At 62.9% G+C, this 55,213-nt stretch carries 55 protein-coding genes, 1 tRNA gene and 3 riboswitches (1 of these 59 cut by a window edge); of the genes, 18 read left to right on the top strand and 38 right to left on the bottom strand.

The window, feature by feature from the left end; genetic code table 11:
* Nucleotides 1-244 precede the first annotated feature (244 nt).
* From RTH74_RS01940 to RTH74_RS01910, 7 genes are all read left to right on the top strand, one after another.
* Nucleotides 245-466, top strand: a complete 222-nt coding sequence (locus RTH74_RS01940) for a hypothetical protein (RefSeq protein WP_092374246.1) — start codon at nt 245-247, stop codon at nt 464-466.
* Nucleotides 463-627 (top strand): Arc family DNA-binding protein, encoded by a 165-nt coding sequence (locus RTH74_RS01935; protein WP_316913580.1) that lies wholly within the window; start codon nt 463-465, stop codon nt 625-627. Before RTH74_RS01940 ends, RTH74_RS01935 begins: the two co-directional genes overlap by 4 nt.
* Nucleotides 624-839, top strand: a complete 216-nt coding sequence (locus RTH74_RS01930; RefSeq protein WP_220803498.1) for a hypothetical protein — start codon at nt 624-626, stop codon at nt 837-839. The genes RTH74_RS01935 and RTH74_RS01930 overlap by 4 nt, the downstream gene beginning before the upstream one ends.
* Nucleotides 832-1,173, top strand: coding sequence for a hypothetical protein (locus tag RTH74_RS01925; RefSeq protein WP_316913579.1), 342 nt, complete (start codon nt 832-834; stop codon nt 1,171-1,173). Before RTH74_RS01930 ends, RTH74_RS01925 begins: the two co-directional genes overlap by 8 nt.
* The gene (locus RTH74_RS01920) at nt 1,166-1,564 is read left to right on the top strand and encodes a hypothetical protein (protein WP_316913578.1); all 399 of its coding nucleotides are present in this window, start codon (nt 1,166-1,168) and stop codon (nt 1,562-1,564) included. The genes RTH74_RS01925 and RTH74_RS01920 overlap by 8 nt, the downstream gene beginning before the upstream one ends.
* Nucleotides 1,565-2,045: 481 nt before the next feature.
* Nucleotides 2,046-3,293, top strand: coding sequence for a hypothetical protein (locus RTH74_RS01915; protein WP_316914306.1), 1,248 nt, complete (start codon nt 2,046-2,048; stop codon nt 3,291-3,293).
* Nucleotides 3,293-4,318: a tyrosine-type recombinase/integrase gene (locus RTH74_RS01910; RefSeq protein WP_316913577.1), complete on the top strand. Its 1,026-nt coding sequence runs from the start codon at nt 3,293-3,295 to the stop codon at nt 4,316-4,318. The genes RTH74_RS01915 and RTH74_RS01910 overlap by 1 nt, the downstream gene beginning before the upstream one ends.
* A gap of 25 nt (nt 4,319-4,343) precedes the next feature.
* Here the strand turns inward: RTH74_RS01910 and RTH74_RS01905 are convergent.
* From RTH74_RS01905 to RTH74_RS01865, 9 genes are all read right to left on the bottom strand, one after another.
* Nucleotides 4,344-4,417, bottom strand: a tRNA-Gly gene (locus tag RTH74_RS01905).
* Nucleotides 4,418-4,642: 225 nt separating this feature from the next.
* Nucleotides 4,643-5,530, bottom strand: a complete 888-nt coding sequence (locus tag RTH74_RS01900; RefSeq protein WP_316913576.1) for an alpha/beta hydrolase — start codon at nt 5,528-5,530, stop codon at nt 4,643-4,645.
* A 393-nt stretch (nt 5,531-5,923) separates the two neighbouring features.
* Complete coding sequence (locus RTH74_RS01895; RefSeq protein ID WP_316913575.1) at nt 5,924-6,616, bottom strand: pseudouridine synthase; 693 nt, start codon at nt 6,614-6,616, stop codon at nt 5,924-5,926.
* 3 nt (nt 6,617-6,619) lie between these two features.
* Nucleotides 6,620-6,823, bottom strand: a complete 204-nt coding sequence (locus tag RTH74_RS01890; protein WP_316913574.1) for a cysteine-rich CWC family protein — start codon at nt 6,821-6,823, stop codon at nt 6,620-6,622.
* Nucleotides 6,823-8,289 carry a sensor domain-containing diguanylate cyclase gene (locus tag RTH74_RS01885; RefSeq protein ID WP_316913573.1) on the bottom strand — a complete coding sequence of 489 codons (1,467 nt, stop codon included), beginning with the start codon at nt 8,287-8,289 and terminating at the stop codon, nt 6,823-6,825. Before RTH74_RS01885 ends, RTH74_RS01890 begins: the two co-directional genes overlap by 1 nt.
* Nucleotides 8,290-8,574: 285 nt before the next feature.
* Nucleotides 8,575-12,225, bottom strand: a complete 3,651-nt coding sequence (gene uca / locus RTH74_RS01880) for an urea carboxylase (RefSeq protein WP_316913572.1) — start codon at nt 12,223-12,225, stop codon at nt 8,575-8,577.
* 216 nt (nt 12,226-12,441) lie between these two features.
* A complete protein-coding gene (locus RTH74_RS01875) occupies nt 12,442-13,077 on the bottom strand; it encodes an urea amidolyase associated protein UAAP2 (protein WP_316913571.1) in 636 nt (211 codons plus the stop codon).
* A 10-nt stretch (nt 13,078-13,087) separates the two neighbouring features.
* Nucleotides 13,088-13,816, bottom strand: coding sequence for an urea amidolyase associated protein UAAP1 (locus RTH74_RS01870; protein WP_316913570.1), 729 nt, complete (start codon nt 13,814-13,816; stop codon nt 13,088-13,090).
* An 81-nt stretch (nt 13,817-13,897) separates the two neighbouring features.
* Nucleotides 13,898-14,965 carry a putative urea ABC transporter substrate-binding protein gene (locus RTH74_RS01865; protein WP_125879462.1) on the bottom strand — a complete coding sequence of 356 codons (1,068 nt, stop codon included), beginning with the start codon at nt 14,963-14,965 and terminating at the stop codon, nt 13,898-13,900.
* A gap of 68 nt (nt 14,966-15,033) precedes the next feature.
* Nucleotides 15,034-15,131: riboswitch (guanidine-I (ykkC/yxkD leader) on the bottom strand.
* A gap of 333 nt (nt 15,132-15,464) precedes the next feature.
* Between RTH74_RS01865 and RTH74_RS01860 the strand changes: the two genes are divergently transcribed.
* Nucleotides 15,465-16,490, top strand: coding sequence for a 2-oxoglutarate and iron-dependent oxygenase domain-containing protein (locus tag RTH74_RS01860; protein ID WP_316913569.1), 1,026 nt, complete (start codon nt 15,465-15,467; stop codon nt 16,488-16,490).
* Nucleotides 16,487-17,419, top strand: coding sequence for a hypothetical protein (locus tag RTH74_RS01855; protein ID WP_316913568.1), 933 nt, complete (start codon nt 16,487-16,489; stop codon nt 17,417-17,419). The genes RTH74_RS01860 and RTH74_RS01855 overlap by 4 nt, the downstream gene beginning before the upstream one ends.
* A gap of 297 nt (nt 17,420-17,716) precedes the next feature.
* On the opposite strand, the gene RTH74_RS01850 is transcribed toward RTH74_RS01855, so the two are convergent.
* The 3 genes from RTH74_RS01850 to RTH74_RS01840 form a co-directional block, all read right to left on the bottom strand.
* On the bottom strand, nt 17,717-18,532 hold the full coding sequence (locus RTH74_RS01850) for an ABC transporter ATP-binding protein (protein WP_316914305.1): 816 nt from the start codon (nt 18,530-18,532) through the stop codon (nt 17,717-17,719).
* A gap of 41 nt (nt 18,533-18,573) precedes the next feature.
* A complete protein-coding gene (locus tag RTH74_RS01845; protein WP_059391937.1) occupies nt 18,574-19,389 on the bottom strand; it encodes an ABC transporter permease in 816 nt (271 codons plus the stop codon).
* Between the two features lie 184 nt (nt 19,390-19,573).
* Nucleotides 19,574-19,674: riboswitch (guanidine-I (ykkC/yxkD leader) on the bottom strand.
* A 183-nt stretch (nt 19,675-19,857) separates the two neighbouring features.
* Nucleotides 19,858-20,919 carry a putative urea ABC transporter substrate-binding protein gene (locus RTH74_RS01840; protein ID WP_316913567.1) on the bottom strand — a complete coding sequence of 354 codons (1,062 nt, stop codon included), beginning with the start codon at nt 20,917-20,919 and terminating at the stop codon, nt 19,858-19,860.
* 52 nt (nt 20,920-20,971) lie between these two features.
* Nucleotides 20,972-21,089: riboswitch (guanidine-I (ykkC/yxkD leader) on the bottom strand.
* Nucleotides 21,090-21,322: 233 nt separating this feature from the next.
* Here RTH74_RS01840 and RTH74_RS01835 point away from each other — a divergent pair.
* On the top strand, nt 21,323-21,745 hold the full coding sequence (locus RTH74_RS01835; protein WP_316913566.1) for a hypothetical protein: 423 nt from the start codon (nt 21,323-21,325) through the stop codon (nt 21,743-21,745).
* An 8-nt stretch (nt 21,746-21,753) separates the two neighbouring features.
* On the opposite strand, the gene RTH74_RS01830 is transcribed toward RTH74_RS01835, so the two are convergent.
* Nucleotides 21,754-22,674, bottom strand: a complete 921-nt coding sequence (locus tag RTH74_RS01830; RefSeq protein ID WP_316913565.1) for a LysR family transcriptional regulator — start codon at nt 22,672-22,674, stop codon at nt 21,754-21,756.
* A gap of 97 nt (nt 22,675-22,771) precedes the next feature.
* Here RTH74_RS01830 and RTH74_RS01825 point away from each other — a divergent pair, with 97 nt between their 5' ends.
* Complete coding sequence (locus tag RTH74_RS01825; RefSeq protein ID WP_316913564.1) at nt 22,772-24,559, top strand: alkyl sulfatase dimerization domain-containing protein; 1,788 nt, start codon at nt 22,772-22,774, stop codon at nt 24,557-24,559.
* 90 nt (nt 24,560-24,649) lie between these two features.
* On the opposite strand, the gene mmsB is transcribed toward RTH74_RS01825, so the two are convergent.
* From mmsB to RTH74_RS01795, 6 genes are all read right to left on the bottom strand, one after another.
* Nucleotides 24,650-25,534 (bottom strand): 3-hydroxyisobutyrate dehydrogenase, encoded by an 885-nt coding sequence (gene mmsB, locus RTH74_RS01820; protein ID WP_316913563.1) that lies wholly within the window; start codon nt 25,532-25,534, stop codon nt 24,650-24,652.
* A gap of 124 nt (nt 25,535-25,658) precedes the next feature.
* Nucleotides 25,659-26,762 (bottom strand): enoyl-CoA hydratase/isomerase family protein, encoded by a 1,104-nt coding sequence (locus RTH74_RS01815; RefSeq protein WP_316914304.1) that lies wholly within the window; start codon nt 26,760-26,762, stop codon nt 25,659-25,661.
* A 53-nt stretch (nt 26,763-26,815) separates the two neighbouring features.
* On the bottom strand, nt 26,816-27,634 hold the full coding sequence (locus tag RTH74_RS01810; RefSeq protein ID WP_125879455.1) for an enoyl-CoA hydratase: 819 nt from the start codon (nt 27,632-27,634) through the stop codon (nt 26,816-26,818).
* A gap of 81 nt (nt 27,635-27,715) precedes the next feature.
* Nucleotides 27,716-28,879 carry an acyl-CoA dehydrogenase family protein gene (locus RTH74_RS01805; RefSeq protein ID WP_316913562.1) on the bottom strand — a complete coding sequence of 388 codons (1,164 nt, stop codon included), beginning with the start codon at nt 28,877-28,879 and terminating at the stop codon, nt 27,716-27,718.
* 6 nt (nt 28,880-28,885) lie between these two features.
* Nucleotides 28,886-30,133, bottom strand: coding sequence for an ABC transporter substrate-binding protein (locus tag RTH74_RS01800; RefSeq protein ID WP_099522117.1), 1,248 nt, complete (start codon nt 30,131-30,133; stop codon nt 28,886-28,888).
* Nucleotides 30,134-30,230: 97 nt separating this feature from the next.
* Entirely contained in the window at nt 30,231-31,727 is a 1,497-nt protein-coding gene (locus tag RTH74_RS01795; RefSeq protein WP_316913561.1) for a CoA-acylating methylmalonate-semialdehyde dehydrogenase, read from the bottom strand.
* A 130-nt stretch (nt 31,728-31,857) separates the two neighbouring features.
* On the opposite strand from RTH74_RS01795, the gene RTH74_RS01790 reads away from it, so the two are divergent.
* Nucleotides 31,858-32,733 carry an AraC family transcriptional regulator gene (locus RTH74_RS01790; RefSeq protein WP_420713106.1) on the top strand — a complete coding sequence of 292 codons (876 nt, stop codon included), beginning with the start codon at nt 31,858-31,860 and terminating at the stop codon, nt 32,731-32,733.
* Nucleotides 32,734-32,822: 89 nt separating this feature from the next.
* Here the strand turns inward: RTH74_RS01790 and RTH74_RS01785 are convergent, their stop codons facing one another.
* Nucleotides 32,823-33,638: an HDOD domain-containing protein gene (locus RTH74_RS01785; protein WP_316913559.1), complete on the bottom strand. Its 816-nt coding sequence runs from the start codon at nt 33,636-33,638 to the stop codon at nt 32,823-32,825.
* Nucleotides 33,639-33,785: 147 nt separating this feature from the next.
* Here RTH74_RS01785 and ung point away from each other — a divergent pair, with 147 nt between their 5' ends.
* Entirely contained in the window at nt 33,786-34,475 is a 690-nt protein-coding gene (gene ung, locus RTH74_RS01780) for a uracil-DNA glycosylase (protein WP_099522114.1), read from the top strand.
* Nucleotides 34,476-34,497: 22 nt separating this feature from the next.
* Here the strand turns inward: ung and RTH74_RS01775 are convergent, their stop codons facing one another.
* The 6 genes from RTH74_RS01775 to RTH74_RS01750 form a co-directional block, all read right to left on the bottom strand.
* Nucleotides 34,498-35,358 (bottom strand): DUF6279 family lipoprotein, encoded by an 861-nt coding sequence (locus RTH74_RS01775; protein ID WP_316913558.1) that lies wholly within the window; start codon nt 35,356-35,358, stop codon nt 34,498-34,500.
* A gap of 915 nt (nt 35,359-36,273) precedes the next feature.
* Nucleotides 36,274-36,975, bottom strand: a complete 702-nt coding sequence (locus RTH74_RS01770; RefSeq protein ID WP_072422687.1) for an ABC transporter ATP-binding protein — start codon at nt 36,973-36,975, stop codon at nt 36,274-36,276.
* Between the two features lie 3 nt (nt 36,976-36,978).
* Nucleotides 36,979-37,746: a high-affinity branched-chain amino acid ABC transporter ATP-binding protein LivG gene (livG, locus tag RTH74_RS01765; protein WP_099522112.1), complete on the bottom strand. Its 768-nt coding sequence runs from the start codon at nt 37,744-37,746 to the stop codon at nt 36,979-36,981.
* Nucleotides 37,743-39,014, bottom strand: a complete 1,272-nt coding sequence (locus RTH74_RS01760; RefSeq protein WP_371916935.1) for a high-affinity branched-chain amino acid ABC transporter permease LivM — start codon at nt 39,012-39,014, stop codon at nt 37,743-37,745. The genes livG and RTH74_RS01760 overlap by 4 nt, the downstream gene beginning before the upstream one ends.
* Complete coding sequence (gene livH, locus RTH74_RS01755) at nt 39,011-39,934, bottom strand: high-affinity branched-chain amino acid ABC transporter permease LivH (protein WP_099522111.1); 924 nt, start codon at nt 39,932-39,934, stop codon at nt 39,011-39,013. Before livH ends, RTH74_RS01760 begins: the two co-directional genes overlap by 4 nt.
* Nucleotides 39,935-40,049: 115 nt before the next feature.
* Nucleotides 40,050-41,171, bottom strand: a complete 1,122-nt coding sequence (locus RTH74_RS01750) for a branched-chain amino acid ABC transporter substrate-binding protein (RefSeq protein WP_064494292.1) — start codon at nt 41,169-41,171, stop codon at nt 40,050-40,052.
* Between the two features lie 295 nt (nt 41,172-41,466).
* On the opposite strand from RTH74_RS01750, the gene RTH74_RS01745 reads away from it, so the two are divergent.
* A complete protein-coding gene (locus RTH74_RS01745; protein ID WP_316913557.1) occupies nt 41,467-41,784 on the top strand; it encodes a DUF2288 domain-containing protein in 318 nt (105 codons plus the stop codon).
* Between the two features lie 95 nt (nt 41,785-41,879).
* Nucleotides 41,880-42,251, top strand: coding sequence for a DUF5064 family protein (locus RTH74_RS01740; protein WP_316913556.1), 372 nt, complete (start codon nt 41,880-41,882; stop codon nt 42,249-42,251).
* A gap of 69 nt (nt 42,252-42,320) precedes the next feature.
* On the opposite strand, the gene RTH74_RS01735 is transcribed toward RTH74_RS01740, so the two are convergent.
* The 3 genes from RTH74_RS01735 to pyrC form a co-directional block, all read right to left on the bottom strand.
* Complete coding sequence (locus RTH74_RS01735) at nt 42,321-42,539, bottom strand: bacterioferritin-associated ferredoxin (protein ID WP_004423711.1); 219 nt, start codon at nt 42,537-42,539, stop codon at nt 42,321-42,323.
* Between the two features lie 176 nt (nt 42,540-42,715).
* The gene (gene rnt, locus RTH74_RS01730; protein WP_099522109.1) at nt 42,716-43,390 is read right to left on the bottom strand and encodes a ribonuclease T; all 675 of its coding nucleotides are present in this window, start codon (nt 43,388-43,390) and stop codon (nt 42,716-42,718) included.
* A complete protein-coding gene (pyrC, locus tag RTH74_RS01725; protein ID WP_316913555.1) occupies nt 43,387-44,433 on the bottom strand; it encodes a dihydroorotase in 1,047 nt (348 codons plus the stop codon). The genes rnt and pyrC overlap by 4 nt, the downstream gene beginning before the upstream one ends.
* Before the next feature lie 153 nt (nt 44,434-44,586).
* Here pyrC and RTH74_RS01720 point away from each other — a divergent pair, with 153 nt between their 5' ends.
* The 3 genes from RTH74_RS01720 to gloA all read left to right on the top strand — a co-directional run bounded on the left by RTH74_RS01720 (nt 44,587) and on the right by gloA (nt 47,332).
* Nucleotides 44,587-45,534 (top strand): OmpA family protein, encoded by a 948-nt coding sequence (locus RTH74_RS01720; protein ID WP_316913554.1) that lies wholly within the window; start codon nt 44,587-44,589, stop codon nt 45,532-45,534.
* 115 nt (nt 45,535-45,649) lie between these two features.
* Nucleotides 45,650-46,867, top strand: coding sequence for an argininosuccinate synthase (locus tag RTH74_RS01715; protein ID WP_106732997.1), 1,218 nt, complete (start codon nt 45,650-45,652; stop codon nt 46,865-46,867).
* Between the two features lie 72 nt (nt 46,868-46,939).
* Nucleotides 46,940-47,332, top strand: coding sequence for a lactoylglutathione lyase (gloA, locus tag RTH74_RS01710; RefSeq protein ID WP_316913553.1), 393 nt, complete (start codon nt 46,940-46,942; stop codon nt 47,330-47,332).
* A gap of 56 nt (nt 47,333-47,388) precedes the next feature.
* On the opposite strand, the gene RTH74_RS01705 is transcribed toward gloA, so the two are convergent.
* The 9 genes from RTH74_RS01705 to metG form a co-directional block, all read right to left on the bottom strand.
* Nucleotides 47,389-47,568, bottom strand: coding sequence for a PA3496 family putative envelope integrity protein (locus tag RTH74_RS01705; protein WP_017677837.1), 180 nt, complete (start codon nt 47,566-47,568; stop codon nt 47,389-47,391).
* Between the two features lie 111 nt (nt 47,569-47,679).
* Nucleotides 47,680-48,318 (bottom strand): endonuclease III, encoded by a 639-nt coding sequence (nth, locus tag RTH74_RS01700; protein WP_084341346.1) that lies wholly within the window; start codon nt 48,316-48,318, stop codon nt 47,680-47,682.
* Entirely contained in the window at nt 48,315-49,022 is a 708-nt protein-coding gene (locus RTH74_RS01695) for an electron transport complex subunit E (protein WP_099522105.1), read from the bottom strand. Before RTH74_RS01695 ends, nth begins: the two co-directional genes overlap by 4 nt.
* Nucleotides 49,019-49,654 carry an electron transport complex subunit RsxG gene (gene rsxG / locus RTH74_RS01690; RefSeq protein WP_316913552.1) on the bottom strand — a complete coding sequence of 212 codons (636 nt, stop codon included), beginning with the start codon at nt 49,652-49,654 and terminating at the stop codon, nt 49,019-49,021. The genes RTH74_RS01695 and rsxG overlap by 4 nt, the downstream gene beginning before the upstream one ends.
* A gap of 2 nt (nt 49,655-49,656) precedes the next feature.
* Entirely contained in the window at nt 49,657-50,688 is a 1,032-nt protein-coding gene (locus tag RTH74_RS01685; RefSeq protein ID WP_316913551.1) for an RnfABCDGE type electron transport complex subunit D, read from the bottom strand.
* A gap of 141 nt (nt 50,689-50,829) precedes the next feature.
* Nucleotides 50,830-53,274, bottom strand: a complete 2,445-nt coding sequence (gene rsxC / locus RTH74_RS01680; protein WP_316913550.1) for an electron transport complex subunit RsxC — start codon at nt 53,272-53,274, stop codon at nt 50,830-50,832.
* On the bottom strand, nt 53,271-53,846 hold the full coding sequence (rsxB, locus tag RTH74_RS01675) for an electron transport complex subunit RsxB (RefSeq protein ID WP_013714593.1): 576 nt from the start codon (nt 53,844-53,846) through the stop codon (nt 53,271-53,273). The genes rsxC and rsxB overlap by 4 nt, the downstream gene beginning before the upstream one ends.
* Nucleotides 53,843-54,427 carry an electron transport complex subunit RsxA gene (gene rsxA, locus RTH74_RS01670; protein ID WP_013714594.1) on the bottom strand — a complete coding sequence of 195 codons (585 nt, stop codon included), beginning with the start codon at nt 54,425-54,427 and terminating at the stop codon, nt 53,843-53,845. Before rsxA ends, rsxB begins: the two co-directional genes overlap by 4 nt.
* A 118-nt stretch (nt 54,428-54,545) precedes the next feature.
* On the bottom strand, nt 54,546-55,213 hold the 3' portion of the coding sequence (gene metG, locus RTH74_RS01665; RefSeq protein ID WP_316913549.1) for a methionine--tRNA ligase. Its footprint extends 1,369 nt past the window's final position; 668 of the gene's 2,037 nt are visible here — the last part of the coding sequence; the start codon falls outside the window, past its right edge; its stop codon occupies nt 54,546-54,548.

Below are 55,213 nucleotides of genomic sequence, written 5' to 3'. Positions count from 1 at the left end.
TTCCGTTTCTCAGGTGATACCAGCTGCTGCGGTCTATGCCTGTCAGCTTCTCAAGCTTAGGGGCCGAAAGCTTTTCCTTATCCCATACGGATATCAATCTTTCTCTTATCATTCCGAAAGCATCTAAAAAGCTTGCACATAGTGGTGGTTTATGTGTGGGGGCTTGGCTTATATTTTGTCCGCGCCTTGCAATATGTGTAAGGCATCTAATGCAAGATAAAGCGGAATATAGCGGAGCAAGCTGATGCTACCACCTGAAGGTCTTGACCCCCAAAAGCTGCACGGCGCACCGCCCTTGATGCCGTGGCAGAAGTTCGCTGAATGGATCGGCATGGGCGACGAACCCGTCGTTGTCCGCACCTGGGTGGAGCGTAACTACCTGCCTTCACAGAAGGTCGGCAAGCGCACCATGGTCAACGTGGCCTTGCTGCATCAGCAGCTTCTGGAACAGGAGTGGACGCTGTGAGCCGAACAGACCCGCAATTCAAGCTGCGCGTACCGCCAGAGCTGCGCGCCAAGATCGAACAGTCCGCCTCCGCCTCGCGCCGTTCGATGAACTCGGAAGTCGTCATTCGCCTGGAAGCGAGCTACGCCCAGGACAAAGCCGCCAAGGAGGGCAACCAATGACCGCCACAAACGAAAGCCTCGATCTGTGCAGCGTGAAGACCTTCGCCGAACTCAGCGGCGTGACGGTCGAAGAGGTCATCAACTGGGTAGACAGCCAGACCATCCCGAGCATGAAGCTGGCCGACTTCCGCATGGTCAACCTTGCCCGCCTGCGCGCCGATCTGGAGAAGGGTAAGACCGTATTCAGTGCGGGGGACTACGCCCATGTCTAAGCCTGCCCTGGTGTTCGATCCCATCACCGCTATCGGCTTCATCGGCCAGACCGTGCTCGTCGAACTGCGCTGGGACGACGACAACGAAATGCTCTGGCGCTGCTATCACGTCGTCGGCGTAGTGCTGCCGGTGCCCGGCGTGTTCGAAGAGGGCTACTTCCTCACCATGCCGTTCGATGGCAGCGAAGACCTGCCGGTCGAAGTCTACTTCGACAGCATCAATACCATCCGTGTCGTGCGTGATCGTCACGCAACCGGCAAGGTGCTGGATCTCCTGCCGCTGCCTCTGCTGTTCCAGGGGCAAGCCAAGGAAGGGGAGTGCAGCCATGCGTAAGCCACGTATCCAGCTCGATGCTGCTACCGCCCTGAGCTATGTCGGCAAGACCGTACTGGTCGAAACGGCCTGGGACGCTGAGCCGGAATCCTTCTGGCAATGCATCCAGATTGTCGGCGTGTTGATCCCCACGCCGGATATGCAAGGCGCCCCGTGCTTCCTGGGTGTCGAACTCAGCTCCAGCACGCGCAACCCGAACGAGTTCTACTTCGACGATATCTGCTCTATCAGGGCGATGCGGTACCGCGACCGGCATGGTTCCGGCAACGTACTGGGCCGCATGACCCTGACCCATTCCGCCGATGGTTCCGGGTCAGGGGCCGCGCTCCCGGCTCGTCGGAACAGCTCCACCGTTCCGGCGAACGGAAGCACGGGCGCAGCGCACCCTTGACCCCACGCCATGAAAACGAGCCTGACCACGGGAGAGTGGGGCAGCTTCACCGCCCCGCGCTCCCGAGCCCTCGGCGGCAAGAGTGGGATGACAAGGGCAAAGCCCTTGGTGTTGATCTTCAACGCCCGCCAGTGCCGCACAACCTCCACGTCTGATCCTGGGCGTTCCTGCCTGCACCTGCTCCCGCCCACACCTGAAACCCTGCCGGGCTTTCTCGCGCTGATCCTCTACCTGCTGCTGTCCGCCTGGGGGAATAACTGGGTTTCCATGATGAGCCCAGGAAGTCCCTCGCCGAGCGCCTGGACAGTGACAGACGAAGGATGCGGGCCGGCGGTGGGGTTGCGTGCGAGGCACGAGCGCGGGTGCGCGCCGCCGGCCCGCTGACGCCCCTGTAACACGTCAGAAAGTAAGACGAAAACTTCCGCAGTAATCAGCAATAGGTGATCAAGTGAAAAAGCCAAAAGACTTCCTGAGACTCGACATGCTGGCACGTGAGGATGCGACAGGCCGGCTGTTCGTAGACCCGGGCAACGCCCGTATCGTTGACCTGTCGAAAGTCCGCCTGTTGCACTGCGGCGTCGATACCGTCCGCCAACTCTATCGTGGCCTGCTCCGGCCGGAGCTGCTGTGCCTGTTCGATAAGCCGGGCACCATCGTCGACTTCGCTGGAGAGCGTTGGCATGCAGGCCGTGTGAGCAAGGATTCGGGCTACCAGTACAAGCTGCAGAACGCCGACCTGGGCTTCGTGCTGCTGCTCAAGAACTACAACGCCAAAGTCGAGAACATCGGCCCACACCTGAAAATCGAAGTGTCACCCCATGCCATCCGTAGCCTGTCGCCCGAGCGCCTCCAGGCTCGCATGGATTTCTATGCCGAGCAGATCCTTACGCACATTGAACGCAACCAATGCGCGGTCCATCTCGCCCTGGATGTTCAAGGCTGGCAACCGCCCGCTGATCTGGTCGCCCGCATGCACTGTCGCGCCCGTTCCGCCCGCGATATCTCCGGCATCAAGGAAATCACCTGGGACACGAAAAGCAGCGTGTACGGTCGTGGTGAGACCTACATGTTCGGCTCTGCCGGTGGCGTGCAACTGGCGATCTACAACAAAACCGAGCAGGCCAAGGCCACCGACAAGCTCGACTACTGGGAAGGCGTCTGGCGGCGCCGTGACAGCTTCGACGAAGGCGACCCGGACAACTACAACCGAGACCAGACCGTGTGGCGTATCGAGCTGCGTTACCACCATTCGGTGATCCAGCAATTCGCCTCTGGCTCCGTCGACCTGCACACCGGCAACGCCATCGATACGAACAGCTACGCCGCCTTCACACCGCACCTAGACGGTCTCTGGCGCTACGGCATGCAGCAATTCAAGTTGCTGGCTCGCCCTGGCTACTACGAACCGATCTGGACGCTCCTACGCGAAGACGCTCGCGTCGATCTGCCGGTCGATTCGCTGCTCGATGACACGGAGTACAAGCGCAACTACAAAACGTCTCGGGGCTTCTCCGGCAAGAACGTGGAGCTGTTCCTGGGAAACTTCGTAAGCCTGCTGGCACGGGAGCGAGTGGGCGCTAGAAAGGGTTTTTACCGGCTCAAGGATTGGGAATGCTGGCCGGTGATTCGTGACCACTACGCCGCCAAGGGCATGGATGAGGATGGGCTGTACAAGCACCTCAAGAACATCCTGGAGGAACGGCATGTGAGGTGGGGCAGGGCGATCTGATGGCGATCATTCAACAGCCTGACGGGCGCTGGAAGGTCGATGTAGAACCCATCAAGGGGCGGCGCTTCCGCAAGACCTTCAAGACCAAAGCTGAGGCGCAACGGTTCGAAACGTCCTGCAGGGCCAAGGTGATGGAAGCGCCCGACTGGGCACCCAAGCCAAAGGACCGCCGCAAGCTCTCTGAGGTGTTCACCCGCTACTACGATCTGCACGGCCACACCCTGGCCGACTCCAAGCGTTTGAAGCAGGTGCTGGCGAACATCGCTCATGACCTGGGCGACCCGATAGCAGCCAAGTTCACCGCTGACCAGTTCTGCACTCTGCGCGGCAAGCTGCTGGTTGAGGGCATCAACGGCAAGACGCTGAACAACCGCCTGGGCTACGTGAAGTCGGTATTCAACGAGCTGCATCGCCTCGGCGATATCGACTACCCGAACCCGTTGGCCAAGGTGCGTCCGTTACGCCTGCAGGAACGCCCGCTGTCGTATCTGACTCAGGAACAGATAACCGAGCTGCTGGAGGCCTTCGACAACTACCCGAACTGCACGCATATGGCGCTGATCGCTCGCGTCTGTCTGGCCACCGGGGCGCGTTGGGGAGAGGCTCAGGGGCTGGTGCCGTCCAGGGTGAAGAATGGTGCGGTGACCTTCGCCAATACCAAGTCGAGGCGCACACGAACCATCCCGATTGCTCCCGCCCTGGAGCGGATGCTGTTGGACTACTTCAAGGAGTATGGGGCGTTCCCGAACTGCATCCGGCATTTCAGTCGCGTGCTGCAATCGACGTCGATCACGCTACCGGCCGGACAAGCCACGCATGTTCTGCGGCACACCTTCGCCAGTCACTTCGTTATGGCCGGTGGCAACATCCTGACCTTGCAGAAGGTCCTGGGACACTCCTCGGTGACGATGACCATGCGCTATGCACACTTGTCGCCCGATCACCTGCAGGACGCGGTTCGGCTGAATCCCATCGTCGACACTTTATCGACACTTCCGAAACCCGGAAACGAAAAAGCCCTGTAAAAACAGGGCCTTAAAGCTGCGATTTTGGAGCGGGTGATGGGAATCGAACCCACGGCTCTAGCTTGGGAAGCTAGGGTATTACCATTATACGACACCCGCAGCGGGTGCCTTTATACCGGAACATGACCCAGAAATGAAGCGCGGAGCGTTCGGACACCTCTAGAAACTACCTGCGTTGTCACCGCTGGGTTAAAAGCAGGCTAAAAATGCTCATTTACAGCTCGTAAACTGCGCTTTTTCGCCTGCTTTTGCCTTGCGCTGACTGCCTCGCCTACGTTTCTAGAGGCGTCCGAATAGACGCATCTGCTCCGCGCTTGGGGCCCGTCATACCGCCATCGCCTGGAGGTCGCGCAGGTCGCCTTTGATTGGCAGTTGCAGGCGTTTGCTGGGGGCGTTGAAGAAGTCCAGCAGCACGCGTTGGCTCTGCAGCCAGGCGGCCTTGTGTTCCATGTCGAGGAAGTGGCCGGCGTCGTCGATCACGGCGAACTGGGCGTGGTCGATGTGCTGGGCGAACAGGCAGGCGTCTTCCACCGAGGTGTATTCGTCACGGTCGCCGTTGACGAATATCAGTGGGATGTCGATGGCCTGCAGGCATTCCTTGCCGCAGTTCGCTTCCATGCTCAGCACCTGCTTGATGTGCGCGTACATCTGCCGGTATTCGTGCTCATCCAGGGTGCTGATATGTTTGTGGTTGAAGCGCTTGAACAGCGACGGCAGGTGCTTGCCGATGGTGCTGTTGACCAGCAGGGCGACGTTGTCGCGATCCACCGCGTTCAAGAAGCGCAGGCCCTTGTGCAGGTAGTCGAGCATCGGCACGTTGAGGATCGGCGAGAAGGAGCAGATGGCGGCCTTCTCCAGCGTCGCCGGGCGTTGGGCCAGGGCGAGCATGGAGGCGACACCGCCCCAGGAGAAGGACATCAGGTAGTTGGCACCGTAGAGGTCGATCAGGTGCAGCAGGATCGCCGCTTCGTCTTCTTTGCTGATGGGCGTGAAGTCGCTGTTGTAGGGCTTCGACTGGCCGGCATAGGGCAGGTCGAAGGCCACTACGTTGAACTGCGGCTGCAGGTATTTGATCGTTTGCGCGAACGAGGCGGTGGTCGCCAGAGAGCCATTGACCAGAATGATGGTCTTGCTTGCTGCCGGATTGCCGTAGAACTCCGTGTGTACGTTGTGCTTCCTGTTGATCTCGACGACTGCGGTTTCTGGCCTCATGTCGTTTCCTCCTGGCGCAAGTGAGCAGGGCGAGCGGGCGACCGTTCGCGCTGGAATGAGCAGTTAGAAAAGCGCCTGAGCGTGACAGCATGATGTCAGGCTGGAGATTTTTATAAGTATAGGAATTTCAATCAGTTAGGATCGAAACAGGCGAGCGCTCCAGGCTTTTTCAGGGCCTTGGAGAGGGCGGTGTTACCAGGCAGGAATCCAGTCGGCGCAGAGCGCCATCAACCGAAAAAACACTTCACTGTCTTTCTGTGACCGGTTAGTCACCTGAAGACTTATGGTTCGATTCAAGCAGTTACCTTGCAGCCACGCAAGGGTGAGTCACATCTTTGTAGCCGATTGGCGATGCCGTTGGTCGGGTAGTCAGATTCAGACGCAGGGCGACAATCAAACGCTGGCGATTTCCGCATCCGTCAGTGCGCGGTATTGGCCTGGGGCGAGCTGTGGGTCGAGGACGATTTCGCCCATGCTTTCGCGGTGCAGGGCGACGACGCGATTGCGGAAGTGGCCGAACATGCGCTTGACCTGATGGTAACGGCCTTCGAACAAGGTCAGCCGGGCTTGGTGGCTGCTCAATACATCGAGCTGGGCGGGCAGGGTGGTGAGGTCTTCGAAGGCGAAGTACAGGCCTTGGGCGAAGACCTCGGCGTATTCGGCAGTGATCGGCTGTTCGGTGGTGACGTGGTAGACCTTGGGCTTGCGCTGCTGCGGCTGGGTGATGCGCCGCGACCAGCGCCCGTCGTTGGTGATCAGTAGCAGGCCGCTGGTGTTCAGGTCGAGGCGCCCGGCCAGGTGCAGGTCGTGTTTGTCCGGCTCGTTCAGCAGATCAAGGACGGTGCGGTGTTCGTCATGCTCGGTGGCGCTGACCACGCCAACCGGTTTGTGTAGCATCCAGTAGCGCGCGCTGCGCCCGGCTTGCAGCAGTTCGTCATCCAGCTCGACGCGCTGGAAGTCACGCACCTCATGGCGCGGGTCGTGAACCACGGCGCCATCCACACGCAGGCGGCCGGCGCTGATCAGCAGGCGGCTGTCCTGGCGGCTGAAGCGGGGGAAGTTGCTGAGGAAGCGATCCAGGCGCATGGCTCAATCGCGCTCGCGGGGCTCAGTGGTCTTCAGCGCACCAGCACAGGCCGGGCACAAGCAGGCCTGGTCGCGTTGCTCGGGCGTCAGGCGCTGCAGCGCGGCCGGGTCGATCTGCGCATCGAAGCACCAGCAGGGTTCATCACGCCCGGCGGCGACGCTGCACTGATTGCTCTTGCCGCATAGCGGGCAGTGTTGCGTGTCCATCAGCTGTCGACGCAAACGCGGTCGCGCCCGGCCTGCTTGGCGCGGTACAGCGCGCGGTCGGTGCGGCCGAGCAGGGTATGCAGGCTCTCACCGGCGTGCCATTGGCTGAGGCCAAGGCTGACGGTGACCTGCAGGCTCTGGCCTTCGACGTCATAGCGCTGTTCGGCGCATTGCTGGCGCAGCTTCTCAGCCAGGTCGTAGGCGGCCTGGCGGTCAGTGTTCTTCAGCAGCAGGATGAATTCCTCGCCACCCCAGCGGCAGAGAATGTCGGCCTGGCGCAGCGTGCCGCGTAGTTGCCGGGCGAAGTCGTGCAGCACCTGGTCGCCGGCGAGGTGGCCGTGCTGGTCGTTGATCAGTTTGAAGTTGTCCAGGTCCAGCAGCACGGCGCACAGCGGGCTGCTGTCGCGCTGCGCTTCCTGCAGGGCCTGTTCGGCGAGGATGTCGAAGCCGCGGCGGTTGGGCAGTTCGGTGAGGCTGTCAGTAGTGGCCAGGGCGGCGATGCGCTGCTGATAGCGACGAATCGCCAGGCTCACCAGGGTCAGCACGATGGCGGTGACCAGCAGGCACAGCAGCAGGTTGATGTAGAGCCCCTGGCGGATGCCGGCCAGGGCCTTGTCCTGCTTGTCGACGAACAGGTACCACTCCAGCTCGGGGATGTAGCGCACGTTGAGGAAGTGCTCGCGGCCCTGTTCCTGGTATTCGAACTGGCCGCTTTGTGGCGTGGGCAGTTTTGCCATCAGGCCGTCGAGGCCGGGCACATCGGCCAGCGAATCGCCGACCTGGACACCCAGCGGCCCGCCCTGGGCGCCGGTCAGGGTGATGCGCCCGGTGGTGTCGACGAAGTAGACGCTGCGTTCGTAGCGCGCCTGGTATTCGTCGATCAGCTTGACTACGGCATCGACCGCCAGGCCGACGCCGGTGGCGCCGATGAAGCTGCCGTCGTAGTCGAACACCTTGTAGTTGATGAAGATGGTCAGGCGGTCGGCGTTGGCCATATCGACGTCGACGTTGATCTCGTAGGGCTCTTTCAGGTTGCGTACGCGGTAGTACCAGACGTCGCGCGGTTCATCCGGCTTGACCTGCTTGAGCACACCCTTGGCCTGGTAGTAGGTGCTGGTCTTGTCGGAGACGAAGAAGCTGGTGAAGGCGCCGTAGTGCTCCTGCACTTCACGCAGGTAGCGGGTCATCTGGCTGTTGTCCTGTTCGCCGGCCAGCACCCAGTCACGCAGGAAGGTGTCGCGGGCCATCATCGAGGAGATGAGGATGGGTCGCACCAGGTCCTTCTGGATTTCCGAATAGACAGTGTCGGAGGTCAGCGGCAGTTCGGTGTTGATGATGCTGTTACGGATCGAGTCGCGCGAGGCGTAGTAGCTCAGCAGCGAGGTGGTGAGAAAGCCGCTGCCAAGCAGGAACAGGAGCAGTAACACCAACGAGGTTTGCGTGTGCCGTTTGGGGCGCAGGGACATGGGTGAATCCGGGAGCGGGTTGATGGCGTGATGCTAGCTTGCCGGGAGGGGATAGCGCCAGTTGTGATCACAATTGGCGCAGTTATGTGGCCGGGATTTCATCCGGGCCACGGGCTGTAGGAGCGGATTTATCCGCGATTGGTTTTTCGGGTATTGCGGTGGAGCATAAGGCTGTCGCGGCTGAAGCCCCTCCCACAGGTAGTCGGCGTTGGTGTGGATCGCGGCTGAAGCGCCTCCCATAGGATGTTCGAGGACTCTGTGGGAGGCGCTTCAGCGGCGAGCGTTTCAGGCCTCTTCCAGTACCACCACACGCTGCCCGGCACGCACGGGCGAGCCGGGTTGCACACGTACCTCGCGCACAGTGCCGGCCATCGGCGCGGTCAGCGGAATTTCCATCTTCATCGACTCTAGGATCACCAGCACATCACCCGCCTGCACCTGCGCGCCGGCCTCCACCTGCACCTGCCAAAGGTTACCGGCAACGTGGCTTTCGATGGCATGTTGGCCGGCTGCCAGTGGTGCGTCCTCACCCTGCTCGGGCGCGGCTTCCTCGACTTCGAAGTGCGCCTGGCCGCTGTCGATCCAGCGTTGGCGTTCGGCGTCGAAGGCGGCGCGCTGCTGCTGGCGGAAGGCGTCGATGCCCTCGGCTTCGTCATCGAGAAACTGCTGGTAGTCGGCCAGGGCCAGTTCGCTCTGTTCGATGCGCAGCGGGTAGCGGCCCAGCGGGAAGTCGCGGCGGATGCGCAGCAGTTCGTTGGCACTGACCGGGTAGAAGCGAATCTGGTCGAAGAAGCGCAGCAGCCAGGGCTTGCCATTGAAGGCTTCGACCGCGCGGTAGCGATTCCACATCTGCAGGGTGCGGCCGACGAACTGGTAGCCGCCGGGGCCTTCCATGCCGTACACGCACATGTAGGCTCCGCCGATGCCGACGGAGTTTTCCGCCGTCCAGGTACGCGCCGGGTTGTACTTGGTGGTGACCAGGCGGTGGCGCGGGTCGAGCGGGGTGGCCACCGGTGCGCCGAGGTAGACGTCGCCCAGGCCCATGACCAGGTAGCTAGCGTCGAACACGGTGCGGTAGACCTCGTCGAGGTTCGGCAGGTCATTGATGCGGCGGATGAACTCCAGGTTGCTCGGGCACCAGGGGGCGTCCTTGCGTACGGTGGTCATGTACTTGTCGATGGCCAGTTGGCAGGCCGGGTCGTCCCAGGACAGCGGCAGGTGGACGATACGCGACGGCACTTTCAAGTCGCGTGCGGCGCAGACGGCGTCCCACTCGCCAGCGACGATATCGAGCAGCGCTTGCAGGGCCAGGGTTTCCGGCTGGTAGTGCACTTGCAGCGAGCGGATGCCGGGCGTCAGGTCGATCACGCCGTCGAGTTGCTTGGCCTCCAGTGCCTGCATCAACGCATGGCCACGGAAGCGCAGCACTAGGTCGAGTTCCGGCTGGCCGATTTCCAGCAGCAGGTGGGTGTCACCGGACAGACGTGCGACCAGGCGGGTGTCGGCTTCGCCGATGTCGAGGACGATGGGGCTTTGGAGGGCCTTTGTGGGAGGGGCTTCAGCCGCGACAGAAGCGGCGCCATTGTCGCGGCTAAAGCGGAGCGCCGCCCGGCCACTCCCACCGAGTTCTGCGTATTCACGTGCATTGCTTTGCGCCAACTCCCGCGCCGAAGCGATATCCACCGGTAAGAAGCGCACCTTGTCGCCAGCCTTGAGTTGGCCGAGCTGCCACAGGTCGGCCTCGATGATGGTCACCAGGCAGACGAAGCCGCCCAGGCTGGGGCCGTCCGGGCCGAGTATCACTGGCATGTCGCCGGTAAAGTCCACCGCGCCGATTGCGTAGGGGTTGTCGTGGATGTTGGACGGGTGCAGGCCGGCTTCGCCGCCGCTGTCGCGCACCCATTCCGGTTTCGGGCCGATCAGGCGCACGCCGGTGCGGCTGGAGTTGAAGTGCACTTCCCAGTCGGTGGCGAGGAAGCTGTCGACATAGCCGGGCGTGAAGTATTCCGGCGCGCCGTGCGGGCCGTAGATCACCCGTAGTTCACGCACCGCTGGCAGCGGCGGGTAAAGCTCGGCGGGCAGTTGCGCGCCGCTGCTGGTGTCGCTCAGCGGCAGCAGGTGCAGCACGTCGCCGGCACGCAGCGCGCGGCCGCCGTGGCCGCCGAACTGGCCGAGGGTGAAGGTGCTCTTGCTGCCCAGATAATCCGGTACCTGGATGCCGCCGCGAATGCTCAGGTAGCTGCGTGCGCCGCTGCCTGCGATGGTGCCGAGCGTCAGGGTGCTGCCGGCCTGGATCAGCAGGGCGGTGTTCATCGGTTGTGCCGCGCCATCGAGGCTCAGCGGTATCTCGGCGCCAGTCACCGCGATCACAGCATCGGTGTTGAAGCGCAGCATCGGGCCGCTCATGGTGATTTCCAGGCCGGCGGCGCCTTCTTCGTTGCCGAGCAGGCGGTTGCCCAGGCGCAGGGCGCGGCTGTCCATCGGCCCGGACGGCGGCACGCCCACGGCCCAGTAGCCGAGGCGGCCGGGGAAATCCTGCACGCTGGTCTGGGTGCCAGCGCTGAGCACTTCGAAGGTGGTCGCCTGGTAGACCCGATTCTCCAGGCAGCGCGTCCAGGGCGAACCGCTGGCGAAGGGCGCGTCGCTGAGGATCTGGCGCAGGTAGTCGCGGTTGCATTCCACGCCGTACAGCACGGAGTCGGCCAGGGCCCGGTCCAGCGCTGTGGAGGCCTCTTCGCGGCTTGGTGCCCAGGTGATCAGCTTGGCGATCATCGGGTCGAAGTAGGGCGGGATCTCGCAGCCGGCTTCGACCCAGGTGTCGATACGCAGGGCCTTGCCGTCGGCTGCAGGAAACTGCACGGCGGTGAGCAGGCCGGGGCTGGGCTGGAAGTCGCGACCCGGGTCTTCGGCGTACAGGCGCGCCTGGATGGCGTGGCCGGTGGGTTGCAGGGTGGCAGCCAGTTCGCTGAGCGGCGGCAGATCGCCGGCCGCCAGCTCGATCATCCAGCGCACCAGGTCGACGCCCCACACCTGTTCGGTGACGCCGTGCTCGACCTGCAGGCGGGTGTTCACTTCGAGGAAGTAGAAACGCTCGGCCTCGCTGTCGTAGACGAATTCGACGGTGCCGGCGCTGCGGTAATTCACCGCTTTGGCCAGCTTGATCGCGGCGGCGCAGAGTTCGTCGGCCATGCCGGCCGGCAGGTTGGGCGCTGGAGTTTCTTCCAGCACTTTCTGGTTACGCCGCTGCACCGAGCAGTCGCGCACGCCGAGGGCGAGCACTTCGCCCTGGCCATCGCCGAACACCTGCACTTCCAGGTGGCGGGCACGCTGGATGTACTTCTCGATAAACACGCCGCTGTCGCTGAAGTTGTTCTGCCCCAGGCGTTTGACCGCCTCGAAGGCGTCGCTCAGCTCTTCTGCCGAGCGGCATACGCGCATGCCAATACCGCCGCCGCCGGCGGTGCTTTTCAGCATTACCGGGTAGCCGACCTGCTCACCGGCCTTGAGCGCGGCGTCGAGGTTTTCCAGCAACTCGGTGCCTTCGAGCATCGGCACGCCATGTTGTTTGGCCAGGGCGCGGGCAGTGTGCTTGAGGCCGAATACGCGCAGTTGCTCGGGCGTCGGGCCGACGAAGGCGATACCGGCGGCTTCACAGGCTTCGGCGAAGGCGGCGTTTTCCGAGAGAAAACCGTAGCCGGGGTGGATGGCTCGGGCGCCAGTCTGTTTGGCGACGGCGAGAATTTTGTCGACCACCAGATAGGTGTGCGCGGCCGGGCCGTCGCCGAGCGAGAAGGCTTCAGCGGCCTGCTGGATATGCAGGCTGGCGGCGTCGGCTTCGGAGTAGACGGCGACGCCGCCAACGTTCAGCTCACGCAGGGTGCGCAGGATGCGGCAGGCGATGGCGCCACGGTTGGCGATCAGGAGTTTGTCGAACATCAGGGTGACCCTCGAAGGTCATGGCGGGCCGTCCCGCCGTCATTCGTCATGTGCCACGGTCGTCCGTGGCAGAAAAGTCGGGTGATACGTGCCGCGCATATAGGCGGGGCGCGATTTGTAGGCGAGTTTCACCCGCCGTATAGCTTTGTAGGAGCGGCTTTAGCCGCAATTTTTGGCGTAGCTATCGCGGCTGAAGCCGCTCCTACAGGAAAACGATCAATCCCACACCAGCACTTCGGCCGGCGTCGGGTTCCAGCCATTGCACGGGTTGTTCAGTTGCGGGCAGTTGGAGATCAGCACGATGACGTCGGTCTCGGCCTTAAGCTCCACGTACTTGCCGGGTGCGGAGATGCCGTCCTCGAAGGTCAGGCCGCCTTCGGGGGTGACTGGAACATTCATGAAGAAGTTGATGTTGGCGCCGATGTCGCGCTTGCTCAGGCGGCCGTCGTGCAGGCTGGCGCGCAGGAAGTTGTCGCGGCAGCTGTGCATGTAGCGCTTGTCCAGGGCGTAGCGCACGGTGTTGCTCTCCTGCGCGCAGGCGCCACCAAGGGTGTCGTGGCGGCCGCAGGTGTCGGCGACGATGGTCAGCAACGGTTTGCCCAGGTTGGAGTAGAGCACCGTGCCGGTGGTCAGGTAGACGTTGTTCTGTTTGCGCAGGGTGCGCTGCGGATCGAAGCGCTCGCGCGGGTTTTTCGCGGCGAAGAACAGGGTGTCGATCGCCTGGTTGCCTTCCAGGTCGTGCAGGCGCAGGGTCTGGCCGGCCTTGACCTCGAACAGGTAGGGCTCGCCCGCCGGAATGGTGTGGCGGAAGGCGGCAGTTTCGGGATGCAGGTTGCTTGCGGTCAGGCTCATGTCGGCACCCTCAAATGTACTGGCGTTCGGTGTTGTGGAAGCCCCGGCCGTTCTCCGGGCGCGAGGTGCGGCAGAGCACGGTGATGCCGTCGCTGTCGACCTTGCTCCAGGTCAGTTGCACCGGTTTGGGTGCGTACTGCGGATTCGGGTCCATCGGGTGTTGCAGGGCGGTGAGCACCACCAGGGTGTCCATCGGCGCGTACAGCTCGATGTAGTCGCCGGCCTTGCTGTTATTGGGTTGGAAGTGGAAGGCGCCGTTTGCGTCGACATCCACGCGGCTGAACAGATTGAGGTTCATCAGTAGGTCGAGCAGGTTCAGGTCCCACTTGCCCATTTCTACCAGCAGGTTGTCCATGCCATTGCGGAAGAAACCGTTGCGCAGTTCCTGGTAGCGGCCCTGGCCGTATTTCTCCAGCACTTCGTCGGCGTTCAACACGCCGCCGAAGCTGTCGTGCCAACCGCAGGTATCGGCGGTGATGGCCACCAGCACCTTGCCCATGTCCGAGTACAGGCAGTGGCCTGCGGTGAGCTTGGCGGTGTGCTGGCCCTTGAGGGTGTCGGGTAGGTTCAGGCGCTCGCTTTTCTCGGCGGCGTTGAACAGCAGCAGGCTGACGTTGGCGCCACCCTCGATATCGGTAATGCGCAACAGTTGGCCGCGCTTGAGGATGAAGGAGGTGTGGCCGCCGCCGGGGACGGTTTCCTCATAGAGAGTGGGGCGCAGGGTGAGGGCAGTAGTCATGGGTACCTCGAGATCAAAGCCTGGTCGTCAGGCGCCGGCAGGGGCGCCTGATCATCGTTGCGATGGGATGGGGAGTGGCGGTCAGAGCTTGCCGTCGACGGCCATTTGTACATAGCTCGGGTCGAAACGCAGCTTGATGTTGGCACTGTCGCCGGTGGTCACGTCGCCCGCGAAGGTCATGCCGATGGCGTCTGCGCTGCGCGCACCTTCACCGAGGATGCCGTGTTCGAAGCTGAAGTTGGCGACCTTGGTCATGGTCTCCGGCAGGGCCGGGCTGGTGACGAAGTCCAGGGTTTCCTTCGGCGTGTAGAACAGTTTGGTGGTCGCCAGTTGCGACTGGTAGCCGGCCAGGTCGGTGCCGGAGGCCTTGGCCATTTCGGTCAGGGCGTCGGTCGCTTCCGGGGTGCCGGCCTGCATCAGTTCGAGAATCTCGAACCAGGCGCCGACCAGGGCTTTGCCGAAGTCCGGGTTGTCCTTTAGGGTCTGAGTGTTGACCACCATCATGTCGAGGATTTCACCGGGGATCTTCGACGAGTCGAACACCTCAGTGCTGCCCGGCTGGGCCTTGATCTCGGCGAGCATCGGGTTCCAGGTGGCAGCGGCCTGCACGCTGGGGGTGGTGTAGGCGGCGATGATGTCGGCGTCGGAGGTGTTCACCACCGTCACGTCGCGCTCACTCATGCCTGCGGTTTCCAGGGCGCGGGCGAGGAAGTAGTGGGAGACCGATAGTTCCACCAGGTTGACGCGCATGCCCTTGAGATCGGCCAGGGTCTTGCCCTCGCCCTTGATCAGCAGGCCGTCGTTGCCGTTGGAGTAGTCACCGACGATCAGCGCGGTGCTGTCCACACCGCCGGCGGCAGGGATGGTCAGGGCGTCCATATTGGTCATGGTGCAGCCGTCGAACTGGCCGACGCTGTACTGGTTGATGGACTCGACATAGTCATTGAGCTGCACGACATCGATGCTGATGCCGTATTTCTTCGCCCATTTGTCGATGATGCCGGAGGTGCTGGCGTGGCCCCAGGGCATCCAGCCGGCGTAAAGCGTCCAGCAGACGCTGAAGTTGTCTTTCTTCTCGGCGTGAGCGCTGAAGCTGAGTACCGCGGCCAGACCGGCAGCGGCGAAGGAGAACAGACGGTACTTGCGCATTTGGAACCTCCAGTCTTGTTGAGTACGGGCAGGAGTCGCGGCACGTTTCGAATCGTTCGAAAGGCGCGTTCTCCCGGGCTTTTATCCCGCCGTGTAACCTCACTGGAGGTCGATGACTCTCGGACCAGCACTTGCCAGGCAAGTCGGAACCCTAGTCATCCATTTCGCAAATTGTGGTGCCGCGATTCCGGGAAATCCCGGTTAGAACCTGCACACCCAAGCTGTAGCGAATAGCGTGCCAGCTCGCCGAGGCCCGTGATTGGGCGCTGCGGCGGCACGTGCTGGCGCTTGCGCGCTGCCTGATGGTGCTTGCGAGGGTTTGGTTGCACTGCTCTGGGGCGAGTTTGCTCGCGGGATAACCGCTTGGCGGCGTTATGGTGGTGGCATGGAAATCGCTATCGACCCTGTTGCAGAGGCGACCTCGCTGCCGCCCTCGGGACGACCCGACCCGCTGCTCGTCTGGACGACCAGGTAACTCGCTTGTTCAAGGGAGATTGCCATGGCGCATACCCACTTCACGTCCATTCCTCTGATCGACGTTGCCGGGCTGTATGCCGACGACCTTGCCCAGCGTCAGCGCGTTGCCGACGAGCTGGGCCGCGCCGCTCGCGAGGTCGGCTTTCTGCAGATCACCGGGCACGGCATTTCGCGCGAGCTGCGCGACGGACTGATCCAGCAGGCGCGCAGTTTCTTCGCTCGCCCGCTGGAGCAGAAGATGCGTTTCTACATCGGCCAGTCGAGCAACCACAGCGGCTACGTGCCGGAAGGCGAGGAGCAGTTTGCCGGCGGCAGCAAGGACCTCAAGGAAGCCTACGACGTCAATTACGACTACACCGCGGCGCCACAGGTCTATCCGCTGCTGGGGCCAACGCAGTGGCCGGACTCGGCCGACTTCAAGCGTGAGGTCGGCGCCTACTATCGGGCGGCGCTGGCGCTGGGCGATACGCTGTTTCGTGGCTTCGCCCTGGCGCTGGGGCTGGCCGAGGACACCTTCGCCGGCATCACCCAGCAGCCCACCAGCCAGTTGCGCATGATCCATTACCCACTCGATCCCGATCCGGTGGCTGACCGCCCCGGCATCGGCGCGCACACCGACTACGAGTGCTTCACCATTCTGTTGCCTACCGCCGAAGGCTTGCAGGTGCTCAACGGTGACGGGCAGTGGATCGACGTGCCGCTGGTGGAGGACGCCTTCGTGATCAATATTGGCGACATGCTCGAAGTGCTCAGCAACGGCAACTTCGTCGCCACCTCGCACCGCGTGCGCAAGGTCAGCGAGGAGCGTTTCGCCTTCCCGCTGTTCTGCGCCTGTGACTACCCGACGCGCATTGCGCCGATTGCCGGCTTGCCGGCGCGCGGTGAGCGTGTGTACGAGCCTGTGAACTGTGGCGACCACCTGTTCGCCCAGACCGCGCAGACCTTCCGCTATCTGCGCGAGCGGCTTGAGGATGGTTCGCTGCAACTGCCCGATGGTGCCGCGGGTTTGTCCAGCTTTGGTCAGGGCCGCCAGGAGGTGACGGTATGAACCTGCTGGAACTGGCTGCACGTTACCCGCAACGCGCCGAAGGCGGCGTGCCAGACTGGATGCTCGGGCACTTTCGTCGCCGCACCATCAGCTTTGCCGATGGTCGCAGCGACGAGCGTACCCAGGTGCACTGGCTGCAAAGTCGCACCTTCACCATCGACCTGCGCTTGCCAGACGCGCCCGCGCTACCGGTACGGGCCTGGCAGGACTACGACGCCGCCGAACTGCGCCAGCTTGCCAACCATGAAGGCTGGGTGGCCGATAGCGTCTGGGAGAACGGTTACTTGAGCTGGCACGGTGGCGTGTCCCTGCAACTGCACAACCGCTGGCCGGAGCCGGCGCAGTTGCAGCGCATCGGCAATTGCATGATCGAGTTCGGCACCACGGGCGCCTATGTCGAGGATTGGCGTTTGCAGGCCAGCAGCGGGCCATTGATCGGTCTGCGTTTGCTGGAGGAGTGCGACGCCGAAACCGGTGAGGTGCTGCAGCGCGGTGGTGGTCTGATTCTCTGCGGCGAGCAGCTTGGCTGGGTGCATGGCCGTGGAGCGGAGCCTGGCGAGTCAACGTTGCAACTGCGTGAGCGCGCCGAACGAGCGCAAGGTGATGGTGAGGCTCTGGCCGCGTTGTTCGACTGCGAGACTTCGCTGGCTTACGCCGATCAGCAGGGGCGTTACCAGGTGGCGTTGTCGACCATGCCGGCACGGGTGGGGCAGATGATTTCGCTGGAGGGCTTCGAGCTACCGGGAGCAGGGCGCGTCTGTCAGCACCTGCAACGCCCGGACGGCCGGGCGGTGGTACGGACGTTCATCATCGATACGTTGGAGCCGGATTGGCGCGCGGAACTCGCCACGCCGACTACCGACGAGGCGCAGCGCTGGTTTGCCGCGGAGAGCGAAACGCTGTCGCGCTATCTTGAGGTGTTGAGCTAGCTGTCGGTGCTTGCGTGATGCTCCGCTGAGAAGCTCGCCGCTGAAGCGCCTCCCACGGTTTGTCTCTGATCGATTTGTGGGAGGGGCTTCAGCCGCGACGCTTTGGTTGGATCGAAACGACGGCTCCGTAGCCCGGCTGCAATCCGGGAGAACGGCCCCGATGATCCCCGGATTTCAGCCAAGCTACAGCTGCGCCTCTGTGACCGGAGGCGCAGTTGGTGCGCGCGGCGCACCCTACGGGTTACCACGCGACTTGCGTTGTGTAGGGGCGCCGTGCGCACCGAAATTGCCGCTCAATCAGCGGGTGGCAATACGCTCGGCCAGTTCGCTGGGCAATTGCACCTGCGCCCGGCGCGTCTCGTTCAGCGGGATGTCGTAGGTGATGCGCGCACCATAGGCGTTGGGCGCCTGCGGGTCATGGCGCACCTTGTCGAATACCAGCAGGCGGGTGCCGAGGCTGAAGCCTTCGGAGAGGTCGTGGGTGACCATGAACACGGTCAGGCGGGTCTCCTGCCACAGCTCCAGCAGCAGCGCGTGCATGTCCTTGCGGATTCCGGGGTCGAGGGCGCCGAATGGTTCGTCGAGCAGCAGCATGCGCGGTTGCATCACCAGCGCCTGGGCGATGGCCAGGCGTTGCTGCATGCCACCCGAGAGCGCGCTGGGGTACTTGTTCAAGGCATGGCCGAGACCGACCTTGGTGAGGATTTCGGCAGCGCGTTCGCGAGCTTCGCGTTTGGCTGCGCCGAACAGTCGGCCGAGCAGCTTCGATTTCGGCAGTTCCAGGCCCAGGGCGACGTTGTCCAGCACGCTCAGGTGCGGGAATACCGAGTAGCGTTGGAACACCACGCCACGACTTGGGTCGGGTTCGTTGGGCAGCGCCTGGCCGCCCAGCAGCAGCTCGCCACGGCTCGGGCGTTCCTGGCCGAGCAGCATGCGCAGAAAGGTGGATTTGCCGCAGCCGGAGGCGCCGACCAGGGTGCAGAACTCACCCTCATTGACCTTGATATTGAGGCGTTCGAGCACGACCAGGTCGCCGTATTCCTGCCACAGGTTGCGCGCTTCGATAAAGGCGGGTTTCCCTGTGCTTGCAGGAGGCGTACTGGATTCGCGCATGACGGGTTCACTCAGTGGGACGATGTGTTGGCTGTACAGGGTCATGCCTTGCCTCCTTCATGCCAGGGGAAGCACAGGCGTAGCACCTGGCGCAGGCCCAGATCCATCAGCCAGGCCAGCAGGGTGATCCACACGACGTAGGGCAGGATCACGTCCATGGCCATGTAGCGGCGGACCAGGAAGATGCGGTAACCGAGGCCGTCGGTCGAGGCGATGGCCTCGGCGGCGATCAGAAACAGCCAGGCCGAGCCGAGCATCAGGCGCAGCGAGATCAGCAGGCGCGGCATCAGTTGCGGCAGCACCAGGCGCAGGATCAGCGTCCAGGAGTTGGCACCGAGGGTCTGCGCCTTGATCAGCAGCTCGCCGGGAATCTCGCGGGCACGTTGTTCGATGTCGCGGGCGATGCAGGGGGTGATGCCGATGACGATCAGCATCACCTTGGACAGCTCGCCCAGGCCGAAGACGATGAACAGAATCGGCAGGATGGCCAGCGGCGGAATCATCGACAGCACGGTGAGCAGTGGCGACAGCGGTGCGCCGAACAGCGGCACGCTGCCGGCGGCAATGCCTAGTACCAGGCCCAGCAGAGCGGCGATACCGAGGCCGATACCAAGGCGCTGCAGGCTGGAAGCCGTGTCCTGCCAGAACAGGTATTGGCCGCTGCGTTTGTCTTCGGTGAAGGCCAGGCGGTCGATGGCATCGACCATCTGGCTGGCGCTGGGCAGCAGCTTGTCGTTGGGGTTCTCGGCCAGGCGACTGGTCGAGGCGCTGAAGTAGACGAACAGCAGCAGGGCGAAGGGCAGCAGGATCAGCAGCAGGCGGCCGCTGCGATCCGGGTGGCGGTTGATCAGGCGCATGGATAGTCCTCGTCGGGCCTGGAACGAAATGCGTGCGCAGCTAGCAAGCGCAAGAGCGCGCTGGTTTCGGGCCTTTGGGGGTGACGGCTGGCTGCCGCTGATGCGAGTGGGGGATACCCATGATGAACCTCCAGTTTGACAGGGGCGGACAGGAGTTCGCGGCGGTTCCCACGGATGGGGCGCGTTCTCCCGGGCTTTTGTCCCGCCGTGTAACCTCGCTGGAGGTCGCTAGCTCTCGGACCAGTCGCTCGCCTGTGGCGAGCCGGAACCCTAGCCGGCTATTGGCAAATTGTGGTGCCGCGATCCCGGCGAACCGGGTTGTTCCTGCACGACCTGTTCTTAGCGAACATCGTGCCATCCCCGCGAGCCGCGCCAGACGGCGGCCTGAATCCATGTATCGAACATCCAGTGCGCCGTGGTGGTGCGTGCTGGTTATCGCGTGCTGCCTGCTGGGGCGTCGGGGCGCTTTCAGAGCTTTCCGTCAGCGGCCAGCTGCATGTAGTCGTGGTTGAAACGCAGCAGGATGCGCTGGGCGTTGCCCAGCGGCTTCTCGCCACTGAATTCGATACCCTGGTTGGTCAGGCCCATGCCGCTTTTACCCAGCAGGCCGTGAGCATCGGCAAAGCCTGCGACCCGTTGCATGAGGTCCGGCAGCTTGCCGGTACGTGCGAAGTTCAGCGCGGTGCGCGGTGAGTAGAACGAGCGCAGGGTGCCCAGCTGAGCGTCGAAGTCTTCCGGCGTGGTTTCGGCGGCGGCTGCCATTCTGGCCCTGGCCTCACGACCGGCTGGAGTGGGTAGGCCGAGCAGACGCTGGGTTTCGAACCAGGCGCCGGTCAGCGCGCGACCGAATTCCGGATGCTGAGCCAGGGTCTGGGTGCTGACCACGGTGAGATCGAGAATTTCTCCGGGAATCAGGTTGGAGCTGAATACCTGGCTGACTTCTGTCTTGTGCCGAATCTCGGAGAGAATCGGGTTCCAGGTGATGACTGCGTCGCCCTTGCCGGCGAGAAAGGCATCAGCGATTTCAGTGTCGGAGACGTTGATGATGGTCACGTCGCTTTCATCGAGCAGGGCCCACTCCAGTGCGCGGGTGAGCAGGTAATGCGACACCGAGTTTTCCACCAGCAGCACGCTCTTGCCCTTGAGGTCCTGAATACGCTTGCCACTGCCGCGCAGCAGCAGGGCGTCGGCGCCGTTGGAGAAGTCGCCGATGATCAGTGCGGTGCTGTCCTTGCCGGCAGCAGCCGGAATGGTCAGGGCATCCATGTTGGTCATGCTGCAGGCGTCGAACTGGCCGGCGGTGTAGCGCTCGATGGAGGCGACATAATCCGGCACTTCCTGCACCTGAATGTCGATGCCGTACTTGTCCGCCCACTTCTTCACGATGCCCTGTTCGGCGGCGTAGCCCCAGGGCATCCAGCCGGCGAAGATCGACCAGCACAATTTGAAGGTTTTTGGCGCGGCCTGGGTGGTCGGGGCGCCGAACAGGCAGGCGCAGAGCACAATGGTGAGCAGGGAGCGAATGGACATGGACACCTCGGGTTAGGGACGAAAGCGGGAAAGCCGGCAGCCTTGCTGCGCGTTCTCCCGGGCTTTTGTCCCGCCGTGTAACCCCGCGGCTTCCCGCCGCTGCATGAGGTCGCCCACTCTCGGACCAGTCACTCGCCGTTTGACGAGCCGGAACCCTAGTCGGCCATTGCGATTCGCTACCACTGACGATCCTGTGCATGGATCGGCTTTCCGCGGTGCTGAGCAAGCGAATGCCATGCCAGCTGCTTGGCAACTGCTCTGCGCTCTTGTGGTTTTGCGCCGTCGATCACAGCCGACGAAGGGAATCGCACCTGTTGCGGGCAGCGCTGTCTGATGCCTCAGGGATAACCATCCCGGAGGCCGACATCGGTCGGCGTCGTCCCAGCGGTCACAGGAGGCCGCCATGCCCTACAAGATGCTGTTTTCCGCCGTGCTCTTGCTGCTTTCCGGTTGCGCCGTTTATGGCGATGGCCACGACCGTGGTTACCACAACGGCCATGGCTACCGGTATTACGACGGCTATCGGCGCGATTACTACCCGCCGCCACGCTACTACTACGAGGAGCGTCGGCATAACTACTACCCGGCTCCTCCGCGCTACGTGCCGGCGCCGCCGCCGCATCATCAATACGGCCAGGATGGCCGGTATCACGACGGCTACAAGCACCAGCAGCCGCGACATGACTATCGCCGCGACCAGCGTCGTCAGGAACACCGCGGCGGGCAGATTCAGCGCGGCTGGGAGGCAGGGCGCAACACGCAGCATCGTTTCTCCAACGGGCGCAGCAACAACGAACAACGTCGTAGCGGCGAGCGCCGCTGGTAAGCCCCTCCTCAATCCGCCGCGTGCCCTGTACGCGGCGTTTCCTCATCTACCCGACGAATCGCTTCGACCATGGCCTGCGCTGCTGGCGACAGGCTGTGGCCGGCACGGCTGACCAGGCCATAGGCTGAATGCTGGTGCAGGTCCTGGGGCAACAGCGGCAGCAGGGTGAGCTGGCCGCTGTCGACTTCGTCGGCGATCACGTCCCAAGGCGCCATGCTCAGCACATCGCTGTCGGCCACCAGGCGCTTGAGCACCAGGAAGTTGTCGCATTGCACGCTCAACGGCTGCGCTCGCCCGCTGGCTAGGCCCAGGCTACGTTCGACCACCTGTGGCAGCTGTGTGCCAGCGAGCGGGAAGTCGAGCAGGTCGCGTAGCTGCAGATCGCCACGCTGCAGCAGGGGGTGAGACGGGCGGCAGAACAGCACACCCTCATGCACGCGCAGCGGTTCGATGCGCAATTGAGCGTCTTCCTGCAATTCGCGGATATCGGCGACGAACAGCTCGATGGTCGAGTCCAGCAGGCTGTCGCGCAGTTCCAGCCAGTTGGCGATGTCCAGTTTCACCTGCACCCTCGGGTAGCGTTGCAGCAACTGCCCCAGCGCCTGCGGAATCAGCCGCGCGGCCGGATAGGGGCCGGCGCCGAGACGCAGTTCGCCAGCCTCCAGATTGCCCAACTGATTGACCGCGTTGCTCAGCGCCAGGCTGCCGGCCAGCAGGCGACGCGCATGTTCCAGTACCAGCTGGCCATGGGCGGTGAGGCTGACGCCACGGCTGTGGCGATCCACCAGGATGCAGCCGAGTTGGCTCTCCAGCGCCTGGATGCTGCGGCTCAGCGCCGGTTGGCTGAGGTGCACGGCAGCGGCGGCGCGGGCGAAGTGTGCGTGCTCGGCGAGGGCGACGAAGTGGCGGAGTTGGCGTAGATCGTTCATGCGTTTCCTGCATTAACTGGTCTATTCGAATGCATTGGAATTATCAGACGGCCTTTGCCAACCTGCCAGCATTCCAACAACAAGACCTTCCAACGCCATGAGCCCATTCTCTCGTTTCAGCAGCTTGCTGTTGGCCGCCACCCTGCCATTGAGCGCTGTTGCCGAACTGCCGGCCGAGCGTATCGAACCCAGTATCAATGCCGAACTGGCTGCCCACACCAAGGTTTTTGCCCAGCAGGTCTATCGCGTTGCCGACAACGTCTATTCGGCGGTCGGCTGGCAATTGGGTAACGTGGTGATGATCGAGGCGCCGCAGGGGCTGATCATCGTCGACACCGGTGAATCGGTCAGCGAGTCGCGCAAGATCATGGCCGAGTTCCGCAAGCTCAGCGACAAGCCGGTCAAGGCTGTGGTCTACACCCACTTTCACCCGGATCACATCAACGGTGTGCAGGCCTTCGTCAGTCGCGAGCAGGTGGAGCGCGGCGACGTGCAGATTTACGCCCACGAGACCCTGTTGCAGAACGTGGTAGCGCAGGGCGCGCTGGTCGGGCCGATTCTTGGCGTGCGCTCGGCGTACAGTTTTGGCTCGTTCCTGCCAGCCAGTGACCAGGAGGGCATGAACGGTGGTATCGGTCCGTTGGCCAAGCCCGAGCCGTCGTCTTTCATTGCGCCGACCGTGACCTTCGGCGAGCGCCTGGACACCAATATCGCCGGCCTCGACGTGCAGTTTTTACATGTGCCGAGCGAGGCGCCGGACGAGATCACCCTGTACCTGCCGGCCAACCGCGTGCTGATCAGCGCCGAGGTCGATCAGGGCCCGACCCTGCCGAACATCCATACACTGCGCGGCACCAAGTTCCGCGACCCGGTGCAGTGGGTCGAGAGCCTGGACAAGCTGCGTGCCTACCAGGCCGAGTACATGGTGCCGCTGCATGGGCGCCCGGTCAGCGGCCAGGACAAGGTCGAGGAAGTGCTGCGCATGACCCGCGATGGCATCGCCTATATCCACGACCAGACCGTGCGCTGGATGAACAAGGGCCTAACGCCAGACGAGTTGGTGGAGAAGGTCAAACTGCCGCCGCACCTGGCCGGCTATACGCCTTATCTGCGCGAGTACTACGGCACGGTGAAACACAGTGTGCGACAGATCTACAACGGTTACCTGGGCTGGTTTCAGGGCGACCCGGTGGCCCTCGACCCGACTCCGCCCAAGCAGCAGGCCGAACGCCTGATTGCCCTGGCTGGTGGCCGCGAGAAACTGCTGCTGGAAGCCGGCAATGCCTACCTCAAGGGCGACTACCAGTGGGCGGCGGAACTGGCCGGATATGCGATCCGAGTCGACCACGAAGACATGCTGGCGCGCGAGATCAAGGCACGCAGCTTCCGCAAGCTGGGCTACGCGAGCATGAACATCAACTGGCGCAACTGGTATCTGATGAGTGCGATGGAGCTGGAGGGCAAGCTCGACGGCGATGTCATCCGCCAACGCTCGGTGGATATGCGCAAGGTTTTCCTATCGCCCGACATGGTGCGCAGCTTCACTCCGCAGAGCTTCCTGCAGAACTGGGTCACGCGTGTCGATCCGCAGAAGGCCGGCGATGTCGAGCTGACCCTGGGCTTCAGCTTTCCCGACGTAAACGAGCAATGGGCGCTGGAGGTTCGGCGTGGTGTTGCGCAGTTGCACAAGGGCATTCCTGAAGGCACGGCTCTGCGCCTGAGCATGGACAAACGCTTCATGGAGACGCTGCTGACCGGCGAAGGTGGCCTGGTCAAAGGCGCACTACTCGGCGATGTGAAGGTCGACGGCAACCTGCTGGAGATTCGTCGTTTCCTCAGTTGCTTCGACTTCAGTGACGAGGCCTTTGGGCTAACGCTGCGTTAACGGTGCGAGAGGCGTCAGACAGGGTGCGCAAAGCGCACCCTACGAGCTTGGCGCCGGTTCGACTGTGTGTATGCGTGCTGGCTGTATACGCTATTCCACGAACAACTGCTGCACCACCGAGAAATCCTGCTTGCCCTTGCCCTGTTTGAGCAGCAGGCGGTACAGCTGCAGTGCCAGGGCGCCCATCGGCGCGCTGTTGCCGTTGTGGCTGGCGGTTTCCTGGGCCAGGCCGAGGTCCTTGGCCATCAGTTCGGCCATGAAGCCGCCGCTATAGCCCTTCGATGCTGGCGCGTTTTCCATCACCCCAGGCCAGGGGTTGTACTTCTCCAGCGTCCAGTTGCCGCCCGAGCTCTGCCGCATGATCTCGGCCAGTACCGCCGGCTCCAGGCCGTTGGCCACGCCCATGGCCATCGCTTCTGCGGTGGCGATCATCTGCACCGCGAGCACCTGGTTGTTGCACACTTTGGCTACCTGGCCGGCGCCATCCGGGCCGGCGTGGAAGATGTTCTTGCCCATGGCGCCGAGCATTGGCCGAGCTTTCTCCAGCGTTTGGGCTTCACCACCCACCATGAAGGTCAGGGTGCCGGCTGCTGCGCCGCCAGTGCCGCCGGAGACCGGCGCATCGAGCAAAGCGATACCGCGCTCGCGGGCGGCCGCGTGCACCTTGCGCGCGGACTCCGGGGCGATAGTCGAACACTCGATCACCATGATGCCGGCGGGCAGCCGCGCAAGCAGGCCGTCATCGCCCAGGTACAGGCCTTCCACATGACGACTGGCCGGCAGCATGCTGATCACCACTTTTGCCTGATCGATGGCATCGGTGGCGCTATCGGCCGCCACTGCACCTTCGCCAGCCAGGGTGTCGACGGCGCTGCGCTGCAGGTCGAAGACTTTCAGCGGGTAACCCGCCTTGAGCAGGTTGCGGGCCATGGGCAGGCCCATGTTGCCGAGGCCGATAAAGGCGATCTGGGTCATGACGGCTCTCCTTCCTGTTGGCGCGCGGTGCGCGCCGATTGTCATTGTTCGAGGATTGCTGTTTAGCTCTCCCGGAATGCATCCGGGTTACATGTAGGGTGCGCCGTGCGCACCGATCCGTACGCTAAAGATCTGCCAACGGGTGTTCGCCTTCCCAGACCGACGCGAAGTGCGCTTCGACCACTGCGTCTGGGATCGCGGCTACATCCGGCCAATGCCATTTCGGCGTCTGGTCCTTGTCGATCAGGCGGGCGCGTACGCCTTCGGGGAATTCCGGGTGGCGGCAGCAGTTCAGGCTCATGGCGTACTCCATGCGAAATACTTCTGCCAGCGACAAATGGCGGGCGCGGCGGATCTGCTCCCAGACCAGGTGCGCGGTCAGCGGACAGCCATGGGCCAGGGTCTTGGCGGCGCGGGCGAGCAGGGCGTCGTCATCCGTTTGCAGTGCGCTGAGCGCGTGCACGGCAGCCGGCAGGTCGGCAACGTCGAGCAACTCATCGATACGTTCGCGACGTGGCAGCCACTGTGCAGCCGGTAGTTCATCCTGGGCTTCGTTCTCCAGCGCACGCAGCAGGCTGTGCAGTTGCAGGTCGGCTTGTTCGCGCCAGTTCAGTTGCACCAGGCCTTCGAGCAGAGCCTCTTGCTGGTCATCGCGCAGAAAACGGTCGGCCAGATTCAGGTCCAGCGCATCGCGGGCATTGATGCTGGCGGCAGTAAGACCGAGGAACAGGCCCAGGCGACCCGGCAGGCGGGTGAGGAACCAGCTGCCGCCGACATCCGGGTACAGGCCGATGTTGATTTCCGGCATGCCCAGTCGGCTGCTTGGCGTGACGATACGGATACCCGAGCCCTGCATCAGGCCCATGCCGCCGCCCAGTACATGGCCGTGGGCCCAGCAGATGAAGAGTTTGGGGTAGGTGTGGATGCGATGATCGAGGCGGTATTCGTCGGCGAAGAAACGTCGCGCCAGGGCCGGCACTTCACCTGGCTGTTCACGACACTGATTGACCAGTTGCACCACGTCGCCGCCGGCGCAGAAGGCCTTGACGCCGTTACCGCGCAGCATGACGCAGGCGATGGTTGGATCCTCGGCCCAGGCCTTGAGGCGCTCGTCGAGTGCCTCGATCATCGGCAGGGAGAGGGCGTTGAGGCTCTTCTCGGCGTCGAGGCTGGCGATGCCGATGCGGTAGCCGTGCAGGCTGGGGCGTTCTTCGAAGGTTACGTTCATCATCTGACTCTCGGTGCGCACGGCGCACCCTACGGGCGGAGCGAAACCGCGAGTTATTTGTTGCGCCACTGCGGATCGCGTTTTTCCAGGAAGGCGTTGACCCCTTCACGGGTGTCGTCGGCATCGAACAGATCGACGAAGCGCTCGCGTTCCTCCGGCAGCCAGGTGTTGGAGCCACGCTCGCGTGCACCCTGGATCAGCGGTTTGATGGTGCGCACTGCCACCGGGCTTTGTCGCGCCACCTTGGATGCCAGCAGCAGGGCAGTGCCGCGTGCTTCGCCGGTGTCCACCACCTGTTCGACCAGGCCGATGCGCAGGGCGGTCTCGGCGTCGATGCGCTCGCCGCAAAGGATCATGCGTTTGGCCCAGCCTTCGCCGACCAGCCAGGGCAGTGCCTGGGTGCCGCCGGCGCAGGGCAAAAGGCCGACAGCCGCTTCTGGCAGGGCCATCTGCGCTTGGCGTTCGGCGATGCGGATATCGCAGGCCAGCGCGCACTCCAGGCCGCCGCCCATGGCGTAGCCGTTGATCGCGGCAATGGACACGCCGCGAAAATCGCGCAGGGTTTCGAAGGCTTCGCCAAAGCGCCGCGCCATCTCACGAGCGCGGGCTTTGTCGCCATCGGCGAACATGTTCAGGTCGGCGCCAGCGGAGAAGAATTTCGGCCCCTGGCCGGTCACCACCAGTGCATACACCTCGTCGTCGCGGTTGAGGTGTTCGATCACCTGCTTGAGGCCGATCAGCGAGTCGCGGTCCCAGGTGTTGGCCGGTGGATGGTTGATGGTGATCAGCGCGGTATGCCCGTGTTTTTCCACGGTGAGCTTGTGGGTCAGGTCGAAGATGCCGGGTTTGTAGGTTTCCAGTGCAGTGCTCATCACGATTCCTCGTCGATTATCTCCCCTCTGCCATTCATTGGAGAGGGCGGGGGCGGCCCGCGTAGGGAGAGGGAAAACGGTTTACAGCAGACGATCGAGCATGCCGCCCTGCAGAAGCAGACGACGGGCGACGATCACCCGCATGATTTCGTTGGTGCCTTCGAGTATCTGGTGCACGCGGGCGTCGCGTACCCAGCGTTCCAGCGGATAGTCATTCAGATAGCCGTAACCGCCGTGCAGTTGCAGTGCTTCGTTGCACACATCGAAGCACTGGTCGGTGGCGAAGCGCTTGGCCATGGCGCAGTACAGACTGGCCTCGCCGTGGCCATGGTCGAGCTTGTGCGCGGCCAGGCGCACCATCTGCCGGCTGGCGGTGAGGGCAGTGAGCATGTCGGCCAGCTTGAATTGCAGGGCCTGGAATTCGCTGAGCGCCTTGCCGAACTGCTTGCGTTCCTCGACGTAGCGCAGGCTTTGCTCCAACGCCGCCTGGGCAGCGCCCAGCGAGCAGCTGGCAATATTCAGGCGGCCACCATCAAGGCCTTTCATGGCGTAGACGAAGCCTTCGCCCTCTGGGCCGATGCGGTGGCTGGCGGGAATGCGTACGCCTTCGAAGGTGATGGTGCGGGTCGGCTGCGCCTTCCAGCCCATCTTGTCCTCGTTGCGTCCGTAACGTACGCCGGGCGCATCGGCAGGCACCAGGAAGCAGGAAATACCCTTGGCACCATCCTCACCGGTGCGCGCCATGACGACCAGCACCTGTGTGCTTCCCGCCCCGGAGATAAAGCACTTGCTGCCGTCGATCACGTAGTCGTCACCATCGCGCCGTGCGCGGGTGCGCAGATGGGCGGCGTCGGAGCCAGCGTCCGGCTCGGTCAGGCAGTAGGAGGCCAGCGACTGGCCGTTGATCAGCCCCGGAAGCCAGGCATCTTTCAGGCTCTGCTCGGCGAAGCTGGCGAGCATCCAGGTGGCCATGTTGTGGATGGTCAGGTAGGCGGTGGTGGCGACGCAGCCTGCCGCCAGTTGTTCGAATATCAGTGAGCTGGACAGCCTGGACAGGCCCAGGCCGCCGTCCTCTTCGCGCAGATACAGGGCCAGGTAGCCCTGCTCGGCAGCACGGCGAATCACCTCGACGGGGAAGTGCTGCTCGCGATCCCACTCGGCGGCGTGGGGCGTCAGCTCCCGCGCAGCGAAGGCGCGGGCGCTGTCGGTCAGCAGGCGTTGTTCATCACTGAGTTCGAAGTCCATGGCATCTCATTGCAAGGTCAGGGGTTGGCCGCCGGCGCGGCGCTCGGCCTGCCACTCGGCGAGGCTGGGCAGCGCACTGCTGGCATCGAGGCGGTCGACGATTTCGAAGTAGTCCTGCTTGAGTGGGTCCTTGAGGACCTCGTCGCGCGGCTTGACCTTCACGGCGTAGACCGTCTGCAGGTTCTGGTGGTCGAAGGCACGCCATTGCTGTTCGTCTTTGAGCAAGGTGTAGCGGTGGCCTTCCAGTGCCTTGATCAGCGTTTCGCTGTCGAGGCTCTTGGCTCGTGTGGCGGCGTCGGCCCACTGCTGGACGATGCTGTAGGCCGAGGCGGCGGAGCTGGATGGGTACATCTCGTAGCGGGTCTTGAAAGCTTCGACGAAGGCTTCACCACGCGCAGATTTTTCCAGCGCCGGTACGCGCCAGGTCCAGGGTTCGGTGCCGATCACGCCTGCCATCAGATTGGGGCCGGCCTGTTCGACCATACTCTGGGTCAGGTTGGGTGCGACGATCTGCATGCGCTCGGTCAGGCCAAGGTCCTTGGCGACGCGCATGGCACGCACCAGGTCTTCGCCGAACAGCACTAGAGCAAGGATTTCAGCGTTGCTGGCGGCGGCCTGGGTCAGCGCGTCCTGATAGTCGGCCAGGCGCGCGCCCGGGAAGGGGATGCGTACGCTGGCGTGCTGGGCGGCATTGTCGCTGGCGGTGGCCTGGCGCAGCGATGCCTCGCTGGTGTGGCCCCAGGTGTAGTCAGCGGTGACATAGAAGTAGCGCTTGTTCGGCAGGGTCTTGCTCAGGTATTGGCCGAGCACCTTGGCACTCATCCAGGCGTTGTTGCACTCGCGAAACATGTAGCGATGGCCATCCTTGCCAGTGGTGTCGTTGGAGTAGGTAAGGGTGCCGAAGTACAGCAGGCCGTGCTGCTTGGCGCGCTTGCCTGCGGCGATGGCGACCGCGCTGGAAGAGCCACCGAAGAGCATTGCTGCACCTTCGGCGGCCAGCTTGTCGACGTTCTTCTCGGCCTTGGCCGGCCGCGAGGCGGTGTCCTTGCTGGACAGGCGCAACGGTCGGCCCAGTACACCGCCTGCAGCGTTGATTTCATCGATGGCCAGCAGGGCTCCACGCATCTGCGCCAATCCCTCCTCCTTATATGGTCCGGTGCGCGGGTAATTGAGGCCGAGGGTGATCGGCTCGGCAGCCTGCGCACAGGCGGTAAGTGCGGCCCACAGGGCCAGCGTGGCGGACAGTTGGCGCATTGCAGTTCTCCTTGTTTTTGTTCTGCAGAGAACCGTTTTACGCCGCTCGTCCAGTTCGAGTGATCGTCTATTAGTCTAAGAAACGCTCACCCAGTTCTCACTTCAGTGAAATGGTCATGTTCGGGCCATCACCGAGTGGTGTGTCGTCGAACCAGCGGCTGGTCACGGTCTTGGTCTCGGTGTAGAAACGCACCGCCTGCTTGCCGTAGGCGTGCAGGTCGCCGTAGAACGAGCCCTTCCAGCCAGTGAAGGAGAAGAACGGCAGCGGTACCGGAATCGGGACGTTGATACCCACCTGGCCGACTTCAACCGCGTGCTGGAAATGCCGCGCAGCGCCGCCGGAGCGGGTGAATAGACTGGTGCCGTTGCCATAGGGGCTGGCGTTGACCAGTTCGATGGCTTCTTCCAGGGTCGCAACCTCCATGCACACCAGCACCGGGCCGAAGATTTCCTCGCGGTACAGGCCCATCTTCGTCGTCACGCCACGGAACAGCGTTGGCCCGACCCAGTTGCCGTCCGGGTAACCGTCTACCTTGCATTGCGAGCCGTCGAGCAGGCACTCGGCGCCTTCGGCCTTGCCTTGTTCGATCAGGTGCAACACGCGCTGGCGTGCCTGCGGGCTGATCAGCGGGCCGTAGGCGGCGCCGCTGTCCTGCCAATGACCAGGGCGCAGCGCGGCCATCTGTTCGGCCAGCTCTAAGATCCACTGCTTCGATTCACCGACGAACACCGCTACGCTGATAGCCATGCAGCGCTGCCCGGCGGCGCCACAACTGGCGCCGAGCAGGTTGCTGATCACTTGATCCTTGGGTGCATCCGGCATGATCACCATATGGTTCTTCGCCCCGGCGAAGGCCTGCACCCGTTTCAGGTGCTGTGTGCCGGTGCGGTAGACATGTTGGCCGACCGCGACTGAACCGACGAAGGACACCGCGCGTACCAGCGGATGCACCAGCAGCGCATCGACCTGCTCGCGGCCGCCATGCAGCACCTGCAGCACGCCGGCCGGCGCGCCGGCTTCGAGGAACAGCTCGGCGAGACGGTTGGGCGTCATCGGGTCCTGTTCCGAGGGTTTGAGAATGAAGCTATTGCCGCAGGCGATGGCCAGCGGAAACATCCACAGAGGGATCATCGCCGGGAAGTTGAACGGGGTGATGCCGACGCACACGCCCAGCGGCTGGATCCAACTGGAGGTGTCGATTTCGCGGGCAACGTTCTCCACCGTCTCGCCCATCATCAGGCTGGCGATATTGGCTGCATGTTCGGCCACTTCGATGCCGCGCCAGACGTCGCCCTTGGCGTCGGCGAAGGTCTTGCCGGTTTCCGCCGCGAGAATCTCCGCCAGCTCGTCATGGTGTTCCTTGAGCAGGTGCTGGTAGCGCAGCATCAGGCGGGCGCGCTCCGATACCGGTACCTCACGCCAGGCGAGGAAGGCTTTCTGCGCACCGGCCACCGCGGCCTCGATTTCCTCGGCGGTGGCCTTGGGGGCAAGGGCGATCACCTCCTGACTGGTCGGGTCGGTGACTTCGATCAGCTCACGAGCCTGGCTGGTTTGCCATTTGCCGTCGATCAGTTGCGGTAGCGTGCGGGGCATGGTCGCCTCCTGTTGTTCTTGTATGGGACCTTTTATAGCCATTGGATGCCCGTTTGTGGATTGACGATCTTGGGCTTGGGATGGACGATCTTGTCATTCGGTCAGGCTGGCAAGGAGTGGTGTGGTGGGAATGCGGGTGGAAACCTCCAATTGGCCGTTGCCTGTCGGTGGGCAACGCTTCATCACGCCACCGCGCCTGCGCCGCCTGCTGGCGCGCCATGCCTTGAGCGCTGGGTGCTATCCATTGGCCATAGGCTTCTACCCCGATGCAACCGGTCACCAGATGCGCCGCGCGCAACCGGATGATCATCTGCTGATCTACTGCCGCTCGGGCAAGGGGTGGTTGGAAACATCGGATGGACGATTTGAGGTCGCTGCTGGCGATTTGCTGCTGCTGCCCAAGGACGCTGCGCATGCCTATGGCGCTGACCTTCATAACCCTTGGACGATCTACTGGGTGCACTTCGACGGCAGCTTTGGCGAAGACTTCCTGCGCCTGCTGGGCACGCAAACGCTGCGGCGCATCGGCGTGCAGCCCCGGCTGATCGGCGATTTCGAGGCGTTGCTGGGCTTGCAGCGCCAGGGCCTAAACGCCTTGCCTTTCATCCACGCTGCGCACCGTTTGCAGGCGATGCTCAGCTCGCTGGCCGTGCTGCCGGCGCGGGTCAACCTCAAGTCCGGCCGCGTGCTGGATGTCGAGGCGGTGCAGGCGGTGATGCGCGAGCATCTGCATGGCAGCCTCAACCTCGATGAGCTGGCTGCACAGTTCAAGCTGTCGCGCTTTCATTTCGCCAAGACCTACCGCGCGCTGACCGGCCATGCACCGATCCAGGACTTCATCCAGTTGAAGATGGCTCTGGCCTGCCGTCTGCTCGATCGTGGCGACGCCGAAGTGCGCCAGGTCGCCGAGCAGCTTGGCTACGACGATCCCTATTACTTCTCGCGGCTGTTTCGCAAGGTGGTGGGCATGGCGCCCAGTCATTACCGAGCACTGCATCAGGGGTAACAGAGCGCCCGGCATATTTCGCTCGGGGCAGGGGGGCCATGAGTACAGCCTGGGTATTCAAGGCAACGTGATCTACCGGTTGGAGGTGCTCAGGCCAGCATGCGCAGCCACAGCTGTTGCTCGGCCAGCAGCTCTTCGCGCAGGCTGGTCAGTGGTTGTTCGAGTCCCAGTCGGCGCTGCGCGGATAGTGGCTCGGGGAGATTCGCTGGTTGTATCTGCAACGCGCTGGCCAACAGCACCAGGTCGGTCAGGTCGGCTTCGCCGTCATGATCGTGCAGCCATTTGTTACGTTGCCTGGCGCACTCGATCAGCGTGGTCGGCACCTGCCAGCGTGTCAGCACCAGTGCACCGATGTCGCCGGAGAGGTAATCGCAGAGTCCATCCAGGTGCTCGGCATCGCGCGGGAAGTCCGGCCAGTGCTCCAGCTCCGCGAGCAATGGCAGGCTACCGATATCCTGCAGCAGACCGGCGAGCATGGCCTCATCGAGTGGCTGGTTGCAGCGCTGTGCCAGAGCGGCACAGAACGCGGCGCGCTCACGGGCCTTGCGCCAGCGCTGGCGGAAGGCCTGCTGCAAGGCTTTTTCCTTGCTGGCAAAGAGATTACGCGCGGTGAACCCCAGTACCAGGGTGCCGAGTTGGCGAGTTCCGATTCGGGCGAGCAGGTCGCGCATCGACACGCAGGGCCGCGCCCCACGAATCAACGGGCTTTCGGCGAACTGCATGAGATAGGCGGCCAGCGGGGGATCACTGTTGATCACCCGCGCCAGTTGTTCCAGCGAGGTGCGTGGGTCGTCCAGCAGTTGGCGAATGCGCATGGCCGCTTCCGGCATTTGCGGCACTTTTGCCTGACCTTTGAGAAAACGGGTGAGCAGGGCGAAGCGGATGGCTTCGGGGGACAGCGACATGATGGCGGGGGCTTCCGTGGAACCGCAGCGGCGTATTGAGATGCTAGCAGAGCCTTGGCCTAAAGCCGATGCACAGCTGTTACCTTGACTTGCCCGGCCCCCTTCACTAGCGTGCCTGCACTTGTTTTGACCCTGCAGGAAAACCGCATGACCGACGATCGCATCAAGCTCGAAGCCAGCTGGAAACACGCGCTGCGTGAGGAGTTCGATAAGCCTTACATGAGCGAACTGCGTGCGTTCCTGCAGGCGGAAAAGGCGGCCGGCAAGGAAATCTATCCGCCGGGCCCACTGATCTTCAATGCGCTCAACTCCACGCCGCTGGATCAGGTCAAGGTGGTGATCATCGGCCAGGACCCGTACCACGGTCCCGGTCAGGCCCATGGCCTGTGCTTCTCCGTGCAGCCGGGCGTGCAGACGCCGCCGTCGCTGGTGAATATCTACAAGGAGCTCAAGCGCGACCTCAATATCGACATCCCGGCCCATGGGTACCTGCAGAGCTGGGCCGATCAGGGCGTGCTGCTGCTCAACACCTCGTTGACCGTCGAGCGCGCCAACGCCGGCTCGCACGCGGGCAAGGGCTGGCAGTTCTTTACCGACCGGGTGATCGAAGTGGTCAGCGAGCATCAGGACAAGCTGGTGTTCCTGCTCTGGGGCAGCCACGCCCAGGGCAAGCAGCGCCTGATCGACCCGACCAAGCACCTGGTGCTGCGCTCGCCGCACCCGTCACCGTTGTCGGCGCATCGCGGCTTCATTGGTAACGGTCACTTCAGCCGTTGCAATCAGTTCCTCAGCCAGAATGGAATGACGCCCATCGACTGGCGCTTGCCGGCGCTCTGAGCCCGCTGACGACGAGGCCTGCTTAGCGCCGCGCAACTGTCTGATCAGCCGTGCACTGCTGCGCAGCGAGATCGGCGTGAAGGCTTTTCAGGCGCTTGTCGGCTCGCGCCATCTGTTTTGAGTCAGCCTGGGCGACCAGGTCGACGATCATCTCGGCCATGGCCTGACGATTCTTATCAAAGCTGGCCTGGTAGGCGCTGGTGTAGAAGCGCTCGCGCTGTTGCAGCAGGGCGGTCATGCGCGCAGCGAAGTCGTCGCCACGGCGCACTTCCAGCGCCTCACGCAGCGCCTGTTGCCAGGCCATGCGGTTTTCCAGCCAGACCTGATTCTGTTCCCCCAGGCCCTGTGCCCAGCTCTGCACCCGCTCGCGCTGCTCGGCGTTCAAGTTGCCGAACCAGGGTTGCAGACGCTCTTCCATACGCTCGGCGCGACGGCTGATCTGTTCCTGCACGGGTGGCTCGAGAAACTCCTCACGCAGCTTGGCGTTTTGCTCGTCCATGGCCGCCAACAGCTGATCGACCTGACGCGGGCTGAGGCCGCGCAGCAGCTCGATGGTGCTGGGGGTTATCTCCACGGCGATGCGCTGCATGGCTTGTTCGAAGTCGGCCAGCTGGCTGGCCATCAGCTCGCTGTCACGGCTGCTCAGTGCCTGCTGACTGCGTTGCAGCCAGTCGAGATAGCGCGGCAGCTCGACGCTGCAGTGCCAGGTCAAATGTTCTTGCAGCTGGGGTTTGAGCCAGGCGCTCTGCTCGCTGGTCAGTGCTACATAGTCGCTGAGCTTCCACGGGATCAGCCAATCGAGGTTGCGATAGGCCAGGCCGACACGGCTGCACGCGCTCAGCAGCAGGGTGATGGCCAGTAGCAGGAGCAGAGACTTGCGCATGATCTGGGCTCGCGAGGGCAGAGTTGTTGAGACTAATACTCGGTACATTTGACGCAAGGGGGTGGAAATATTCGCTTAAGAGTTCGGTGATGTGAGGTTTGGATCGGGCTCAAAAGGAGAGGTTCTTTACATTGGTTGGGAAAGTGCGGATTGATACCGGACTGGTAATTTTGTGTTCTTTTGCGCTATTTACGTCCGGGCAACGATCATTGCCGTGTCGATCTTTCGTCTTGGTTTCGCCCCTCACGGGCGACTCACTTTCTTTGCTTGTGCAAAGAAAGTAAGCAAAGAAACACACCCCTGCATACGGCCCCGGCTGCGCCGGGGTTCCCTCGCTCCATCACCGTTACAGGGGCACGCTGCGAAGGGCCATCCCTGGCCCATCGCAGCTCTCGCGACATCCATGTCGCTCAACCCCTTCCACGGTGATTCCACTCGGCCTCCTGAAGGGGATTTGGGCGTCGTCTGTAAGATCGCGGTGAAAGAGCAAAAGCCAGACGCTACCGACTTTGATCTGCTGAAGATTTCGCAAGCTCGCGACTAGGTCCCCTTCAGGAGGCCGAGCAAAGGTGTTGCGTAGGGGAGTGAGCCGCATGGATGCGGCGAAAGGCTTAAAGGGCCAGGGATGGCCCTTGTAAGCCGGCCCCCGGAGCAGCACCGGAGCGAGGGAAGTTTCGCGTAGCGAAACCCGAATGTCGGGGTGCCCTTCTTTGGCACACCTTTCTTGGGCAAGCAAGAAAGGTGTGGCGCCCGTAAGGGGCGCAACCCAAACGTTCGGCGCACGCACAAATGGATAGTGCTAAGTCCCCTGAGCAATACGCACACAAACTTACTAGTCCAGTGTCAAACGCATCCAAATAGGAATAACCAATAAAAAACCGCCCCGAAGGGCGGTTCCGATGTCGCAGGGAGCGCTTAGCCGCCGAGGTAGGCGTCGCGTACCTTGGGGTCGTTGAGCAGTTCTTCACCGCTGCCGCGCATGACGATATGGCCGTTCTCCAGCACGTAGCCGCGATCTGCCAGTTTTAGCGCCTGGTTGGCGTTCTGCTCGACCAGGAACACGGTCACGCCGTCTTTGCGCAGTTGCTCGATGATGTCGAAGATCTGCTGGATGATGATCGGCGCAAGACCCAGCGAGGGCTCGTCGAGCAGCAGCAGGTTGGGCTTGCTCATCAGCGCACGACCGATGGCGAGCATTTGCTGCTCGCCACCACTCATGGTGCCGGCGCGCTGGGCGAAGCGTTCCTTCAGGCGCGGGAACAGGTGCAGGACCTTGTCCAGTTGCTCCTGATTGTCCGCCTTGTCACCGAAGAAACCGCCCATGGCCAGGTTTTCCTCGACGGTCAGGCGGGCGAATACGCGACGGCCTTCCGGCACGATGGCGATGCTCTTGCGCATGATCTCCGGGGTATCCATACCCACCAGCTCTTCACCCAGGTAACGGATGCTGCCACTGGTGGCGCGCGGGTTGCCGCACAGGGTCATCAGCAGGGTCGACTTGCCGGCGCCGTTGGCGCCGATCAAGGTGACGATCTCGCCTTTCTGCACTTCGATGCTGACGTCGTGCAGGGCCTGGATCTTGCCGTAGAAGGTTGAGACGTTGTTGAAACTCAGCATGGATTACGCCTCCCCCAGATAGGCTTTGATCACGTCCGGGTTGTTGCGGATGTCGTCCGGCGTGCCGTCGGCCAGGGGAGTGCCCTGGTTGATCACGTAGATGTGGTCGGAAATGCTCATCACCAGCTTCATGTCGTGCTCGATCAGCAGTACGGTGACGTTGTGTTCGTCGCGCAGCACGCCGATCAACTCTTTCAGGTCTTCCGTTTCGCGCGGGTTCAGACCTGCGGCTGGCTCGTCGAGCATGAGGATGCTCGGACGGGTCATCATGCAGCGGGCGATTTCCAGGCGACGTTGTTGACCGTAGGCGAGTGTGCCGGCTTCGCGATTGGCAAAGTCCACCAGGTTGACCTTCTCCAGCCAGTAGCCGGCAAAGTCCATGGCTTCACGTTCGCTGCGGCGGAAGCTTGGCGTCTTGAACAGGCCCGCCAGGTAGCTGGTGTTGAGGTGGCGGTGCTGGGCGATCAGCAGGTTTTCCACCGCGGTCATGTCCTTGAACAGACGCACGTTCTGGAAGGTCCGCACCACGCCCTTGCGCGCGATCTTGTGCCCCGGCAGGCCTTCGATTGCTTCGCCGTTGAGACGGATGCTGCCCGAGCTCGGCTGGTAGAAACCGGTCAGGCAGTTGAATACGGTGGTCTTGCCGGCGCCGTTCGGGCCGATCATCGAGACCACCTGCTTTTCCTTGACGTTCAGGCCCACCCCGTTGACGGCCAGCAGGCCGCCGAAACGCATGGACAGGCCGCTTACTTCGAGAATCGTGCGGCTCATCGCTTCAGCTCCAGGTGGGGACGTTGCATCGGCAGCAACCCTTGCGGGCGCCAGATCATCATGAAGATCATGACCAGGCCGAAGATCAGCATGCGGTACTCGCTCAGCTCACGCATCTCTTGCAGCATCACCATGACGATGGCAGCGAGGATCACGCCCAGCTGCGAGCCCATGCCGCCGAGCACGACGATGGCGAGGATCATCGCTGACTCGATGAAGGTGAACGACTCCGGCGTCACCAGACCCTGGCGCGCAGCGAAGAAGCTGCCGGCGAAACCGGCCAGGCTGGCGCCGATGGTAAAGGCCGAGAGCTTGATCACGGTGGGGTTCAGGCCCAGCGCGCGGCAGGCGATCTCGTCTTCTCGCAGTGCTTCCCAGGCGCGGCCGATCGGCATGCGCAGCAGGCGGTTGACCAAAAACAGGGTCAGCAACACCAGCAGCAGGGCGATCAGGTAGAGGAAGATCACCTTGTACTGCGAGTTGTAGGCGATTTCGAAGTAGCCGTGGAAAGTCGGCATGTCGGCGGGTACACGGCGCTCGAAGGACAGACCGAACAGCGTCGGCTTGTTCTCGTTGGCGATGCTCAGGCCATTGGGGCCACCGGTCAATTCGGTGAGGTTACGCAGCAGAATGCGGATGATCTCGCCGAAGCCCAGGGTCACGATAGCCAGGTAGTCGCCGCGCAGGCGCAGCACCGGGAAGCCCAGGAGGAAGCCGAACAGCGCAGCCATCATGCCGGCCAGCGGCAGACAGAGCCAGAAGCCCAGACCGAAGTAGTGAGCCAGAATCGCGTAGCTGTAGGCGCCGACGGCGTAGAAGCCGACGTAGCCAAGATCGAGCAGGCCTGCGAGGCCGACCACGATGTTCAGGCCTAGGCCGAGCATCACGTAGATCAGGATCAGCGTGGCGATATCCACCGAACCCCGGCTGGCGAAGAACGGCCAAACCAGTGCCACCATGACCATCGCCAGAATGATCCAGCGCTGGGTGGAAGGCAGGGTGAGGAAGTTACCGATCTCACCGGAACCGCTGGGCAGTTTGGGCAGCTTGGCCCAGGCCGGGGTCAGCCGGTCGCGCAGCAATTGCCAGAGGAAAATCAGCGTAGCAGCGCCGCCGATACACCAGAGTTCGAAGGCGGTGGCGCCTTCCACGCGCAGGCTGATGCCGACAGTGGAGAGTTTCAGGCCCAGTACCGGGTAGGAGATGATCAGCACCAGCAGGGCGCTGAAAACCGCGGATTTGAGATTCTTGGTAATGGCGGTGCTCATACTTTTTCCACCTCAGGACGGCCGAGGATGCCGGTCGGGCGGAACAGCAGCACCAGCACCAGCAGGCTGAATGCCACGACGTCCTTGTATTGATCACCGAAGATATCGGCGCCGAAGGCTTCGGCCACGCCCAGCAGCAGGCCGCCGAGCACCGCGCCAGGAATGCTGCCGATACCACCGAGTACCGCAGCGGTGAAGGCCTTGATACCGGCGAGGAAGCCCAGGTGCGGGTTGATCACGCCGTAGTTCATGCCCAGCAGTACCGAGGCGATGGCAGCCAGTGCCGCACCGATGACGAAGGTCAGGGCAATGATGTTGTTGGTATTGATACCGAGCAGGTTGGCCATCTTCAGGTCTTCGGCGCAGGCGCGGCAGGCTCGGCCCAGGCGAGAACGGGAGATGAACAGGGTCAGACCGATCATGGTGACGAAGGTGACGATGAAGATCAGCACCTGCATGTAGGACACCACCACGCCGTTGGCCGCGCTTTCACCGAGGATGAAATTGCCGGGCAGCAGGTTGGGAATGGCTTTGTCCTTGGAGTCTTGCGAAAGCAATATCGCGTTCTGCAAGAAGATCGACATACCGATCGCGGAGATCAGCGGGATCAGACGGTTGCCGCCGCGCAGGGGGCGATAGGCCACCCGTTCGATGCTGTAGCCGTAGGCGCTGGTGACGATCATGGTGGCGGCGAAGGCCGCGATCATCACGAAGGGCACTGCTTCCAGGCCGAACATGGCGAGGCCGGCGATAACGGTGAAGGCTACGTACGAGCCAATCATGTAAACCTCGCCGTGGGCGAAGTTGATCATGCCGATGATGCCGTAGACCATGGTGTAGCCGATGGCGATCAGGGCATAGGTACTGCCAATGGTCAGGCCATTGATCAGCTGTTGTAGGTAGTGATAAAGATCAGGCATTGCCTAACTCCTGGGCAGCGCGTAAAGCGGCGCTTGTGGCGCAGCGCGAGGCCGGAATTCTTCTAATAAACAAAGCCCACTGCTCGCGCAGTGGGCTTTGGCTCAGACAGGAAGCTTACTTGGCTTCGGACTTGGTGCCGTCCTGGTGCCACTCGTACACCACGAAGCTGAAGTCCTTCAGGTCGCCCTTCTCGTCGAAGCCCAGGGAACCGGTGGGGGTGTCGAAGCTGTTGGCGCGCAGGGCAGCCGCTACCTTGGCGGTATCGGTGTCGCCTGCCTTCTCGATGCCTTCGGCGATGACTTGAACGGCAGCGTAGGCCGGGAACACGAACGGACCGCTCGGGTCTTCGTTCTTGGCCTTGAAGGCCTCGACCAGCGCCTGGTTCTTCGGATCCTGGTCGAAGGACTTCGGCAGGGTGACCAGCAGGCCTTCGGAAGCCGGGCCAGCGATGGCCGAGATTTCCTTGTTACCCACGCCTTCCGGACCCATGAACTTGACGTTCAGGCCACGCTCTTTGGTCTGGCGCAGCAGCAGGCCCAGCTCTGGGTGGTAGCCGCCGTAGTAGACGAAGTCGACGCCAGCCTGGTTGAGCTTGGCGATCAGCGCGGAGAAGTCCTTGTCGCCGGCGTTGATGCCTTCGAACAGGGAAACCTTCACGCCTTTGCTTTCCAGGGTCTGCTTGACCGCGGTGGCGATACCTTCGCCGTACTGCTGCTTGTCGTGGATGACAGCAACGTTCTTCGGCTTGATGTGGTCGGCGATGAAGTTACCGGCGGTCGGGCCTTGCAGGCTGTCCAGACCGATGGTGCGGAAGACCAGCTCGTAGCCACGAGCGGTGATGTCCGGGCTGGTGGAAGCCGCGGTGATCATCAGGATGCCTTCATCTTCGTAGATGTCCGAAGCCGGCTGAGTGGAGCTGGAGCACAGGTGGCCAACCACGAACTTGACGCCGTCGTTGACGATTTTGTTGGCAACGGCAACGGCCTGCTTCGGATCGCAAGCGTCGTCGTAGACCACGCCTTCGAGCTGGGCACCGTTCACGCCGCCGGCCTTGTTGATCTGCTCGATGGCCATCTTGGCGCCGATGAATTGCATCTCACCGTATTGAGCAACAGCACCGGTCACTGGACCGGCCAGGCCGATCTTGATGTTGTCGGCCGCCATCGAATAGCTGGCCGCCCCCGCCAGTGCCATTGCAGCGAACAGCTTGGAAATCTGCTTAGTAGCCTTGTTCATGAGTGCTCCACTCTTGTGTTTTTCGTTGTTGTAGTTCTTGCGGCCGAAGCTGCAGAACCGGGTCAGTGACCCCGGTAATGCCTCCGGCAACTGTACCGGAACAGTGTAGAGCGCGGATTTGCGCCTTGAAAAGCCGGCAGCTGGAGGCGAAACGTGGGGTTGTCGCTAAATTGCAAGGAATGTATAGAAAAACGGCGTGGCCTGGGTCGGCTGGCGAGCGTCGCGCGTTTGCCAGGGCAATTGCCGACGCTATCATTGCGCGCCTGCATTCAAAGCCATCGACACGGGACACACCATGACGGATCAATCTAGCACCCTCTATGCCAAGCTGCTCGGTGAGACAGCGCCGATTCGTTGGCAGGAACTGCAGCCGTTCTTCGCTCGCGGTGCGCTACTCTGGGTCGAGGGTGGCGAGGATCTGGTGGCGGTCGCGCAGGCCGTGGCCGAGAACGATCAGGCTCGCGTTGCGCAATGGATGAACCAAGGCCTGTTGTGCAAGCTCGAAGACTCACGCGCCGAAGATCTGCTTTCGCGTGACCCGCAGTTGTGGGCAGTCGTGGTCGCCCCCTGGGTGTTGGTACAGGAACGAGCAGGGGATTCGACCCTGCACTGAAATAGCGCGCTGCTGGGCTGTGAGCAGCGAGCTAGACTCTTCGCATGCTCCCGGGAGGGAGCCCCTTGTAGCGCTATGGCAAAGGAGTGAGCCCCATGTTCGAACCTGGTCATCTGCATCGCAGCAATCCGATTGGTCTGGGCGGGCAACCCGGTTACAGCATCGATTTCTACTATGAGGTGCGCAAGGACTCGCAAGAAGGGCCCATGCTGCATGGGCGCCTGGTTGGCGAGATAGAGGGCAAGGCTTTCGAAGAGGTCTTCGAGATGCATCGCGATACCGCATTCAACTTCGCCAGCGTGATCTCCCGCCTGGTGGCCAAGCATGGCCTGCCGCCCAATCACAGCCCGATCATGCGTGCCCATGCCGAATACGATGCGATCTTCGAGGACATTCGCGCCAAGCTGCACGCCAAGCCGGGCGAGGCGGTAGACCTCGATCATCTGGAACGTGATGGTCTGACGTGACCCTGGCTGTTCGAGGACGAAAAAAAACCGGATGCTGAGATCCGGTTTTTTCATTTTCGGGGGCGTGTTTCAGGCTGCGACGAAACCTGCAGGGTAGGCCAGCGAGGCTTGGCTACTTTGCACTTCGGCGATGGTTTCGCGCACGACCTGCTTGGCCAGGCAAGCGCACTTGCCACACTGGCTGGCGATGCCGAGTGTGCCGCGTACTTCACGATAGCTGCAGCAGCCCTCGTAGACCGCATCGCGGATTTGAGTATCGGTGACACCTTCACAGAGGCAGACGTACATAAGCAAGGCTCGTCTTGGTGGTTCTGTTCGATGGGTCGGATACTAATGTTAATGAGAATGCTTGTCAAAGATCTATTGCGAATGCTCGCAGTGTCTGACGAACGGTTTTCGGCCGTTGGCCAGACATAAAAAAACCGGCCTGGGCCGGTTTTTTTATGTACGCGAGAGATTGCGTGTTACTGATCGAACTCGTCCCAGCCGCCCATTTCCTTCCAGCGGTTGACGATGCCGCAGAACAGCTCAGCGGTCTTCTCGGTGTCGTAGCGCGCCGAGTGTGCTTCCTTGCCATCGAACTCGATACCGGCGGTCTGGCAGGCTTTGGCCAGCACGGTCTGGCCATAAGCGAGACCGGCGAGGGTAGCGGTGTCGAAGCTGGAGAAGGGGTGGAAGGGATTGCGCTTGATGCCACAGCGCGCCACCGCGGCATTGAGGAAACCCAGGTCGAAGCTGCTGTTATGGCCGACCAGGATCGCGCGCTTGCAGCCAGCCGATTTGATCGACTTGCGCAGGCCCTTGAAGATTTCCCCCAGCGCGTGCTCCTCGCTGACGGCCATGCGCAGCGGATGGTCGAGCTTGATGCCGGTGAATTCCAGCGCGGCTTGTTCGATATTGGCGCCTTCGAAGGGTTCGATGCGGAAGAAGTGGGTGTGATCCGGATACAGAAAGCCGCTCTCGTCCATGGCGATGGTGGTCGCGGCGATTTCCAGCAGGGCATCGGTGGCGCAGTTGAAACCGCCGGTCTCCACATCCACCACAACCGGCAGATAACCGCGAAAGCGCGCCGCCATGGGCGTGCGCGGGCCTGACGGCAGGCTAGGCTCGAGTTCGTCGTCGTAGTTGTCTTCGCTCACGCCTGAGCCTCCAGCAATTTCCAGTGCAGGGTTTCACCAGCGCGCAGCGGCACCACGCTGTTGTCGCCCAGCGGCAGGGTGGCCGGTACGGTCCACTCTTCGCGCACCAGGGTGATGCTGTCGCTGTTGCGCGGCATGCCGTAGAAGTCCGGGCCGTGGAAGCTGGCGAAGGCTTCCAGCTTGTCCAGCGCGTTGCGCTGTTCGAAGGCTTCGGCATACAGCTCGATGGCCGCATAGGCGGTGTAGCAGCCGGCGCAGCCGCAGGCGGCTTCCTTGGCATGCTTGACGTGCGGTGCCGAGTCGGTGCCGAGGAAGAATTTGACGTTGCCGCTGGTGGCGGCGTCGAGCAGGGCTTCCTGGTGCACGTTGCGCTTGAGGATTGGCAGGCAATAGAAGTGCGGACGAATGCCGCCGACCAGCATGTGGTTGCGGTTGTACAGCAGGTGATGCGCGGTGATGGTGGCGCCGACGTTGGCCGAGGTGGCCTCGACGAATTGCACCGCGTCACGGGTGGTGATGTGCTCGAACACCACTTTCAGTGTGGGGAAGCGCTCGACCACGCGGGTCAGGTGCTCGTCGATGAAGGCTTTCTCGCGGTCGAACACGTCGATCTCGGCGCGGGTCACTTCGCCATGCACCAGCAGCAGCATGCCGACTTCGGCCATGGCTTCCAGTGCCGGGAAAATCTTGTCGATGCTGGTCACGCCCGAGTCGGAGTTGGTGGTAGCGCCGGCCGGGTAGAGCTTGGCGGCATGCACGAAACCGCTGGCCTTGGCTGCACGCACGTCCTCGGGGCTGGTGTTGTCGGTGAGGTAGAGCACCATCAGCGGCTCGAAGCGGCTGCCGGCCGGACGCGCAGCGAGAATGCGCTGGCGATAGGCATCGGCCTCGGCGGCGTTGCGTACCGGCGGAACCAGATTGGGCATGATGATGGCGCGGCCGAAAGTGCGCGCAGCATCGCCGACGGTGTGTGGCAGCACCGCGCCATCGCGCAGGTGAATGTGCCAGTCATCGGGACGCAGGAGAGTCAGGCGGTCGGACATGGAGGCTTCCAGGCGGGTAAAACGTGGCCGCATGTTAACTGAAAAGCGCCTGTTCGCGCTCGCACCGACGCGACAATCGCACCCTGGGTGTCAAGTTTCCGCGCGCCTGACCGATACCCCGTGAGAATGCCGTGAACCACCGTGGAGTCGACCGTGCGTGCGCCCAATTTCCTTCTGATCAGCCTGCTGGCTGGCATGCCCTTGTGCCTGCCAGCGCATGCCATCAGCTTCCAGACGCGGCTGGAAAAGGTGGAGTGGACGGTCGAGGGCGATCAGTTCGAATGTCGCCTGAGCCAGACCATCAGCAATTTCGGCAGTGGCGAGTTCGTGCGCCGTGCCGGCGAGCAGGTCACCTTCCGTCTCAAGGCGCGTGAGCGCTGGATGGGGGCAGGTTCGGCGACCTTGCTCGCTGCAGCGGCGCCCTGGCAGCCAGGGCGCGGCGATATCAACCTGGGAGTGGTCAGCGTCGGTAATGGCGAGGTGCCCTTCAACAGCTCGCAGGAGCAGGGCTCGCGCCTGCTAACCGGCTTGCTCGAAGGGCGCAGCCCGGTGGTACGTCACCGCACGCTCAATGGTGGCGATAACCTGGAAGTGCGGCTGCTGCCGGTCAAGTTTCACAAGGCCTATGATGATTACCAGGCCTGTACCGCGAAGCTGCTGCCGGTCAATTTCGATCAGATTCGCCAGGCGCAGATCGGTTTTCCCGGTGGCGGCATCGATCTCGACCCGATGGCCAAGGCCAAGCTCGATATCATCCTCGACTTCGTCAAGGCCGACCCCACCATCAACAGCTTCCAGATCGACGGCCATGCCGACAACAGCGGCAATCGCCTGACCAATCGTGACCTGTCACGCCGCCGCGCGCTGGCCGTGCAGGAATATCTAGTGGCCGGCGGCATACCGGTCGAGCAGATCACCATGCGCTTTCACGGCGAGCGCTACCCGCTGGTGCCGAACAACAATGAAGCCAATCGCGCCAAGAATCGCCGTGCGACCCTGCGCCTGGATCGTATGCCAGCGTCGGATGCCCCGGTACAGAGCGCACCGCAGACCGCTCCACCGAGCCCCCCGGCTGACCCGGCCGGAAGTACGCCTTCCTAGCAAAAAATCCTATTCTTCCCGTCGCTTCGTCATCACAAGCTGTCGCGCCCCTGTAAATTGAGGCGCGAGGCCAGTAGAATCACGGGTTTTACCGTACAACCCGTGGAGTGATGGCATGGCGGACGTCAAAAAGGTAGTTCTGGCCTATTCCGGTGGCCTGGACACCTCGGTGATCCTCAAGTGGCTGCAAGATACCTACAACTGTGAAGTGGTGACCTTCACCGCCGATCTCGGCCAAGGTGAAGAGGTCGAGCCGGCCCGCGCCAAGGCTCAGGCAATGGGCGTCAAGGAAATCTACATCGATGACCTGCGCGAAGAGTTCGTTCGCGATTTCGTCTACCCGATGTTCCGCGCCAACACCGTCTACGAAGGCGAGTACCTGCTGGGTACTTCCATCGCCCGTCCGCTGATCGCCAAGCGCTTGATCGAAATCGCCAACGAGACCGGCGCCGACGCAATCTCCCACGGTGCTACCGGCAAGGGCAACGATCAGGTGCGTTTCGAGCTGGGCGCTTATGCGCTGAAGCCGGGTGTGAAAGTCATCGCCCCGTGGCGCGAGTGGGATCTGCTGTCGCGCGAGAAGCTGATGGACTACGCCGAGAAGCACGCTATCCCGATCGAGCGCCACGGCAAGAAGAAGTCGCCGTACTCCATGGATGCCAACCTGCTGCACATCTCCTATGAAGGTGGCGTGCTGGAAGACACCTGGACCGAGCACGAAGAAGACATGTGGAAATGGACTGTCTCCCCTGAGGCAGCGCCGGACGCACCGACTTATATCGAGCTGACCTACAAGGCCGGTGACATCGTCGCCATCGACGGCAAAGCCATGACCCCGGCCACCGTGCTGGCCGAACTGAACCGCATCGGCGGCGAGAACGGCATCGGCCGTCTGGACATCGTCGAGAACCGCTTCGTCGGCATGAAGTCCCGTGGCTGCTACGAGACCCCCGGCGGCACCATCATGCTCAAGGCCCACCGCGCTATCGAGTCGATCACCCTCGACCGCGAAGTGGCTCACCTGAAAGACGAGCTGATGCCGAAATACGCCAGCCTGATCTACAACGGTTTCTGGTGGAGCCCGGAGCGTCTGATGCTGCAACAGATGATCGACGCCTCCCAGGCTAACGTGAACGGCGTGGTCCGCCTGAAGCTGTACAAGGGCAACGTCATCGTCACCGGCCGCAAGTCCGACGACTCGCTGTTCGATGCCAACATCGCGACCTTCGAGGAAGATGGCGGCGCCTACAATCAGCAGGACGCGGCAGGCTTCATCAAGCTCAACGCCCTGCGTATGCGTATTGCTGCAGGCAAGGGCCGCAAGCTGGTCTAAGCTCAGCCACCTGCGCCACAACAAGAACCCCGGCCATGTGCCGGGGTTCTGCTTTTTACGGGAGTGAATCTGATGAGACTGCTGCACACCATGCTGCGCGTCGGCGATCTGGACAAGTCCATTGCCTTCTACACCGAAGTACTGGGCATGACTTTGCTGCGCCGTAAGGACTACCCGGATGGGCAGTTCACTCTGGCCTTCGTCGGCTACGGCGACGAGGCGCACAACAGCGTGATCGAGCTGACTCACAACTGGGGCGTCGAGCACTACGAGCTCGGCACCGGCTACGGCCATATCGCTCTGGAAGTCGAGGATGTCTACAAGGCCTGCGAGGATATTCGCGGCCGTGGCGGCAAGATCACCCGTGAGCCGGGCCCGATGAAGCACGGCACGAGTATCCTGGCCTTCTTCGAGGACCCGGACGGTTACAAGATCGAACTGCTTTCACCGTCTCGTCGCGTCTGATCGATACATACGAAAAGCCCCGCAATCAGCGGGGCTTCTTCTGTGCAGCTCGATACTCAGATATCGAAATCGTATTCGGCCAGCTGTTTATGCAGGCGACGCTCTTCGAGGAAGTTGTCGATGATGCGACGCTTGGTCAGGTTGGTCTTGGCGACTTCCACCGCAGGCTCGGCATCGTCCGATTCTTCCGCGACAAAGTCTTCGTCCAGTTCGAGGTCTTCTTTGTCAGTGCTCATCTATTCCACTCCAGGCCAGTGACTGGGGCCATTTGCGCACCTTATAGCGACAAAAATTGAGCGGGTAAAAAAGATTTTTTCAATCAGGAGATCGCCAGATTCTATGGTCGATCAATCGTCGGAGGTTTTCGCCTTGTACTCGCACAGGTCTTCGATGCGGCAGGCGCCACAACGCGGTTTGCGCGCGGTGCAGACGTAGCGCCCGTGCAGGATCAACCAATGGTGGGCGTCGAGCAGGTAATCCTTGGGCACGAACTTGAGCAGCTTCTTTTCCACCTCGACCACGTTCTTGCCTGGCGCGATGCCAGTGCGGTTGCTGACGCGGAAAATATGCGTGTCCACGGCCATGGCCAACTGGCGAAACGCCGTGTTGAGCACCACGTTGGCGGTCTTGCGGCCGACGCCGGGCAGGGCTTCGAGGTCTTCGCGGTTGTCCGGCACCACACTGCCGTGCTTCTCGATCAGGAGGCGGCAGGCCTCGATGACGTTCTTCGCCTTGCTGTTGTAAAGGCCGATGGTCTTGATGTATTCGGACAAACCCTCAACGCCCAGGGCGTAGATCGCCTCCGGCGTGTTGGCCACGGGAAACAGCTTGGCCGTTGCCTTGTTGACGCTGACGTCGGTGGCCTGGGCCGAGAGCGTCACGGCCACCAGCAGCTCGAAGGGGGTGCTGTAGGCCAGCTCGGTTTTCGGCTCGGGGTTGTCTTCGTGCAGGCGGCGGAAGATTTCCTGGCGCTTGGCAGCATTCATTCGATGACTCCGGTAACGCGAACGCGGCGGCTTTGGGCAGGCAGCTCGGGCGCGGCGGCCTTGGCTCGTTCGGCGGCGATCTGGTCGATGCGGTTCTTGCCGGCGATCAGCAGGCCCAGAACGATGAACGCGCCCGGTGGCAGGATCGCTAGCAGGAAGCCGCGGTAATCGTGCACCAGGGTGAGTTTCCAGTCGGCGGCAATCGGGCCGAACAGCAGGTGCATGTTGGCGAACAGTGCGCCAGTGCCAAGCAGCTCACGGATGGCGCCGATCAGCACCAGCACGGTGCCGAAGCCCAGGCCCATCATCAGGCCGTCGTAGGCGGCGCGAGCTGGGTCGTGCTTGGCGGCGAAGCCGTCGGCGCGGCCGAGGATCACGCAGTTGGTGGTAATCAGCGGGATGAAGATGCCGAGGATCTGGTACAGCTCGTAGGTGTAGGCCTGCATCAGCAGTTCGATGCAGGTGGTCAGTGCGGCGATGATCATGACGAAGGCAGGCAGACGCACAGCGGTGTTGACCACGCCGCGTACCAGCGATACGGCGGTGTTCGAGCACACCAGTACCACGGCGCTGGCCAGGGCCAGGCCCAAGGCGTTGACCGTGGAGTTGCTCACTCCAAGCAGCGGGCAGAGGCCGAGTAACTGCACCAGCGCGGGATTGTTCTTCCACAGGCCATTGAGGGTGATTTCGCGGTAGCTGGTCATCGTTCGTCCTCCACCTGGCCCAGCAACTGGGCGCGGTGCGTGTCGAAGTAGCGCAGGGCGCCGTGCACGGCCTTGACCACGGCGCGCGGGGTGATGGTGGCGCCGGCGAACTGGTCGAAGTCGCCACGATCCTTTTTCACCGCCCAGCGCTCTTCGCCAGGGTCGTTCAGGGATTTGCCCTCGAAGCTGCGTATCCAGTCGCTCTTGGCCAGTTCGATCTTGTCGCCCAGTCCTGGGGTTTCCTTATGGCTGAGCACGCGCACGCCGGCCAGGCGGCCATCGGCATAGATGCCCACCAGCAGGTGGATGGCGCCGCTGTAGCCGTCCGGTGCGGTCACCGGCAGAATCAGTGCGCTGGGCTCGCCGCTCTTGAGCGCCAGATAGGCTGACTGCGGGCTGCGGTGACCCAGCTCGGGGGCGTTGAGCTCGATGCGGTTGTCCAGCAGGTGATTGTCGTAGCTGCCGGCCGGCAGGATTTCCGCCAGGGCACGCACCTGGGCTTCGCGCTCGGCATTGGCGATACGCTCGGCGGTGCCCTGTTGCAGCAGGGCGACGGTGCCGACGGTGCCGATGGCGAACAGGCCAAGCACCAGGGCGTTCTTCAGCATCGAACGGCTGATTTCCGGCAGCATGCTCATTCTCCCAGCTTGAAGCCGCTGTTGGGCTTGCGATGGCCGTAGCTGCGCGGCCGGGTGTAGTAGTCGATGGTCGGTGCCGCCAGGTTCATCAGCAGCACGGCGAAGGCCACCGCATCCGGGTAGCCGCCCCAGGTGCGGATCACATAGACCAGCACGCCGACGCCGATGCCGAACACCAGACGCCCGCGATTGCTGGTAGCGCCGGATACCGGGTCGGTGACGATGAAGAAGGCGCCGAGCATGGTGGCGCCGGTGAGCAGGTGGAACAGCGGCGAGCCGTTGGAATCCGAACCGCTGCCGTTCCAGAACAGCAGGCTCATGACGAACAGCGCGGCGAGCATGCCCAGCGGTGCATGCCAGGTGATCAGGCGCTTGTGCAGCAGATACAGGCCGCCGGCGAGAAACGCCAGGTTGACCGCCTCGCTGCCGGCTCCGCCGAAATGGCCGAAGGCGGGGTTGCTGGCGTGTAGCTCGTCGATGGTCAGGCTCTTGTTCACCTTCAGCGCGTCCAGCGCGGTTGCCTGGGCCCAGCCATCCGGCAGGCTGACGATACCGAGGATGTGCTTGATGCCGTCCAGTGCGGCGACGCCGTGCGGCGCGGGCCAACTGGTCATGTCGACGGGGAAGGAGATCAGCACCATCACGTAGCCGACCATGGCCGGGTTGAACGGGTTCTGCCCGAGGCCGCCATAGAGCTGCTTGCCGAAGCCGATGGCGAAGCCGCAGGCGATCAGCGTCAGCCACCAGGGCGAATAGGGCGGCAGGGCCAGGGCCAGCAGCACGGCGGTGACCAGGGCGCTGTAGTCCTTGAGGAAGAACGCGATCGGACGTTTGCGTGCCGCCAGCAGCGCAGCCTCGAAGCCCAGTGCACAGAGGCTGGCCCAGATCAGATTGAACAGGGTGCCGGCGCCGTACAACCAGGTCAGGGCGAGAATGCCCGGCACGGTGGCCAGCAGCACCTGCAGCATGACCTGCTGGGTACGGTTGCTGCCCGTGGCGTGGGGCGATGTGATGCGGGGCAGGGCCATCGGCGCTCCGGTCGTTACTGTCGCGGCGCCTTGTTGGGCGCGGTTCCCGGATTGCATCCGGGCTACGGTTGTCTGTGCCGCCCAGGTGCTCCGGCGCGACGGGGTATCTTTTGGTAGCCCGGATGCAATCCGGGGCGGCTATCAGGGTTGGTATTCGGCCAACTTGCGTTCGGCTTCGCTCAGGCGCGTGCGCGCCTGCTCCAGCGCCTCGCTGGTGGTGTTGTCGTCACGTTCAAGCTTGCGCAGGTCGGCGCGGGCGAAGGCCACTTCGGTCTTCAGCGCCCTGAGTTTCTCGTCCAAGCCGGGGCGTTCGGTGCGCACCAGATCCGGTGCCGGTTTGCCTGAGGCCGCTTCGGCGGCGTGCAGCGCTTGTTCAGCGGCGGCCAGGGCATCGCGCAGCGGTTGCAGTGCGGTGTCGTCGCTGCCGGCCTTTTCTGCCTTCTTCAGTTCGGCGCGCTTCATCGCCAGTTCGATCTTGGCTCTTTTCAGCACATCGTCGCCGGCGGGTTTGGCGGCTGGTGCCGGCGCCTGGCTCTGCAACTCGGCCAGGGCTTTCTCGGCGGCCTCGAGCTGTTGGCTTACACGGGCGATCTCAGCTTGTTGCTCGTCGTCCGGGCTCTCGACTTTTGCCAGTTTGCGCAGTTGCGCCTTGAGCATGGCGGCTTCGATCTTGGCTTTTTTCAGCGCTTCGTCGCCAGCGGGTTTGGCTGCGGCTGTGGGCTTCTGGCTGTCCAGCTCGGCTAGGGCCTTCTCGGCGGCTTCCAGTTGCTGGCGCACGCGGGCGACTTCGGCCTGCTGCTCGTCGTCCGGGTTCTCGATTTTTTCCAGCTTGCGCAGTTGCGCCTTGAGCATGGCGGCTTCGATCTTGGCCTTTTTCAGCGCTTCGTCGCCGGCCGGTTTGGGCTCCGGTGCCGGTGCTGTCGCCTGGGCATCGGCCAGCGCCTTTTGTGCCGCTTCGGCGGCGGCGCGCAGCTCGGTGACCTGTGCCTGCAGTTCGGGTGTGTCGTGGGCGGCCAGCTGTTTCTCGGCTTTCTTCAGTGCGACCTGGGCCATGCTGGCTTCGATCTTGAGTTTCTTCAGCGCTTCATCGGCCGGCACCGCTGCCGCTGCGGGCGGGGCTTCGGCCTGCGCAGCCTTGGCGCGCGCGGCTTTCTCAGCGCGGGCCTTACGTTCGGCTTCCTTCTGCTCCTCGGCGCGGCGCAGGCGTTCCTGGCGTTGCTCGAAACGCTGCTTGGAGTGCTCGGCCTTGAGCTGCTTCTGCTCCAGCTCGCGGATTTCCGCCTTGGCCACACGGTAGTACTGCACCAGCGGGATGCTCGAGGGGCAGACGTAGGCGCAGGCGCCGCACTCGATGCAGTCGAACAAATTGTGTGCCTTGAGCTGTTCGTGCTCCTGGCCCAGAGCGAAGAAGTGCAGTTGTTGCGGCAGCAGGCTGGCCGGGCAAGCCTCGGCGCATTCGCCGCAGCGGATGCAGGGCATGGCCGGCGGTGGTGGCGGCAGTTCGGCGGCGGTGCTGGCCAGCAGGCAGTTGCTGGTCTTGATCAGGGGCACGTCCAGCGATGGCAGGGTAAAGCCCATCATCGGCCCGCCCATGATCAGGCGATTGATCTTGCTCGGGTCGAACCCGGCGAACGCCAGCAGCTCGCCCACCGGCGTGCCGATCAGCGCCTCGACATTGCCGGGGCGCACCAGCGCTTCGCCGGTGAGGGTGGTGATACGCGAGATCAACGGTTTGCCCAGCAGTACGGCGTCGTGGATGGCCACGCAGGTGCCGACGTTCTGGCAGAGGATGCCGATATCGGCCGGCAGGCCGCCGCTGGGTACCTCAACGCCGGTGAGAATCTGGATCAGCTGTTTCTCGCCGCCGGACGGGTACTTGGTTGGGAACACTCGCACCTGATAGTCGCGGCCGATGCAGGCAGCACGTACGGCCGCGATGGCCTCGGGCTTGTTGTCTTCGATGCCGATCAGCACCTGCTGCGGCTGAATCAGGTGGGCCAGCACCTCGATACCAGCCACCAGCTCGGCGGCGCGCTCGCGCATCAGCACGTCATCGGCGGTGATATAGGGTTCGCATTCGGTGCCGTTGATGATCAGCGTGTGGATCTTCTGCGTCGGTCGTGCAGTGAGCTTGACCGCCGTGGGGAAGCCGGCGCCGCCCAGGCCGTTGATGCCGGCCTCGCGGATCAGCGTCAGCAGTTCGGCTGGCTCCAGGCTGCGGTAGTCGGGATGCGGTGCCAGTTCGATCCACTCGTCCAGGCCGTCGCTGTCGATGACGATGGCTGGTGCCAGCATGCCGGAGGCGTGCGGATAAGGCTGCTCACCGATAAAGGCGATGGTGCCGGAAGTCGGCGCATGCAACGGCACACTGACGAAGCCGTTGGCATTGGCGATCTTCTCGCCCTTGAGCACGCGCTGGCCGACCGCCACGCAGGGTTCGGCGGCAGCGCCGATATGCTGACCGAGCGGCAACAGCAGGCGCTTGGGCAGCGGGGTCTGCTGGATCGGTGTGCGGTTGGACAGCTCCTTGCGCTCGGCTGGATGGATGCCGCCGGGGATATCCCAGAACTTTTCCTGCACCGTCATGCCGCCTGCTCCCGGTCACTGGCGATCAACTGGCCAGGTGCCAGCGGCTTATCCCATTTCCAGCTCTGCACGCTGCTGCCGACTTCGATCATGTCGATGCAGTCCACCGGGCAGGGTTCGACGCACAGGTCGCAGCCGGTGCACTCGCTGACGATCACCGTATGCATCTGCCGCGCTGCGCCAACGATGGCGTCCACCGGGCAGGCCTGGATGCATTTGGTGCAGCCAATGCACTCGGCTTCGCGGATAAACGCGACCATCTGCGGCTTTTCGCCTTCCACCGCGTCCAGTGGTTCCGCCTCGACGTCGAGCAGATCGGCCAGGGCGGCGATGGTGGCTTCGCCACCGGGCGGGCACTTGTTGATCTTGTCGCCGCCGGCGATGGCCTCGGCGTAGGGTTTGCAACCGGGATAGCCGCATTGGCCGCACTGGGTCTGCGGCAGCAGGGCGTTGATCTGCTCGGCGATTGGGTCACCCTCGACCTTGAAGCGCACCGCGGCAAAACCGAGGATGGCGCCGGCGATCAGGCACAGCGCGAGCAGGGCGAGGACGGCGACCAGAACCAGGCTCATAGCTTGATCAGCCCGGAGAAGCCCATGAACGCCAGCGACATCAAGCCTGCGGTGATCATGCCGATGGCTGCGCCCTGGAAGGATTTCGGCACGTCGGCGATGGCGATGCGCTCACGCATGGCGGCGAACAACACCAGCACCAGAGAAAAACCCAGGCCGGCGGCGAAGCCGTTGACGGTGGCGGTGATGAAGGTGAATTCGGCCTTGTTGGCGTTGAGCAGGGCGACGCCAAGAACGATGCAGTTGGTGGTGATCAGCGGCAGGAAAATGCCCAGCACGCGATAGAGCAGCGGGCTGGTCTTGTTCACCACCATTTCGGTGAACTGCACCACCACGGCGATCACCAGGATGAAGCTGATGGTGCGCAGAAACTCCAGATCCAGCGGTTTGAGCACGTACTGCTGCACCAGGTAGCTGCACATGGCCGCCAGTGTGAGCACGAATGTGGTGGCCAGAGACAAGCCGATCGCGGTTTCGATCTTCTTCGACACGCCCATGAACGGGCACAGGCCGAGGAACTGCACCAGCACGAAATTGTTGACCAGGATGGCGCTGACCATGATCAGGACGAGTTCGGTCATCGGGTTGCCGTCGAGTGCGCAAAGGCCATAGGAAAAGGGTGCCTATTATCGGGAAGCGCGTAGATGCAAACAAGCCGGCAGTGGCCGGCTTGTTCGACAGCATAAGCCTAGCGTGTGCTTACTTGACGCGCTGGCCTGGCTTGGCGCCGCTGTCCGGGCTGAGCAGGTAGATTTCCTCACCGCCGGGGCCGGCCGCCAGGACCATGCCTTCGCTGACGCCGAACTTCATCTTGCGTGGCGCCAGGTTGGCGACGTACAGGGTCAGGCGGCCTTCCAGCTTGCTCGGGTCCGGGTAGGCGGACTTGATGCCGGAGAACACATTGCGCTTTTCGTCGCCGATATCCAGCGACAGACGCAGCAGCTTGTCGGCACCTTCGACGAATTCGCATTTTTCGATCAGGGCGATGCGCAAGTCGACGGCAGCGAAGGCGTCGAAATTGATCTCGGCAGCCAGCGGGTCCTTGCTCAGTTCGCCATTGCCTTGTGGTTTGGGCGCTTCGGCGGCGAGGTCTTCCTTGGAGGCTTCGATCATGGCTTCGATTTTCGGTTGCTCGATGCGGGTCAGCAGCGGGTTGAACGGATTCAACTGGTGGTTGGCCAGCGGCAGCGCCAGGTCGGCCCAGGACTGAGGCTTCACATTGAGGAAGGCTTCTGCCTCGGCGGCCAGCTTCGGCAGCACCGGCTTGAGCATGATCACCAGTTGGCGGAACAGGTTGATACCCAGCGCGCAGATCTGCTGCACCTCGGCTTGCTTGCCTTCGACCTTGTTCAGTGCCCAGGGCGCCT

Source organism: Pseudomonas sp. zfem001 (genome assembly GCF_032621725.1).
GTDB classification, from domain to species: Bacteria; Pseudomonadota; Gammaproteobacteria; order Pseudomonadales; family Pseudomonadaceae; genus Aquipseudomonas; species Aquipseudomonas sediminis.
This window is presented reverse-complemented; position numbering and strand designations above follow the sequence as displayed.

Bases quoted from the DNA above. Each gene is read 5' to 3' on its own strand.
- RTH74_RS01940 (WP_092374246.1), top strand. From the start codon at position 245: ATGCTACCACCTGAAGGTCTTGACCCCCAAAAGCTGCACGGCGCACCG.
- RTH74_RS01930 (WP_220803498.1), top strand. From the start codon at position 624: ATGACCGCCACAAACGAAAGCCTCGATCTGTGCAGCGTGAAGACCTTC.
- RTH74_RS01925 (WP_316913579.1), top strand. From the start codon at position 832: ATGTCTAAGCCTGCCCTGGTGTTCGATCCCATCACCGCTATCGGCTTC.
- RTH74_RS01920 (WP_316913578.1), top strand. From the start codon at position 1,166: ATGCGTAAGCCACGTATCCAGCTCGATGCTGCTACCGCCCTGAGCTAT.
- RTH74_RS01915 (WP_316914306.1), top strand. From the start codon at position 2,046: ATGCTGGCACGTGAGGATGCGACAGGCCGGCTGTTCGTAGACCCGGGC.
- RTH74_RS01910 (WP_316913577.1), top strand. From the start codon at position 3,293: ATGGCGATCATTCAACAGCCTGACGGGCGCTGGAAGGTCGATGTAGAA.
- RTH74_RS01900 (WP_316913576.1), bottom strand. From the start codon at position 5,530: ATGAGGCCAGAAACCGCAGTCGTCGAGATCAACAGGAAGCACAACGTA.
- RTH74_RS01895 (WP_316913575.1), bottom strand. From the start codon at position 6,616: ATGCGCCTGGATCGCTTCCTCAGCAACTTCCCCCGCTTCAGCCGCCAG.
- RTH74_RS01890 (WP_316913574.1), bottom strand. From the start codon at position 6,823: ATGGACACGCAACACTGCCCGCTATGCGGCAAGAGCAATCAGTGCAGC.
- RTH74_RS01885 (WP_316913573.1), bottom strand. From the start codon at position 8,289: ATGTCCCTGCGCCCCAAACGGCACACGCAAACCTCGTTGGTGTTACTG.
- uca (WP_316913572.1), bottom strand. From the start codon at position 12,225: ATGTTCGACAAACTCCTGATCGCCAACCGTGGCGCCATCGCCTGCCGC.
- RTH74_RS01875 (WP_316913571.1), bottom strand. From the start codon at position 13,077: ATGAGCCTGACCGCAAGCAACCTGCATCCCGAAACTGCCGCCTTCCGC.
- RTH74_RS01870 (WP_316913570.1), bottom strand. From the start codon at position 13,816: ATGACTACTGCCCTCACCCTGCGCCCCACTCTCTATGAGGAAACCGTC.
- RTH74_RS01865 (WP_125879462.1), bottom strand. From the start codon at position 14,965: ATGCGCAAGTACCGTCTGTTCTCCTTCGCCGCTGCCGGTCTGGCCGCG.
- RTH74_RS01860 (WP_316913569.1), top strand. From the start codon at position 15,465: ATGGCGCATACCCACTTCACGTCCATTCCTCTGATCGACGTTGCCGGG.
- RTH74_RS01855 (WP_316913568.1), top strand. From the start codon at position 16,487: ATGAACCTGCTGGAACTGGCTGCACGTTACCCGCAACGCGCCGAAGGC.
- RTH74_RS01850 (WP_316914305.1), bottom strand. From the start codon at position 18,532: ATGCGCGAATCCAGTACGCCTCCTGCAAGCACAGGGAAACCCGCCTTT.
- RTH74_RS01845 (WP_059391937.1), bottom strand. From the start codon at position 19,389: ATGCGCCTGATCAACCGCCACCCGGATCGCAGCGGCCGCCTGCTGCTG.
- RTH74_RS01840 (WP_316913567.1), bottom strand. From the start codon at position 20,919: ATGTCCATTCGCTCCCTGCTCACCATTGTGCTCTGCGCCTGCCTGTTC.
- RTH74_RS01835 (WP_316913566.1), top strand. From the start codon at position 21,323: ATGCCCTACAAGATGCTGTTTTCCGCCGTGCTCTTGCTGCTTTCCGGT.
- RTH74_RS01830 (WP_316913565.1), bottom strand. From the start codon at position 22,674: ATGAACGATCTACGCCAACTCCGCCACTTCGTCGCCCTCGCCGAGCAC.
- RTH74_RS01825 (WP_316913564.1), top strand. From the start codon at position 22,772: ATGAGCCCATTCTCTCGTTTCAGCAGCTTGCTGTTGGCCGCCACCCTG.
- mmsB (WP_316913563.1), bottom strand. From the start codon at position 25,534: ATGACCCAGATCGCCTTTATCGGCCTCGGCAACATGGGCCTGCCCATG.
- RTH74_RS01815 (WP_316914304.1), bottom strand. From the start codon at position 26,762: ATGAACGTAACCTTCGAAGAACGCCCCAGCCTGCACGGCTACCGCATC.
- RTH74_RS01810 (WP_125879455.1), bottom strand. From the start codon at position 27,634: ATGAGCACTGCACTGGAAACCTACAAACCCGGCATCTTCGACCTGACC.
- RTH74_RS01805 (WP_316913562.1), bottom strand. From the start codon at position 28,879: ATGGACTTCGAACTCAGTGATGAACAACGCCTGCTGACCGACAGCGCC.
- RTH74_RS01800 (WP_099522117.1), bottom strand. From the start codon at position 30,133: ATGCGCCAACTGTCCGCCACGCTGGCCCTGTGGGCCGCACTTACCGCC.
- RTH74_RS01795 (WP_316913561.1), bottom strand. From the start codon at position 31,727: ATGCCCCGCACGCTACCGCAACTGATCGACGGCAAATGGCAAACCAGC.
- RTH74_RS01790 (WP_420713106.1), top strand. From the start codon at position 31,858: ATGCGGGTGGAAACCTCCAATTGGCCGTTGCCTGTCGGTGGGCAACGC.
- RTH74_RS01785 (WP_316913559.1), bottom strand. From the start codon at position 33,638: ATGTCGCTGTCCCCCGAAGCCATCCGCTTCGCCCTGCTCACCCGTTTT.
- ung (WP_099522114.1), top strand. From the start codon at position 33,786: ATGACCGACGATCGCATCAAGCTCGAAGCCAGCTGGAAACACGCGCTG.
- RTH74_RS01775 (WP_316913558.1), bottom strand. From the start codon at position 35,358: ATGCGCAAGTCTCTGCTCCTGCTACTGGCCATCACCCTGCTGCTGAGC.
- RTH74_RS01770 (WP_072422687.1), bottom strand. From the start codon at position 36,975: ATGCTGAGTTTCAACAACGTCTCAACCTTCTACGGCAAGATCCAGGCC.
- livG (WP_099522112.1), bottom strand. From the start codon at position 37,746: ATGAGCCGCACGATTCTCGAAGTAAGCGGCCTGTCCATGCGTTTCGGC.
- RTH74_RS01760 (WP_371916935.1), bottom strand. From the start codon at position 39,014: ATGAGCACCGCCATTACCAAGAATCTCAAATCCGCGGTTTTCAGCGCC.
- livH (WP_099522111.1), bottom strand. From the start codon at position 39,934: ATGCCTGATCTTTATCACTACCTACAACAGCTGATCAATGGCCTGACC.
- RTH74_RS01750 (WP_064494292.1), bottom strand. From the start codon at position 41,171: ATGAACAAGGCTACTAAGCAGATTTCCAAGCTGTTCGCTGCAATGGCA.
- RTH74_RS01745 (WP_316913557.1), top strand. From the start codon at position 41,467: ATGACGGATCAATCTAGCACCCTCTATGCCAAGCTGCTCGGTGAGACA.
- RTH74_RS01740 (WP_316913556.1), top strand. From the start codon at position 41,880: ATGTTCGAACCTGGTCATCTGCATCGCAGCAATCCGATTGGTCTGGGC.
- RTH74_RS01735 (WP_004423711.1), bottom strand. From the start codon at position 42,539: ATGTACGTCTGCCTCTGTGAAGGTGTCACCGATACTCAAATCCGCGAT.
- pyrC (WP_316913555.1), bottom strand. From the start codon at position 44,433: ATGTCCGACCGCCTGACTCTCCTGCGTCCCGATGACTGGCACATTCAC.
- RTH74_RS01715 (WP_106732997.1), top strand. From the start codon at position 45,650: ATGGCGGACGTCAAAAAGGTAGTTCTGGCCTATTCCGGTGGCCTGGAC.
- gloA (WP_316913553.1), top strand. From the start codon at position 46,940: ATGAGACTGCTGCACACCATGCTGCGCGTCGGCGATCTGGACAAGTCC.
- RTH74_RS01705 (WP_017677837.1), bottom strand. From the start codon at position 47,568: ATGAGCACTGACAAAGAAGACCTCGAACTGGACGAAGACTTTGTCGCG.
- nth (WP_084341346.1), bottom strand. From the start codon at position 48,318: ATGAATGCTGCCAAGCGCCAGGAAATCTTCCGCCGCCTGCACGAAGAC.
- RTH74_RS01695 (WP_099522105.1), bottom strand. From the start codon at position 49,022: ATGACCAGCTACCGCGAAATCACCCTCAATGGCCTGTGGAAGAACAAT.
- rsxG (WP_316913552.1), bottom strand. From the start codon at position 49,654: ATGCTGCCGGAAATCAGCCGTTCGATGCTGAAGAACGCCCTGGTGCTT.
- RTH74_RS01685 (WP_316913551.1), bottom strand. From the start codon at position 50,688: ATGGCCCTGCCCCGCATCACATCGCCCCACGCCACGGGCAGCAACCGT.
- rsxC (WP_316913550.1), bottom strand. From the start codon at position 53,274: ATGACGGTGCAGGAAAAGTTCTGGGATATCCCCGGCGGCATCCATCCA.
- rsxB (WP_013714593.1), bottom strand. From the start codon at position 53,846: ATGAGCCTGGTTCTGGTCGCCGTCCTCGCCCTGCTCGCGCTGTGCCTG.
- rsxA (WP_013714594.1), bottom strand. From the start codon at position 54,427: ATGACCGAACTCGTCCTGATCATGGTCAGCGCCATCCTGGTCAACAAT.